Raw genomic sequence first — 54,981 nt, forward strand, 5'->3', positions numbered from 1 at the left:
TTAAGGCTAAGTTTTTACTAAAAATAGCAAAAATATTCCTATTCATAGAAATTGAAAGATTTATTCAACAGTCTTTTCTAATTAAAACAGTAATGATTTAGTCATATTTTACAGCTATTTTTTAAATAAAATTAATTAAAATTTAATAGAAAGATCTAAAAGTCTAAGCATATCAATCAAGATAATAAAATATTTCTTGTTGAAAACTTTAAATAGAAAATTTATTTTTTTATAAAATCACAAAGATACGATATAACAATGATAAAAAATATTAATTTATATTACGTTTGTTACTTGCGTAAGAACGCCTAAAAGAAGCATCGGCATAATACCTAAGAATAATAAAACTAAACCATTTACACTTAATGCGACTAATGTTGATAAAGGAGCCTTAACTGTATGATCATTCTCAGGCTCATCAAAATACATAGTTTTAATTACTCGTACATAATAGAATGATGCAATTACTGCCATCATCAATACGAAACACGCTAAAACATAATTACCATCATTTATAAGACCCATTATAACAAATAGCTTAGCTATAAATCCGCCAAATGGAGGAATACCTGCCATCGAAAACAACACAATAAGAAATATAAATGCTAACCAAGAATTTTTTGTATTAAAACCTTTTAAGTCATTTAATGTTTGAACTTCATAACCGCCAACACTTATAGCTGTAAGAACACCAAAAGCTGCTAAAGCTGTAAACACATAAACAATTATGTAGAAACTAGCTGCTGTTAGTGCATATCCCTGTGGATCTAGTGTTGTTGCCAAAAGAACAAAACCTATTTGTGAAACTGTGGAGTAACCTAATAGTCTTTTTATATTTGTTTGAGATAAAGCAACTAAACTACCAAAGAATATTGAGAGTATACCAATTACTTTAAATAAGTACACCCAAGAGTCTTTTAATGAAGGAAAACCAACAAAAAGAATATTCACAAGCATTGCAAAAGCAGCTACTTTTGGAATAGTTGCAACAATATTTGCTACTGCATTTGGAGCACCTTGGTAAACATCTGGCAACCACATATGGAAAGGAAACGCACCAAGCTTAAACAAGAATGTTGCTATCATCATAACTAAACAAACAAGCAAGAATTTCTGCTCTAAACCAGAGAAGTTACCTTGTGCTAAAGCATGAGCTATTCCAGAAATATCTAATTGGCCAGTAATACCATATACAAATGACATTCCAAATAATAACAATGCAGAAGCTATCGCACCTAATACAAAGTACTTAATAGCAGCTTCTAAACCTTCACCTGAATTTCTATAGATAGCTATCAAAGCATACATAGGTAGTGATAGAAGTTCTAAACCAACATATATAGTTATTAAACTATGTCCTGCCGTTAGAACCATTGCGCCTAGCACACAAAGCATTAGTAAAGTATAAAAATCACCATCTGATATCTTTCTATCCCTTACATACTCTCTTGAGTATAGTGCAACAAAAAGCGATAAAATTAATATAGCAATCTGCAAAGTATATGCAAAACCACTAAATACAACTTGCCCCTCAAATACAGAACCACTTGACTGAAGTAGATAGTCTTTTGCAAATGTTGCTATAAGAGCTAGTACGGCAAACACTTGGAAAAATATATAATTTATATTTCTTATTTTCCCATGCAAGAACAGCCCAGAAAACATTACTACTATAATACCAATGGCTAGTAATATTTCTGGCAATATGTAAAGTATTGATAAACTCATAATCAAAACACCACCTTATAGAGATAAACCAACAATATTAGCCGATGCTGCAGCTGAAAGATGCAATATCGGCTCTGGATAGAAACCAAACAATAAAGTCGGCACCGCTAACAATATAAATACAAAGAACTCCATCTTATTTAAATCTGTAAGACTAGCTACCTGTTTAGATACAACTTCTCCAAAGAAAACTCTCTTATACATCCATAATGTATATATTGGAGCTATTATAAGAGTTAGACCTGCAATTAAAGCTATAAGAGGAGAGTATTGGAATACTGCCAATAGAATCATAAACTCTCCAACAAATCCACTTGTCCCAGGTAAACCAACGTTAGCCATACAGAAAAGTAAAAAGAATGTTGCAAATATTGGCATAGTTTTAGCCACGCCAGAAAAATCAGAAATCTCTCGCGTATGCATTCTTAAATATAAGTAACCAATTCCAATAAACATCCCACCAGATGAAAATGCATGAGCTATCATCTGAAATACAGCACCCTGAATAGCAAGTTGTGCATTTGTAGTTCCTAATGTAGAACCTGTATCTTTTAAAATAAAGATTGAGAATAACCCAAGAGTCACTAAACCCATATGAGAAATTGATGAATATGCAATCAGCCTTTTTACATCTGTCTGAGCTACAGCTACTATACCAACATAAACTATAGCAATTAAAGACATTATTATTAACACATACTCTAAAGAGGCAGTAACCTCTGGCAACATAGGTATTGCAAATCTTAAGAAACCATAAGCACCTAACTTAAGCATTAGCGCTGCAAGTATAACAGAACCTCCTGCAGGGGCTTCTGAGTGAGCATCAGGTAACCAAGAATGGAACGGCCACATAGGAATCTTAACAGCAAATGCTAAGAAGAATGCTCCAAAAACTAGCCACTGTGCAGTAAGAGTGAAATTAACACCATTTGCTAATGCTTGAGAATGAGTTGCCCAAGCAATAAAGTTTTGAATAGAGTAAGTATCAGTACTCACCAAAATATCTGACGGTGATCCAGCTACTCTTGTCTGTATATATAGTATCGCAGCTAATAAAAATACTGAACCAAAGAACGTATACATAAAGTACTTAACAGCAGCATATGCTTTATTTTTACCACCCCAAATACCAATACCTAGACATGTTGGAATAAGCAGTGCTTCCCAAAACACATAGAATAATATAGAGTCTGTTGCACAAAAAACACCATTAGTTAAACCACATGTTATTAAAAATATTGCCATGTATTGTCTAACTTTAGTTGTGATTGACGTCCAAGCAGCTAATACAATTACTAATGTCGCAAAAGACGTTAAAATAATGAAGAGAACTGAAAAACCATCAACTCCAAGACTATAATAAATCTCATGCTTACCAAAAACCTTAAACCATTCGATCGACTCTTGGAATTGCATAGCTGAACTACCATAGTCAAAAGATGCTACTAAAGGTACACATAATGCTAAAGTTAAACAGCTAAATACTAATGCTACCCAACGAGCAGCATCACCATTTAACTCTTTAGTTTTTGTTGCTAAGACAACGAAGCCACCAACGATTGGTAGCCAAATTATCAAACTTAATAAATAATTTCCTAAATTCATAATACAAATTTACCCCTAACTGCCTAAACTAAAATCAGCAAAATCATAAACAACAATACACCTATCATTAAAACAAATGCATAGTCAAATAGATATCCACGCTGAATCTTTCTAAAGCTATCACCTGTATGATAAATTAAGTTCGATGTACCCTGTACAACTGCTTTATCTATGACAAATATGTCTATAGCCTTCCATAAGAAATTACTAATAGCTAAGAAAATACTAACAAAAACAACATCATATAGAGCATCAATAAAGTATTTTTTGACTAATATATGATATATGACTCCAACTCCAGATTTAGTACTAGCTAAAGCTCTCGGAATACTAGGAAGCCAAATATATAACACATATGATAACACCAACGCACTAATAGCTAACCAGAAAGGTACTGTTTGAACAGAATGCTTAATAAATGTGAACGCGTTCAAAGTATCAGGCTCGTTAGCTAAATCTGCTGTCACAGACATTCCATGTAATCCAGCTTGAGTATATGAGCTTATTGTATCTCCAAATAGGCCATGAGTCTGTGATAATACACTTGTAAAGAAATACTCTCCAATAAACGCAGAAGGTATAGCCAATAGTATTAAAGGTATTAAAATGCTCAAAGAAGATTCTTTAATATGAGATCTCTCTTCATCAGACATTCTTTCTTTACCATGGAAAACCAAAAAGAACATTCTAAATATATAAAAAGAAGTTACAAAAGCACATGCCAATACCATATAGTATGCAAACTGATGACCGAATACCGTCGTTGTTTGAGCAGCCTCAATAATTAGATCCTTAGAGAAAAATCCAGAGAACGGAGGTAGTGCTGCAAGAGCCCATGCACCAATAAACATACACAAATATGTAACTGGCATATATTTTCTCAAACCACCCATTCTACGAATATCTTGCTCATGATGCATTGCAATAATAACAGATCCTGCAGCTAAGAATAGTAATGCTTTAAACATTGCGTGAGTCATTAGATGGAACATACCTATAGAAAATGCTCCTGCACCTTGTGCCACCATCATATAACCAAGTTGCGATAATGTACAATATGCAATAACTCTTTTAATATCTGTCTGTACAATGGCAATCAGACCCATGAATAAACACGTAATAGCTCCAATAATTAGTACAAAGCTTAACGCTGCTTCAGAAAGCACAAACATTGGTGAAAGTCTTGCTACCATAAATACACCAGCCGTCACCATTGTTGCAGCATGTATTAATGCTGAAATTGGTGTAGGACCTTCCATCGATCCTTCTAACCAAGAGTGTAATGGAAACTGTGCAGATTTACCCATTGCTCCAATAAATAAAAGTACGCACATTAGAGTAACAGGACTAAAGCTCATACCCAAGAAGTTTACTACTTGAGTATTATCAATATTTGGTAATGCTGCAAAAACTGTAGTATAGTCAACAGATCCCGTGTATAAAATTACAGCTCCAATACCCAATAAAAACCCTAAGTCACCTATTCTATTTACGATGAATGCTCTTAAGCTCGCTACATTAGCATTCTCTCTATTAAAATAAAAACCGATTAGTAAGTATGAGAATAAACCAACTCCCTCCCAACCGAAGAATAGAAGTAAGAAGTTATTACCCATAACTAAACACAACATAGCAAAAGTAAAGCCAGATATATAAGAGAAAAATCTTGCATACCCATCTTCGCCTTTCATATAGCCAATAGAATAAATATGTACTAGTGTTGATACAAAAGTTACAATCAGCATCATGTATACTGTAATTTTATTTACAGTAAAGCTAACATCAAAAGTAAATAGTTTTGAAATTGGTGCCCACTGATAATAGCTAACACTATAGACTTCTGAGCTACCAAATACGCCACATGCCAAAATCACACTAAGAACAAAAGAAAGTCCGCATAGAGTAATTGTGAAAAAATTAACTCCTGCATTTTTTATAGACTTACCACCAAAGCCAGCAATTATTGCTCCTAGCAATGGTGCTAAAACTATAACTGCGATTAATACAGCTGCTAGTTGATTACTTATTACCATAGCTTATTAACCTCTTAGTGTATTAAGTTTACTTAAATCAATAGTTTTGCGTTTTCTCGATATTGCAACAACAATAGCTAGACCTATCGCTGTTTCAGCAGCTGCTACAGCCATTATAAAGAATACAAAAACCCCACCCATCGCTTGATGGTGCATATTAGCAAATATCAAAAAATTAGTATTAACTGCTAAAAGCATCAATTCTATAGACATTAAAAGTATAAGAATATTTCTTCTATTTATAATAATGCCCGCAACACTAACAACAAATAAAATTGTACTAAAAATTAATCCATTTGTAACTGAAACTGAGATACTACTGCCCATCTTTCGCAACCTCTTTATTACTTGGTATTTTTACCATAGTTAGACGATCTTTCGCTCTAACTTTAACCTGTTTAGCTGGGTTAACTGCTTTATTATCTTTACGCTTCGATCTTAAAGTTAGCGTAACTGCTGCAGTCATTGCCGCTAATAATATAAAGTCTATAAGCTCAAACACATATAGATTATTATCATTAAACATCGTTGAACCTATTAACTTTAAGCCACCAACTCCACCTTGCATACTTGCTCCCACGAAAACATGCGTTACCGCATAACTAATAATTGTCGCAAATATAGCACAAACAATTACAGCAGCAAGAGCATAGAAGAATCTACCGACTCTACCCTCTTTCTCAACGTGTAAGTCTAGCATAAACACGACAAACAAGAACATTACTAGTACTGCACCAACATAGACAACTATAAGTAATAATGCTAAATATACTTGCTGTAAAATAATCCATACCGCTGCTGTAAATACGAATGTAAAGATCATCGCTATCGCAGAATTAACTGGATTATTCCCCAATACTAGCACTAAAGCAGAAATAATAGCCAATGATGCAAAAATATAAAATAAAATATCTGTCACAACCATATTTTTACCTAAAATCCTTATCTTGTAGTCTGTCAGCAGCTATTTGTGACTCATATTTATCGCCAATAGCAAGAAGTTTAGCTTTTGTCATAATATTCTCACCACGCTCTTCAAAGTGATACTCAAGAATATTTGTCTCTACAATTGAGTCAACTGGGCAAGATTCTTCACAATAGCCACAGAAGATACACTTAAATAAATCTATCTCATAACTTGATGTTCTACGTGATCCATCTTCTCTTTCTGTTGAATTAATAGTAATAGCTAAAGCAGGACAAACAACTTCACACAGTTTACATGCAATACATCTCTCTTCACCATTTTCATAACGTCTAAGAGCATGCAACCCTCTAAATCTATTAGATATAGGGGTCTTTTCATCTGGATATTGAACAGTAACCTTACGTGTAAAAAAGTGTTTACCTGTTACCTTAAGACCTTTTAAAATCTCCCACAGTAAAAAGGTTTTTAAAAAACTTGTTATATTTCTCATATCACTATCCTTTACCACCAAGGCCCTAAGCCAAATCTAACCATACAAGCAACAACTACTACCCATACAAATGTTAAAGGTATAAATATCTTCCATCCTAAACGCATAATCTGGTCATATCTATATCTAGGTAATGTAGCTCTTACCCATAAGAACATAAACATAAAGATACCAGTTTTACCAAATAACCAAATAACGCCAGGTACAAAACTGAATATATGCTCTAATGGAGTAGCTTGGAAAGGTGAGTTCCAACCACCTAAAAACATAATCGCTGTTAATATACTGATCAAAACCATATTTGCATACTCAGCTAAGAAAAATAAAGCAAATCTAGCCCCTGTATATTCTATATGAATCCCAGCAACGATTTCTGATTCTCCTTCAACAACATCAAAGGGCGCTCTATTTGTCTCACCAATACCGCTGATGAAATATACAATAAACAACGGAAACAATGGAATAAAATACCAATGCCATATTCCACCAGATTGAGCATCTATAATCCCTGTAATGCCCATAGAACCTGCCGCAATAACAACACCTACTATAGAGAAGCTCATAGCCAACTCGTATGATATAACTTGCGCACCTGCTCTCAAAGCTCCAAATAATGAATATTTATTATTTGATGCCCAACCAGCTATAAGAACTCCATATATTGAAAATGATGTCATTGCAAATATATATAGCAAGCCCAAGTTCATGTCTGATAATACCACTCCTCTTGAAAAAGGAATAACTGCCCATGCTGCATATGCTGGAGCAAAAGCCAAGATCGGTGCAATAAAGAATAAATACTTATTTGAGTTATTCGGAATAATTATTTCTTTTAAGAAAAGCTTTAAAGCATCAAAGATTGGCTGTAATAAACCAAATGAACCTACTCTATTTGGCCCAAGTCTATCTTGCATATAACCAATTACTTTTCTTTCAGCATATGTATAGTAAGCAACAACCAATATTAGAGGAATTATTATTAACAATGAATATAGCACTGTCCATAAAATATATTCTATCATATTACTTCTCCCCTTCTACCAGCTTAATATTGACACTATCTCCCAACATAAAGTCCTTAAAGAGACTTCTTGGAATCATAATATTTTTAGCCTGCAAACTAGAGTCAACAGTAACTTCAGGACTTATCTCATTATCTATATCATAAATCTTAACAGTTCCTGACTCCGCATTTAGGCCTATCTCATCAGCTAGTTCCTGAGATATTCTTACGCCTGTAAACCTTTTAGCATCTTTTGTTTGTTGTAAAGGTTCAGCCCTTCTAAGTAAACTACTAGATCCGTAAACAGGATTTGATGCTAAAAATGCTATATTCTTTTGATAGTCAAGATTAGCATTTAATATTTGAGTAACATGATTTATAGACACTCTAGCTCGGTTAGCATAAGTATCATCGGACACTTCTGATATAGAGTTATATTCAAAACCTTCCAAGCCTAAAAGATTACCAAGAACTCTCAAAATTCTCCACAACTCTTTATTTTCAGCGTAAGGTTTAACAACTTGTGTAAACTCTTTTTTATTGCCGAACATATCCACAAAGCTACCACTTGTTTCATAATGAGTCGATATTGGAATAATTATATCTGCAGTATCTTTAGTAAACTTATCTGCAAATGGTGAAAAACTAACAACAATGTCTATATTATCTAAAGCTTTTCTTAGCTTTTGTTCGCCATATAAACTATCTTTAACTAGTTCAGTATGAGCTGTTAAAAGAAGTTTAGTTTTTGTTTGACCATTCAGACACTTGTATGTACTAAAGCTTGATTTGGATGAACTAAGAATCCTATCTGCTGCAACTGAATTAACATCACTAGCTAACACACCGCCTTTAATACTTGTAACTTTCTCTAAAACATCTAATACACAAAAGACTGTTTCAAAACCATCAGAATTGACAATATCTTGTCCAATTATTATTTTTGGATTCTCTGCAGCTATTATTTTATCAGCAGCATCTCGTATTTCTGCAGCAGGATCAACCTTTCTTAGGATCTCATCCAAGTCACCATAAGGTAGATTTGCTCTCACAAAAATTGCTTTAAGCAGTGATAAAGCTATGTATTGTATATTATCAGCAGCTAATTTAACCTGTTTAATATCATAGTTAAAACTATAGTCACACACATTCCAAGCAACTGCACTAGCACTATTTTTGTTAACAGCATCCTTAATTGCCAAATTAACTAAAGGATATTCTTTTCTAATATTTGAACCAAATACTAATATAAAGTCACTATTTCTAATATCATCTAAAGAGCAGCTAAGACCCTTACCAGAGCTAACTCCTGAAATATCCGCAAACTGTCTAACACGGGCATCAATATTTTTAGATCCTACTGAAGCCAATAGTTTTTTCATTAGAAACATTTCTTCTGATGTTGAAGATTCAGACATAATAGCTGAGATAGCTTCAGCACCATCTTTTTCTTTAGTTTTCTCGATAGCAACTTTAACAAAATCAAGAGCTTCTTCCCAAGATACATTCACCCAGCTACCTGACTTCTTAATCATTGGTTGATCAATTCTTTCTTGACTATATAGTCCTGTATACTCAAATCTATCTCTATCAGCTATCCATGTCCCTGTAATTTGGCTCTCTCTAGGAACAACTCTGACTAATTTATTTTGATAAACATGTGCATTTATATCAGAAGCTAAAGCATCTCCTGATGAAACTGTAGGAAACTGTTTAAGTTCCCAAGCCCTAGCCTTAAATCTAAAAGGTTTTGATGTAAGAGCTCCAACTGGACATAAGTCAATAACGTTGCCTGACACTTCAGAGTCAACCATATCACCTAATATATAAGTACTAATAGAAGAGTGATCTCCCCTCCCCATTACACCTAATTCTTTAACTCCAGCGATCTCTTCACCAAAACGAACACAACGGGTACATAAGATACATCTTGTCATATCAGTTGCTACTAACGAGCCTAATTCAGGATCTGCAACTGCTCTTTTTGACTCGACATAATCAGAAGCTGTCTTACCATAACCCATAGCAATATCCTGAAGCTCACACTCTCCACCTTGATCACATATCGGGCAATCTAAAGGATGATTTATTAGCAAGAACTCCATCATATCTTTTTGCATCTTCAATGCGGTCTCTGAACGAGTCTTAACTTTCATTCCATCCATAATAGGAGTAGCACAAGCCGGAGATGCACGTCTAGCACCTTCAACATCGACTAAGCACATTCTACAATTAGCCGCTACAGATAATTTTTTATGATAGCAAAATCTTGGAATATAAATACCATTCTCATCCGCAACTTCTATAATCGACTGATTAGGCAAAGCTTCATAAGTTTTACCATCAATCTCTATATTTATTTTCTTGGATTCTTTATTGTCTGACACAGAAATACCTCAATCAACTATTGATCCACTATACTTTTACCATGGTTTTCAATCATATAAACAAATTCTTCTCTGAATTTATTTATATAACTTTGTACCGGCCATGCAGCTGCATCACCTAAACCACAAATACTATTACCTTCAATATTAGTTGCTACTCTTACAAGAGTATCTATATCTTCAGGCCTACCTTCTCCAGCAATAATTCTGTGTAAAGTACGAGCTAACCACCCAGTACCTTCTCTACAAGGGGTACACTGACCACAAGACTCCTCATGATAGAAATCTGCCAATCTCGCTAAAGTTCTTACCATACAAGTTGTCTCATCTAGGACTACAACAGCTCCAGAACCTAACATTGAACCTGCTTGAGCTATAGATTCATAATCCATATTAACTTGCATCATCTCATCGCCAGTTAGAATTTTAGAAGAACTTCCTCCAGGGATTACGGCTTTTAACTTATGACCATTACGAACACCGCCACACATATCTAGAAGCTCTTTAAAAGGCATACCTAAGCCAATTTCTACAACTCTTTGTTTTTCAACATGGCCAGAAACACAAAATAGTTTTGTACCGCCACTTTTTTCAGTACCTAAATTCTTAAACCACTCTCCTCCATGCTGCAATATCGCAGGCACAGAAGCATATGTTTCTGTATTATTTATATTTGTAGGCTTTCCATATAATCCCACAAATGCAGGAAATGGTGGCTTAAATCTCGGACGTCCTTTTTTACCCTCTAAAGAGTTTAAAAGAGCAGTCTCCTCACCACATATATATGCGCCAGCACCACTTGCAGAATATAAATCAAAAGAAATTCCTGATGATTTAATATTAGAACCTAAAATACCTGCTTGATATGCTTCTATAAGAGCATCTTCAAATCTTCTTATTGGCTCATAAAACTCACCTCTTGTATAGTTATATCCAGCTGTAGCCCCAACCACATAACCGGCAATAGCCATACCTTCGATAAGTTGATGAGGATTTCTTCTAAGAATCTCTCTATCCTTACAAGTTCCTGGCTCACCTTCATCTGAATTACAAACAACATATTTTTGACCAGGAGTATTACGCGGCATAAAGCTCCACTTTAACCCAGTAGGAAACCCAGCACCCCCTCTACCTCTAAGGCCAGATATTTTTAATTCTTCTATTATCTGCTCAGGAGGTATTTTTTCAGTCAATATCCTATTCCAATAAGAATAACCACCTACAGATAAATAAGACTCTAAACTATAAGACTCTTTTAAATGTAGGGTACGAAAACAAACTTCATTAGCCATCTACAACTACTCCAAAGAATCAATAAGCTGATTCACTTTTTCTATAGTCAAATTCTCATAAAAAACTTTATCCACCTCTAACATAGGCGAACCACAGCATGCACCTTGACACTCCACTTCTTTTAGAGTTATACGACCATCTTTTGTAGTCTCTCCAGGCTTAATACCAAGTTTTTTCTCGATATGCTTCAAAATATCATACGCACCATTTAGCATACATGAAACATTTGTACAAAGATTTAACTTATGCCTACCTACAGGCTTAAGATCATACATACAGTAAAATGTAGCTACTTCATAAACATCAACCTTACTAACTTGCAGGTATTCTGCCAAAGCCGTTTGCAAGTCATCAGTCAAAAAGCCACCATTCTGATCTTGCAAAATATGCAAACCTTCTAGTATAGCAGATCTTCTTTGATCTGCTGGAAACTTGCTTAAAACTCTATCGATATCTTCTCTCGCTTGTGGCGATATTAATTCTATTAAAGACATTCTTCCTCTACCTATCTACATCACCAAACACAACATCTATTGTTGAAATAATTGCTGGAGTATCAGCTAACATATGACCTGCTAACAACTCGTCCATTGCACTAATATTTGCAAATCCTGGAGCTCTCATTTTCAACCTATATGGTTTATTCGCGCCATCAGATTTTATGTATACACCAAACTCACCCTTAGGATGCTCAGTCCCAACATAAACTTCACCTTCAGGTGTACAATACCCTTCTGAAAAAAGCTTGAAATGATGAATAAGCTCTTCCATGTTATTCTTCATTGCATTTCTTCGTGGAGGAGCAACCTTATGATCACTTGAAAGAACAGGACCTGGATTGGCTCTCAACCAATCAACACACTGTTTCATGATTTTATTTGACTCACGCATCTCTGCCATTCTAACAAGATATCTGTCATAGCAATCACCATTTGCACCTATAGGTATATCAAAATCTAATTTATCATAAACCTCATATGGCTGAGCCTTTCTAATATCCCAAGCAACTCCACTGCCTCTAAGCATAGGACCCGTAAAACCAAGCTCCTTAGCTCTCTCAGCAGAAACAACTCCAATATCAACTGTTCTTTGCTTCCAAAGTCTATTGTCCGTTAAAAGAGTATCGATTTCATCAAGCGATTTCTCAAAATCAACAACAAAAGAATCTAAAAAGTCCAACATACTACCTTGTCTATTGGCATTTATCTTTTTAGTCTTTCTTTTACTAGTAAATCTAGTTTGCTTATATTGAGGCATTTGTGTTGGCAAATCTCTTGCCACACCACCTGGCCTAAAGTATGCAGCATGCATACGTGCACCAGATACAGCCTCATAGCAATCAAAAAGATCTTCTCTAACTCTAAAAGCATATAAGAAAACAGTCATTGCACCTAAATCGATTCCACATGCAGCAACCCACAAAAGATGATTAAGAATCCTTGTCATCTCAGCAAACAACACTCGAATATACTGCCCTCTTTCCGGAACCTCTAATTCAAGTAGTTTTTCTATAGCCATAACATAGGCATGCTCATTACACATCATTGATACATAATCCAACCTATCCATATAGCCTATACTTTGATTGTATGGCTTAAACTCAGCTAGCTTTTCTGTACCTCTATGCAGTAGACCCACATGAGGATCAGCTCGAACAACATTTTCACCATCAAGTTCCAAAATAAGCCTAAGAACACCATGTGCAGCTGGGTGAACTGGACCAAAATTTAACGTATAGTTCTTATACTCTGCCATTTCATAAATCCACAGTTTTATTAATTACGAATAACTCTTGGTGCATTAACCCTATCATCAATCTCTACAGGCTCATACACTACTTTTTCAAGATTCTCATCATAACGCATTTCGACATATCCAGTTTGAGGAAAGTCTTTTCTTAAAGGATGGCCAACAAAACCATAATCTGTTAACACCCTTCTTAAATCTGGGTGATTATTAAAATAAATCCCAAACATATCATAAACTTCTCTTTCCGCCCAATTAGCCGAAGGCCAAAGATCACTAACAGAATCAATTAAAATAATTTGAGCATCTTTCAATTTGCTTTTAACTCTAACTCGAACGTTATTCGCCATACTTAATAGCTGATAAATAATCTCAAACCTATTTACAACATCAGAAGTTTTAAAATCTTGTTGGCGAGCTCTTGAAAACCCCTGCTGTGATACAGCTTTTCCAACCTGCCAATCCGATTGTCCATAAGTCAAATAGTCAACAGCTGTTACATCAGTTAGCTGTTCAAAAGAGTATCCTTTTTTAAGCTTCTTAAGAACCAAGTGAATATCTCTTTGATCTTTCACAACAATCGTTATTTCATTATAAGCAATATAGCTTTTGACACCTAGACCATCCAAAACCTTATTTAAATTATCAAAATGGCCTTGTAAAGAAACGCCCACTATTACTTCCTCGCTATAGTATTTGTTCTAACAATTTTGTTTTGCAGCTGTATAATTCCATAAACTAAAGCCTCAGCAGTTGGAGGACAACCTGGAACATATATATCAACAGGAACGATCCTGTCACAACCTCTAACAACAGAATAAGAATAGTGGTAGTATCCACCACCATTAGCACATGACCCCATAGAGATCACCCATTTAGGATCCGGCATCTGATCATAAACTTGTCTTAATGCTGGAGCCATTTTATTACATAAAGTTCCTGCAACAATAAGCACATCAGACTGCCTAGGAGATGGTCTAAACACAATCCCAAACCTATCCAGATCATACCTTGCTGCTCCCGCATGCATCATCTCCACAGCACAACAAGCTAAGCCTGTCGTAACAGGCCAAAGAGATCCTGTTCGAACCCAGTTTATAAGGGCATCAGCACTTGCTGTTATAAATCCTTTATTTTCGTTACCTATTCCCATTCCAAAGCTCCTTTCTTCCAAGCATATATCAAGCCTAGAAACAGCACCACCAAAAAGACAATCATCGCCACAAAGGCATGATCTGAAATTGCTGGAACTCCTGCACTAGCTCTCAAATTTATCCCCCAGGGAATAATGAACGCCAATTCCAAGTCAAAAATCAAAAATAACACCGCAATCAGATAAAATCGTACATCTAACTTTTCTCTAGCATCGCCAAAAGTCGGGAAACCACATTCAAATGTCTCTCCTTTTGCATTGCCAGGATTGTTCGCACCAACAATAGTAGATAAAACCTTACCAACTATTGCAAAGGTAGCGCCCAACCCAAAAGCGATAATAAGAAATATCAAAATCGGAGCAAACTGTCCATAAATGTTAGCAGTCATAGCAAAATTATAAATATAATTTAAGTGTGCCAATAATAGCATAATTAGTCATCAAGTACAAAGTTAGAAGACTATTTATACAGTAGATACCTAAAGCTCAAGATCCATTACAATTTTTATTAATCTAAAACACACGCATTATTAATTTATTTTTAATAAAACACATGTAAAAACACCTGTAATTTCTATTAATCAATAATTAGATGCTAATATTTATTTGCATTAATAGCATCAATTGTGTAAGAATTTAGCATAGCAACAGTCATAAGAAGTAAAAAAATGAGTTCTAAAAATTTTGATCTAAAAAAATTTGGGTTTAAAGTCACTCAGCCTCGCTTAGAAATACTTAAGCTATTTGAAGAAAATCTAGACAAACACTTTAGTGCAGATGATGTATTCTCTGAGCTTAAGTCTCAGGGTAGTAGTACAGGTATAGCAACAGTATACAGAGTTCTTGGACAGTTTGAATCGGCAGGCATAATAAGCCGCCTTAAATTAGATGGTGATCAGGTCATGTATGAACTAAACCAAGGTGATCACCATGACCATATGATATGTATCGAATGTAATGAAATACAAGAATTTTACAATGAAGAAATAGAAAAACTACAAAAGCAAATAGTTGAATCTGTAGGTGCAGAAATAATAGATCATAACCTTAATATTTATGTCAGATGTAAATCTTGCCTTAAAAAATAATCCTCTAACAAATTTAAATAAAATTCTTATATTCTCCTCTTAGCGACAAATAAAGCCTTTTAGCAAACAATTTTAAACTACCCCCTAAAAGCTAGTATCAATCACTTGTATCTATAGGCATGAATATTATTCATTCCCATCACAAATACCAAAAAATACAGTAATACTTCTGTAAATGATATTGATTATTAGTTACATTAAATATATCATTCGCTGATAATTTATTTTTAACATTAAATTAACGCACAATGCAAATGAATCTAACTATCAAATTATTACTAATACGCACTCTATTTATTCTTATTTCTTCTTTAGGAATTGCTATCGCAGAGCAGAAGAACCAAGCAACAATTGGCTCAAACCTAAATGAGCAACAAGCCATACAAGATTTAGAGTCTAAAATAAAAAACATGAAATACCAAATACTTGTATTACAACAGCAAAAGACAAACTCTTCTGAGTCATCTAGCTTTACAACTTATAGTTCAAAAGTTAATAACAACGGTTTGAATTCATTCTTATCAAATAAAAGAGAAACATCTGAAGTTGTTAACAATATTAATGAAGATAATTCAATCATAAATTTAAGAGGAAAATCAATAGGTGGAATCTTTAGTAGCAGTGGCGGAATAAACGTTGGAAATGCACCAGCAATTACCACTCAAGGAGAAGTAACTTTCCTTGGAGCATATTCAGGTAGTAACAGCATCCCAATAGGAATGATATCTAGTAGCTTATTTGCTTCAACATTAATCGGACAACGAGGTAAATTTGATGATTATGGAATATTTTTTGGTGGCAAACTTGAGGCAGATGCCCAATCATGGTTTGGTAGTAGTGGAATATCTAATGCTAGTACGACAAAAACCTACACGCTACCACATGATGGACAGAATATTTACCTAACTGCTGCAAAATTATTCTTTTTATCAAACATTGGGCATTATGTTACCGCTCAATTTGACTTTGATACAGATGAGACTGGTGGTTTTGGACTTGGCAATGCTTTTGTGATTTTTGGTAACTTAGATACTTCGCCATTTTTTGTAACAGCTGGAAGAAATAAATTATCTGTAGGGACATTTGGTGGAGGTGGTCCTTGGACTGGCGGCACGATAAGCTTTTTAGCTCCTGGTAAAGCAACTAACGTATCTATCAATTATAAGAATAGCATACTAAATGCCAATGTGGCTGTTTTTGGATCTAACGATAATCAAGCTAACTTTTCAACAGCTATTTTCTATGCAGATAAATGGACTGATAATTTAGCAGCTGGTTTTAACACTGGCTATGTTTATAATGTAGCAGGAGCTGGTAATGGTTCTTTTAAAACATTTCTAGCAAATCAAAATGATCCTAGTGGAAAAATAGGTAGCTATAATATCAATGGTAACTTAACCTACGCTGTAGCATCAGGCTTTTTAAACATAGGTGCTGGTTGGGCAACGACTACTAATAAAGAGAACTTCGATGGTAATAATCAGAACGTTTTAGCTGGTGGATGGTATAGCGCATTGAACTACTCTTTAGTGCTAAGAGGCAGAAACACTAACTTTGGCGCATCTTATGGTCAAACATACAATGCCAAAGATATACCCATGGCTTTAACAGCATCTCCACTTTCTTTTGGGAAATCTCCAATAGGAATACAAAGACAGCTACTACTTTCTTCACAACGAGCTTACTTTGACAATAACGTACTAATGGGTTTAGAATATTCATATCAACAGCTATATAATAAAAAGCATATGAATACAATTACTCTTGACCTTTCTGTATATATATAAAATTAAAAAAAGATATTAAAATTATATCCAGTAACCATGAGCTTCAAAACGATCAATGAAATGCTGACTAAAATGTATTTTGTTCAACTGAATATTTGCCAAAAGTCTCTTATACTGACCTGCTTTAAAAATATAGTTTAAAACATAAAAGACATTACCTTTACCAACTATCTTTTCCACTTTTTTCTCAAAATCGGTAAAATCTGATTTTTCATCAATATAGTCATCAAGCACCGAACAAAGTTTATCTATAGTTTTCTCATCAGCTCTGTCAAAATACTTTGCAACTTCATAATGAAACTCATATTTACTATCATGAAAAAATGGGTAAACATTACCTTCCCATGCAGCTTTATATGCATCATCAACATAATTACTACTTAAAACATTCAACTTCATAAGATCATAGTAAAATTTATTAGTATTCATAGTTTTTCCTATTTATTTAATTCTTCTTGAACTATTTGGTTAACTTGCTTAGGATTAGCCTTGCCTTTACTTGCTTTCATAGCTTGACCAACAAAGAAGCCCATCAATTTAGTCTTACCAGCCTTAAAATCTGCTGCTTGCTGTGGGTTAGCTATTATTATATTTTGTACTAGCTCACGTATAGCTCCCTCATCAGAAACTTGTTTTAAGCCTAACTTATCAATAATAGCATCAACCAACTCAGCTGATTCGATATAACTAGCTATTACTTTCTTACCATTAGCTTGTGAAATAACATCTTTCTGTACATTACTAATAATATCTAATAAAACTTCTGCTGGAACAACCTCTGCAGAGAACTCTTTTTCAGCCCTATTTAAAGTTGATATTAAATCAACCGTTACCCAATTATACGCTGGTTTATATCCTATTACTAATGCAACCTTATCATAGTAATCTGCAATCTCAAGATTTGACAGCAAAAATTCCACCTCTTGATCTGCTAAATGTTGACGGTATACTGCCTCACGTTCCTCTGGCCTTAAAGGCATTTGTTTTTTTATACTATCAATATACTCATCTGTAATAATTAAAGGTAATAAATCAGGATCTGGGAAGTATCTATAATCAAAAGCATCTTCTTTTGCACGCATTGAACGCGTTTCATTAGCATCTGCATCATAAAGGCGAGTTTCTTGAATAACCTCTCCTCCTGATTCTAATACAGCTACTTGACGAGCATATTCATATTCAATAGCTTTATCAATAAATCTGAATGAGTTAATATTTTTTAATTCTGCTCGTGTACCAAACTCAGCTTGGCCTTCTGGTCTAATAGATAGATTCACATCACATCTAAATGAGCCTTCTTGCATATTACCATCACAAATCCCAAGATGCTTAACTAGTTGGTGTAATTTTTTTAGATACACAACAACTTCTTCAGCTGATCTAAAATCTGGATATGTCACAATCTCTAAAAGTGGGGTCCCAGCACGGTTATAATCTAAGCCAGTCTCTCCAGCCACATATCCATGAACAGATTTCCCTGCATCTTCTTCTAAATGAGCCCTCTCTATACGAATAGTTTTCTGCCCTTTTGAAGTTTCAATATCTAGCCTACCCTCTTGGACTATAGGGTTTGTTGACTGACTTATCTGATATCCTTTTGGTAAATCTGGATAAAAATAATTCTTACGTGCAAAAAAACTATTCTTTGAAATCTTTGCATCAACAGCTAAACCAAACATCGTTGCTTTGCGGATAACTTCTTTATTTACTACAGGTAAAGTTCCTGGCAAACCTAAATCTAAAAATGCTGCCTGTGTATTTTGATGTTGCCCATATTTTGTCGCAGAGGTTGAAAACAGCTTAGATTTAGTACTTAACTGAATATGAACCTCTAGTCCTATTACCATTTCCCAATTCACTATTAAATCCTCGCTTGCTCTAAAATAAATTCTTCTACATTAGTATGCTTTTGATACTGCGTTACAATCTGCGTTAAAACATTATCATTAAAAGCTCTTGCCATAAGCTGCCCACCTACAGGTAAACCATTTGCAAAGCCAATTGGGAACGATATAGCTGGCAAGCCTGAAATATTTGCCGTAATTGTATAAATATCTGACAGATATGCTGAAACAGGGTCAAGCTTATCACCTTTTTTGAAAGCTTCACTTGGTGATGCAGGCATAAATATAGCATCAACTTCAGTAAATATCTCATTAATTTGATCTGTCATTATTCTACGTAACTGCTGAGCTTTGTTGTAATATGAATCATATTGACTAGAAGCTAACACATAGTTACCTATCATGATTCTACGTTTAACCTCATCACCAAAGCCATCTGTACGTGATTTTCTGTATAATTCATCTAAATTCTTAGCTTCAGGGTTACGATAACCATATCTAACACCATCGTATCTAGCTAAATTAGCTGCAGCCTCTGCCGGAGTGATAATATAATAAGTAGATAAAGCCTCTTTCAAATCAGGTACTTTTACAGATTTAATTTCAGCTCCTAACTCTTTAAATTTTTCTAAAGTTTTTTGCACTGCTTCTTGGACTTGTGCAGGTAGATCTTTAATTAAACTTTCATCTACTCCTATTACCTTCCCAGCAATATTTTTTTCTAAATCTTTAGTAAAAAGATTCTCCTCTACTCCAACACAAGTTGAGTCAAACTCACACTCTCCAGCAATAGTATCTAGCATAATTGCAACATCTTCAGCATAGTGTCCAAATATCCCAGCCTGATCAAAAGATGATGCAAAAGAAACCATTCCAAACCTAGATGTACTACCATAAGTTGGCTTCATCGCTGTCAGACCACAGAAACTAGCAGGCTGTCTAACAGAGCCTCCTGTATCTGAGCCAGTACTAACAGGTGCAAACCCAGCAGCTACTGCAGCAGCCGAACCTCCTGATGAACCACCCGGCACTCTCTCTAAATCCCAAGGATTACTCACCGCTCCATAATAACTATGTTCATTCGTAGAGCCCATAGCAAACTCATCCATATTAAGCTTACCCAGAGTTATCATGCCTTGATCTTTACAATTTTTAGTTACCGTAGAATCATAAGGAGCAATGAAATTATCTAACATCTTTGATGCTGCTGTAGTCCTAATATCCTTAGTACAAAAAAGGTCTTTATGTAAAATAGGAATCCCTGTTAATAATCCTTGCTCACCTTCAGATATAATACGATCGGCCTCTTTAGCTTCTTTTATAGCATGCTCTTCACACAGAGTAATTACCGAATTTATTTGCTTATCCTGATCTTTTATTTTAGCTATATATTGCTTAGCTAACTCAACTGATGTTATCTCACCACTATCTAGACGAGCTCTTAATTTTTTAATATATGACATAACTAAACCTATTTAATAACCTGTGGAACCATGAAATAATCATCAACAACTTCACAGGCAAACTTATCAAAACTTGCTCTATTATCCTGATCTTGAGGAATATCTTCACGAAATTTAAAATCCATACTAATAGGTGAAACCATAGGTTCTACACCTTGAGCATCAAAATCTTTGACTGTATCTAAAATCTTACAAATATTTGTAAGATCTTGTGTATATTGCTCTAGCTGTGCATCAGTTAAGTCAAAACTAGATAGCCTAGCAATATGCTCTACTAACTTCTTATCCATTTAAAACACCTAAATAAATTATCTAAAAATACCCTAAAATTATAAGACACTCATAAAAATAAAGAAAGGCATACTAAAGTTATTTTATATTTGATGGTTGACTATTAACTTGTTCTTTAATAGTTACTGGCTTATTAACAGTCTTATTCTTATCAACTCCTATATGCAGATCCTTACTATTTAAGTTTATTGGGAAACCATTATATCTACGCCATAGCTCATATCCTAAGCTAACATTATTTAACAACACCCAACCATGAACTTTGGTACCTAATCTAAGCACATCTGGAGATGGCCAATCACGACTACCACTTTGTTTTACAAAAATTTTGAACTGGCCTTGAGCATTATTCTGTGGCGAAATAAATATAATCTCTCCTTCAAAAGTTCCTATAGCAACTTGAGGCCAACCACTAAACTGTATTGCTGGCCAACCTTCAAATTGAAGCATCACTTTATCTCCGACACTAACTAATGGAATATCCATACTGTTTAACCATAACTCAACTATTCGTGATTTACTATCTGGTACAATTGTTGCTAAAACATCTGTACTTTTTACAATAACTCCGCCAAGACCATGAATACGATCGACAATAATACCATCAGTTGGAGCTCTTACTAGACGACTTTGTTGACGTGCAATCTGAACTTTTACCTTAGCTAAATCAACATTTGCTTTAGCTAAATCTTTTGTATAATTAACCATCTCCATCTGCGCCTGCTCATAGATTCTTTGAGTACTAGCACCTTTTGTTACTAGATAGCCTTGTCTTTCAATATTCTTTTGAGCATTTTTTATTGCAAGTTTTACAGATTTTATACCTAGTTCTATTGCAGCTTTTTCATCCTCGAGTCTCGAAACAACCTCAGGATCTAAGTCTAAAACCTCAACTATTGGATCGCCTTTTTTAACTCTATCTCCTTCAAAAACATACCACTTACCTAATCTTCCACCAATAGGAGCTGAGATATTTTGCTGTCTTTCAGAGGGTGATAAAGTAGTAACATCTCCATAACCATCAACTGTCTGTTGCCATGGAATCATTCCTAAAACAATTCCTATAATAATAATACTTAATAAAACTAAAAAAATTATCTTTTTAAAACTAGGATCCTTTTTTAACATTGCGTAAGACTTTAGCTGCATTGAAATAGTTATCCTCTTTAGTCAATAGATATTATTAATGTTGGTATATCCAACTCACCTAAAATTCGCGTAATTGTAAAATCTCTATTTTTACTAGCTAACCCATATGTGTCAATTAATACTAAAAGCTTAGGAGCTTTTAGTATAGCTCTTATGATATTCATTTTAAGTACAACTTCACTATCAAAAACAACGTTATATTTTATTGTCTGAGAATCTATACGTTTCTCAAATTTTTCTTCTAAAAAGCGAATATCAAACATCTCTAATAATTGACTTAGATATTTTAATTTTTCTTGAGAAAAATCATCACATAAGTTATCTAGAACTGTACCTGCAACAACTTCTATACCACTAGCAATATGGATACTATCATTAATATGATCTTTTCTATAATTTCTAATACAAACACCATTAACTTTCACGGTTTTATCTAATGTATCTCCAAAAAAAGAGCTTAACAACATTTGGGCTGCATCAGTAGATAAGGAAAGCTTATTAAAATGACTTTTACTAAAATCAAATGAATATTCTTGAGCATTACCTAAATTAATCTCTAAAAGATCTACTCCTTCAGTAAATTCAGCACTTCTATGTTCAGATGAAATTTCTTGTCGATCTGATATTTCTAAAAGATCTAGTATTTTTCTAGTCGCTACCAAAAACCCATAACAATCATATAAATATTGGCTAAATTTTAATAATCCTAATAAAACTATATTTACCAATAATTCTGCAGCAATTAACTGGCCTATAGAAAGCTGACCATTTATTATCAAATAACTTCCAATACCTAGAAGCAGGATATTAATAAATATATAAGTTAAGCCTATATAAACATGCTGTCTAAAAAGAACATTAAAAAACTTCTTTCTACTATCTAAATAGTCACACAACTTTGTATCAACTTTCTTTATAGATACCTCTTCTGGCAACTGACGGAATGATAAAAACTCAGCAGTTTTTTCTTCGAACCAGTAGACAACATCATATACAGAATTAGATTCTTTAAGACCGGCTTCATAACCTGCTCTTAATGGAACAAATATAGTAAGCAAAATACATGTAACAAGCAAAATATCAAAAACTAAAAATAAAGGATGATAAAATGCCAAAATAATCACGCAGAATAAAGTCTGTAAGAAAATATCAAGCAAAATAATAAAAATTACAGCTACTGATTTTTGCAGAAATTTTAATTCAAAAGTTCTATTAATTTTTTCTCTAATATTTATTCTTTTGAGCTTATCAAAATCAACTTTATGAATAGCTGATACAATTCTTAAGACTGTCTCAACAAAAACTTTACGCTGAATATCTTCAACCAACTTTAGCTGAAAAATCCTAACAAAAAAAGCTGCTGTTAAAAGTATAAATAAAATAGTAATAAGAGAGATAACAGGTCGTATAGATAGACTAACCCCTACAAGGTTTACTAAAGTCTGTACTGATACTGGTATAGTAAGCGATAAAAATCCTAACAAGATGCTATATATAATAAGAATATATACCGTATGTCTTGGTATTTTTAAGACTGTTTTTATTTGTCTATACAACATGGCAGTAATAATCATGAATTACATTTCTTTATTATATTATATATTAGGCTAAAATCCACTTTTAAAATTTAATTTTTGTTAAGAGTCATCTACTAGATGCTTTCATATTGCATCTTTATTTGTTAGCATGAATATGATGTTAATCAAATTAGAGGTTAGGTTCATGTCAGAAAAAATGCAAAAAACTAAAGTATCAACATCAAAAACAATGGAAGATAAATACGATAATAAGGATCATAAACACAATAAGGATCATCTAGATCATAGAGATCATCAAAAGTCTCATCCACATACACAGCATGGCGGAGATCCTAGTCACAACAAACACTCAGTACAAACACATAGTGACCCATCAAGTCACAAGCACCACAAAGTAAAACAACATGATCATAAAGAGCATACAAGAGAACATCATAAAAAAACACAATGATTAAATTTTTCTAAAAACTCTTCTTTACTAAATACATACATTCTTAATTTAATGATTCACTAATTTTAGCTATTTTTTTTCTATCCTCTTTACCATTGGATAACATAGGAAATTCAATACAATGATGGAATATCTCAGGCATCATAATTTTTCTGATATATTTTGATAAATGTTGTAGTATCTCTTTTTTACTCAAGGGTACGCAATCTATGGTTTTATACCAAGCAACAGGCACAAAGTTATAAACAGGATCTGATTTTGCTACCGTAATGCATAAAATAATCTTGTCATGTCTAATCATTGCCTCTTCTATTTCAATTGGGAAAATACTCTCATTACTTTTTTGTATTAAATCATTAGCTCTACTAATAAACCAATAATAACCTTCGCTATCTTTTCTAACTAAATCTTGCGTACAATACCAATCATTATTACCACAAACTCTCGTATTATCTAAAATATAGCTTTTAAATAGAGATCTTGACTTTATATAAAGCTCTCCTATATCTCCATATCCTACTTCTTTAGATCCATGTTTACTTAATATCTTTACTTCAACTCCATCTACAGGCTTACCTAGTGCTGCTCTTTTATTATCATTTTTTTGATAGTTATACATTATAGGACTACATTCTGTGGCACCATATAAGATCTCTAACTTGATTGCAAAATACTCATAAAACTTAGTTATAGTATCCTCTGGAACATAACCTCCACCTGTACGAACTTTACGTGTTTTATTAAATATATTTTTCAGTTGTATGTCTTGCTCTGCTTTAGTTAATAAATCATAAATAACCGATGGAGACAAAGATATATATGATGGTTTATACTTAATAATATTCTCAATAATATTTGAACTACCTAGATCTTCTAACACTATAAATGAGCAGCCTGCAGAAATACATGATAAAACCTCTCCCAAACCAGAGATATGACTCATTGCTCTAGCAATAATACATCGATCTTGTGAAGTAATTGATAATACTTCTGTATATGACTTTATTGTGCTAATCAAACTTGTAAAGTTATGCTTAATCAACTTAGGTTTACCTGTTGCTCCAGAAGACCCCAATACTATCTGACCTTCTTTACTTGCTTGACCAAGCTCATCTTTAATTGAATAACTATGCTCTCTTAATACTATTTTTTCAGTTAGCTGAAGGATAGAGTTAATATCAAACTTATCTAATAGTGTTTTTTCATTATAATAATCATAAATCACCAAATCTGCTTGCAATCTTAATGCTACTGATACTATAGTTTCATACGGATAATCAGCATGAAAAATTGTAACCTTTACTCCAGCGTGTAAAGCTCCCAAACAAGAATAAAGAAAACGATAACTATTTTTAACACAAAAAATAATATTCTTAATATTATTACTTTTGAAATAATCGCTTGACTGTACTATCTTAGATAATAAATCCTTATAAGAAAAAACCTCATTAGAACCAGAAAATATCCTGCATTCACTATTTAAGTTTAAATTTCTAAAAAAGAGATCCATATACTTAACAAATGAAAACTCACATATAAGGATTTTACCACCTACATATTTAGATAGACAATAACTTTAAACTAATACAATCTTCATTAATTTTTATGATTTGATTTATCTTGACTATTAAAAATAGTAATACTTAATTATTTAGTACTTCTTTCAAAAACATTATCTATCTCTTTTAGATAAGTTTTTTTGACACCTTCAAAATCCATTTCAGGGACATCAAGTATAATGCTATGTTCATCTTGCATAACTTTTTGTAGATTTTTAGAGAAAGACTCTCCCGGTTTTAGATCAAATGCTACCTGCTGAACAATTTTATAGCAATCTTCACGCATAAACGGTGTATTTGCTACTAAGAAGTGAAGGTAGAAACTTGATAAATACGCACTAGTACTTCTAACTCTATCTTCTATGATATCTTTCTGAACTACAAGGTTATCTATTGTATTTTTCATCCTACGTAATGCATAAACCATTATGCCAAAGTTATCAGGAAGATAAAAACGCTCTGCTGATGAATGTGAGATATCTCTTTCATGCCACAATACACAATTTTCTAATGCTATTGACACATGTGATCTAAGCATTCTTGCCATACCTGTTAAATTCTCAGTAGAAATTGGGTTTTTCTTATGAGGCATAGTTGAAGATCCTTTTTGACCTTTAGAAAAACCTTCATATACTTCAAAAACATCACTTCTGTGTAAGTGTCTAATCTCAACTGCCAATCTCTCAATAGCAGAAGCTATAAGACCATGAATAGAAATTAATTTAGCAATTCTATCTCTAGGAATAACCTGCGTAGAAACTTCCTCTACAGGCAACCCTAAAATATCTGCTGCTTTTTTCTCATCTTCTGTAGTTAAGATACAATAATTACCAACAGCTCCAGAAAACTGTACTGTTAGACCATCTTTTTGGAATTCTTTAAGATCTTTTAACCTACGTTTAAACTCAACATACGCTCCTAAAAACTTCTGACCAAAACTCATAGGCTCTGCAAACATACCATGGCTTCTTCCCATAGTAATAATTTCTTTTGTCTCTTGTGCTTTTACTAGTAGAGAATCACATAAAGCTTCTAAGTCTTTAGCAACAAATGCTAAAGACTCGCGAATCTGTAAGCTTAGAGCTGAATCAATAATATCTGATGATGTCACGCCGAAATGGAAAAACTTACCAGTTTCTGCAGTAAACTGCTCTGCTATTGAAGTACAAAATGCAATAATATCATGTTTTGTAACTTTCTCGATCTCATCAACTCTTTCAGGTTTAATTTCTGCCTTAGAACGGATCTCAGCAGCTGTTCCTTTAGGAACCATTTTATCCTCTAAAGCTTCTAAAATAGCTAATTCAACTTCAAGCATCTTACGATATTTATTCTCGTCTGCCCATATTTTTGAAATTTCTGCTACATCATACCTTTTTATCATCACTCTATCCCTATTTGATAAGTCATAAGTAAGCACACACCACATACCATTAGATATAAAACATCTAAAGCATTAGCACACGACTAAAACCTGACAAACTATCTAAACCAACATTACATATAATTTTAATTTTCTCAAATAGAGCCATATTGTCAACCTATTTATCATATCTGTAATATCAGGATCAAACATTAATTTATAACCAAATGTTTATTATAAAATAAACTTATCAAGTAAAGATTACTAATCAATTAATTTAGTTATAAATACAGATTTGATCTTAAATATGATAAAGTCAAGCTTAGATAAATTAGGAAACAAAATAATATGAAAAAATATATATTTATATCTACGGTAGCTATTGCCTCTATATCTCTTGGTTACAGCTTAGAGCTAAAAGGAAGTGACTATATTTCAACTCAAGCTGGTACAACTTATAACTACCAAAGAATAAATGCGAGTGATAAAGATAATTTCTTAATAGAAACTACTATAAAAAGCTGTAATGATGACAAAACCATATGTAAGTATGTAAGCAAAATAAGAGATTCTTCTGATAAAAAAGCATATGGATCCGAATCAAGTTATGCCTATGATATTAAACAAGATGGTGCTGTTTATATACAATACCCAAATTTAGAAAAAGAAACATTATTACTCCCTGCGAATATTGAATTTAATAAAGTTCGCAAAAGTAGTAGTACAAATGCAAATAGCCAATCTACTGGCACTTATGAATTTACTAAACAAATTCCAGAAATAAATGTAAATGGTAAAAACTATAAAAATTGTATTGAACTTAAAGCTAAATCAAACATCAACATTAATGACAAAACTATCAAAACACAAAGCCAAGAAGTATATTGTAAAGGGATTGGTTTAGTTAAAGAAGAGTTCAGAGAAACTCGAGGCTCTAATGCTCCTGTAGTTTACACAAACATTCTTTCTTCTATAATCAAAAACTGATCTATTGCTAAAGGAGAGGTATTATGAGAGTTTTATTAGCTTTACTAATAACCACTCTCTTACTAACCAGTTGCTCAACATATAATGGCCCTATTTTTAAAGGTACCAACTATGTCTCTACAGATGTTGGAACAACATTTCACTATAAAAGAGTTGATCTAAAAACAAAAAAAGAAATCTTCTTAGATATTACTATAGAAAACTGTAATAAAGATAAAACTAAATGTTTATATACAACTAAGATACTTGATCCAAAAGGTAAAGTAATTAATAAATATAATATGCACTATATACTTAATGATGGCTCATTTTTTACTAATGGCTCAGTTAGTATAAAAGATAATTTTTATAAAGTTAGTACAATCTTACTTCCTGAAAAATTAGAACTTAATCGCGAAGTAAGTATCCAGCATCCTGAGAAATATGGTGATGTTAAAGAAAAACTAATTGTTCATAAAGAAATTCCTAGCATATCAATTAATAATCATACGTATAATAATTGTTTAAATATCATATTTGAAACAATCACTCCTCTTAAAGAAAAGAAACTAAAAATAATTACTAATCAAATTGATTGTAAAAATATAGGAACTGTTAAAAAAGAAATGGCTACCTACTCTCTTATACCTGTTAGAAATCCAAATTATAATAATTTTGTATTAACAGGTATCTATCTTGATACACTTCAAAATATTACTCATAAAAGCAGTTAATTTCTGATTTAAGCTCTAACTCTATCATTAAAATAGCTATATACCCCATAGCCACTAATAATGATCCAAGCTCCCTCTATAACAAATGCTGGTAAATTCCAATGATATATTAATGAAAATAGAACTCCTAAAGATCCTAATATGTTTAATACTAAATAACTTAAGTCACTAGATTTTAATCTACGTGTTTGTAGTAGGAAGAAGGCGATTATTACAAGAATATCACCGCCAACTCCTAAGGCGTTAGCTAACACAATTTTCTCCTTTTTCTGTTGTTTTATAGCTAATTTATCAAAAAATACTATGCGTTTTTATTTCACACTTCATGGCAAATATTGACTATTGGTATACTGAAATAACTTCAAACATACCAAGTAAAAATCTTATTATTTTATATTAATACTATAAATAAAGATTAATAACCAAACTCTATTATATACGATCTCAAAAAATTTTGCTGAGGTTCTATATCGACATTACCTATACGATACTCAATATCAAGATCCATACCTAATGTATCACTCCTGCCACACCATGGCTCGATACATACATACGGTGAATTAGCCTTTGGCTTTGACCATATACCAAGATACTCAAAGCCATCAAAAGCCACTTCAATATAGCGATTTGAATCTTTCTCAGCTAATCGAACTTTCTTATCAGAAAAACCACTATATACTAATGCATCATCATCAAAGGTATGATTATCTAGCGCAACTTTTGATAGTTTGAAATGCTTAATTTCTCCCGTATAAAAGGCCTCTGGTGTAATGGTATGAAAATCTAACTTCTGCTCTGAGAATGTTATTTCATAATCACTGAATTTATGTTTATCATCAAAAGGACAGGCAAATGCCGGATGAGCTCCAAAGCCACATGATGCAATTCTATCATCTAGGTTTATAATATTATACTCAGTGATAAGTTTATTAACCTCAAGAGTATATGTAACCTCAAACCTTAGCCTAAATGGATAATTATCTTTAGTAGTCTCCATAGCTAAGATGACACTATTTTCACTATGTAAGACAATATCAAATACAGTGTGACGTGCAAGACCATGATTACCCATAGGATATTCTTTACCTTGATATTTGATTTTATTATCATGAGATTTGCCCACGACTGGAAATAGCACTGGCGACACTCCAGCCCACACTCGGCCATCTCCTGACCACATATATTGATGATCTGTCTCGATATTTACGACAGCTCTGACTTCAGCTCCCAGCTCACTAATCTCTACTAATAAGTTATCATTTTTGATTCTAATCATAAGAATTCCCCTTCGCTATTAGTGAAGAGAGTTCTTGTATCAAGAAACACGGTCATCCTCGTGCTTGACAACAGGGATCTCTCAACTTTTAAGAGATCCCCATCTTCATAGGAATGACTGTCGTTATTAAATCGATAATATTTACCGTTACATTTTCGACAAGACCCTCTTCAGGATTAACATCAATACCGTCAGTAAAAACGAGTAGTTCAAAACCTATGATTCAAAATACTCTGTTAGTATTTTACCACAATATAAATGAATAGATTAAATAGTAAACTCAATTTTAGCTATAGTAATTCCCCTTCATTTATGAAGGGGTGGCAGTCGCAGACTGACGGGGTAGTTTTAATACAAGCTCTTCTAACCACAACATCACGCCTTTAAGATTAGTTTTAATATCTTTATCTAATATATGAATTACCTTTAAATCCAAGCCATTTAAGTATTCATCTCTAATACTATCGTACTCTTCTTTATCATTATGACTAGAACCATCAATTTCTATAACTAAGCGATAAGCTGGACAGGGAAAATCAACAATATAATTACCTATAATTTTTTGCCTATGAAAATTCAGACCTAAAAACTTTTTTGATTTCACTATATTCCAAAATAAAACTTCTGATAAGTTTCCAGCTTTTCTAAGCTCTCTTGCTCGTTGTTTTAATTTTGGATTATATGGTAACTTTGTCATTTTAACTACCCCGAGTTGCTCTCACAACCCACCCCTTCACATGTGAAGGGGAATAACTATTTAGATAACTCAAACTCCTTTTGATGCTCCATCAGAAAGAGTATCGTTGATGCCGTAATATTTATAACATATGTCATCAAAGACATATCATTACAAAGCTCCTCAGTACCTGCACCATGTCCACCCTCTTTATTCCTAATTCTAGATGTTATAGATACAACCTCTTTAAGATTATTGAGTATATTCGAATAATATGGTTTTAAGAATTTATTTTCGATTAAAGTATCAATTAACAAACTTGACGTTGAGGTTCTTGGCATCTCCCAATCATTAAGTTTTATAATAATTTTCATTACTGACTCTAAAGAACTACTACAATTAATGAAGACTTCTTTAGAATTACCTTTTTTATATGCATCATGTGCTTTTAGATATTCATCATTCGCTGATGAAAATCTTTTATCAGTAAGTAGGTGTAAAGAAGCTTTAACAATTTCTTGGTGTGTTAATTTATTATCCACTCTTATAACACTGTCACAATCGAGATTGAATTCATAGCCAAAACCATACTCAAGGAATTTTTTATTAAGAAAAATAATCTTGTTATCTATTTGATCTTTATTCTTGAATCTACAATAAGTCCCATTACTGTTTAATAAATGTAAGCCTTTAATTAGAAGTTCAAATGCATCAAAAAAATAAGAAAGTTCACTTTCTCGTAATATTCTTTCGAAAAATTCAATATTTTGAACTCTTAATTCTTTTCTTAAAAATATTGGATTCTCTTCTAGAAAGATATCAATCAAATAACTAAGAAGGTCATTTACTTCCTTATTTTCAGGACCATATGATCTAATAAAAGGGTAATATAATGAATATATTATTGAGTTGTTAACCAATATCCTAACTTCAGAAGGTACATCATAGTACTGATAAATTTCAGGATATAAGTTGTTCTCCTCCTTATACCTCTGACTAAAAAGTTTCATCACCTACCCAACCCACTTCCTAGCATTTCTAAACATTCTCATCCATACAGAATACTCATCATACTCTGCTGGGATATGCGAGTTTGTAATCGCTCTATAGACACGCTCTGGATGCGGCATCATTGCAAGGACACGACCATTTAGAGCTGTGACAGCTGTTAGACCGTTTACTGCACCATTTGGATTATATGGATACATCTCAGTTGCTTGACCTTGCCCATCAATATATTTAAGAGCTACTTGCGAGCTTGCTAGCATAGCTTGTTGTTGAGTATCATCTTCGAATAATGGTCGACCTTCACCATGAGCTACTGCAATTGGTGCTTTTGTGCCTGCCATATCAGCAAACCAAATAGAGTCAGACTCTTGAACCTCAACCATAGAAGTTCTCGCCTCAAATTGCTCTGATTTATTCTTGATAAATATCGGCCAATTTTCAGCTCCTTTGATTAGTGATTTAAGCTGTGCCAGCATTTGACAACCATTACATACACCTAGTGCTAGAGTATCATCACGACCAAAGAATTTGCTAAACTCATCTCTTAACTTCTCGGTAAATAGGATATTCTTCGCCCAGCCTCCGCCAGCACCTAAAACATCACCATACGAGAAACCACCACAAGCTACTAATACTTTGAAATCCTCCAAAGTCACACGCCCAGCATGTAAATCTGACATATGGACATCATGAGCCTCAAAACCAGCTGTAGTAAATGCTGCCGCCATCTCAACTTGACCGTTGACACCTTGCTCTCTTAGAATTGCAACTTTTGGTTTTTCGACATTGACAAACCTAGCTGTAATATCCTCTTCAAGATCAAATGTCGCCTCAACATGGATACCTTTATCATTAGTATTTAAAATACTATCAAATTCCTGCTTAGCACACTCACTATTATCACGAATTGATTGAATTTGATAAGAAGTTTCCGCCCACCATCTTTGTAAATTTACACGTGTGTTTGAGTATACTTTTTCGCCATTTGCAAAGATATTTAACTCATCGCTAGAGTTTAACTTAGCTATTGCACACAGATGAATTTGAGTATCTTTAAACATCTCTTCAACTAATGCCACATCACTATTTTTAACTTGGATAACAGCTCCAACTTCTTCAGCAAAGAGTTTCTCTAGCACATCTTGGGTTTGTAGCTTAATATCTAAACCTTTACGCCCAGCAAATGACATCTCTGCTAGAGTGGCAAATACACCGCCATCAGACACATCATGATATGATAGGATTTTATTTTCAGCTTTTAGTTTAGTGATATTTTCAAATAACACTTTCAACTTACTTGCTTCAACATCTGGCGCAACATTACCAACTTGGTTATAAGCTTGGGCTAAACATGAAGCTCCAAGTCTACCAGCACCATTTGATAGGTCAATATGTAAAAGAATCGTATCATTATCATCAACTAAAACTGGTGTAAGAGTCTTACGTGCATTAGTAACTGGTGAGAAACCAGAAATCACCAATGATAAAGGCGATGTTACTGATTTAGCTTGACCGTTATCTGACCATTTAGTTTTCATCGACATTGAATCTTTACCAACTGGGATTGCAATACCTAACTCTGGTGCAAATTCCATACCAACAGCTTTTACAGTCTCGTATAACTTTTGGTTTTCATCACCTTGATTTGCAGCAACCATCCAGTTTGCAGATAAGCGAATATCACTTAATTTCTCAATATCAGCAGCTAATAAATTTGTCACAGTCTCAGCTATTGCTAATCTACCAGAGGCAGCTGCATTAATAGCCGCAACAGGAGTTCTCTCACCCATTGCCATAGCCTCACCTGCTTGGCTATCTACAGTAGCAGTTGTCACAGCACAGTCAGCCACAGGTACTTGCCATGGTCCAACCATTTGATCACGAGCAACCATACCCGTAATACTTCTATCACCAATTGTGATTAAGAAAGATTTAGAAGCTACAGCTGGTACTTTTAGCACTCTTTCAATAGCGCCATCAAGTTTAATAGCACTTGTATCAAAAGCATCTTGCTCAACTTTGACAGTTTTTACATCAATATGCATTTGTGGCGTATTACCAAATAATAACCCCATTGGTAAATCAACAGGCTTATTATCGAAATACTCATCATTTAACGTAATATGCTTCTCAGAGATTGCCTCACCCACTATAGCAAATGGACATCTTTCTCTATTACAAAGTTGTTCAAAAAGCTCTAAGTTTTGCGGATCAACTGATAATACATATCTTTCTTGTGACTCATTTGACCATATTTCTAACGGAGAAAGTCCTTCTTCACCGACATTTACTTTTCTAAGCTCAAAATGACCACCAACATTACCATCTTTAACAAGCTCTGGGAATGCGTTTGAAATACCACCAGCACCAACATCATGGATAAATGTAATTGGATTATTTTCGCCCATTTGCCAACATCTATCTATTACCTCTTGGCAACGACGCTCCATCTCAGCATTATCACGCTGCACAGAAGCGAAATCTAACTCCGAGTTAGTATCAGAAGATACAACAGATGATGCAGCACCACCACCAAGACCAATACGCATTGCAGGACCACCAAGACAGATTAGCTTAGCACCAACATTGATATCACCTTTCTCAACATGCATTCTCTTGATATTACCCATACCACCAGCAATCATAATTGGCTTGTGATAACCAAACATCTCTTTACCTACAGATGTATTAACTTCTTGCTCATAAGTACGGAAATAACCATTTAAGTTAGGTCGACCAAACTCATTTGAATAATGTGCTCCACCTATTGGCGCCTCTAACATGATTTGTAGTGGGTTTACAATATGATAAGGCTTACCATATTTACTAATTTCCCAAGCTTGCTCAAAACCTGGGATATTTAAGTTTGATACTGTAAAACCGGTTAAACCAGCTTTTGGCTTAGCTCCAAGACCTGTTGCACCCTCATCACGAATCTCACCACCAATACCAGTTGCTGAGCCACTAAACGGCGCAATCGCTGTAGGATGGTTATGAGTTTCAACTTTCATCAAGATATCAACTTCTTCTTGATTAAAACTATAGATACCTGTTTGAGTATTTGAATAAAATCTCTGAGCCGTTGCACCTTCTATCACAGCAGCATTATCTTTATATGCTGAAAGCACGCCTTTTGGAGATTTCTCAGTAGTGTTACGAATCATTTTAAACAATGATTCATCTTGCTCTTGACCATCTATAGTCCATTTGGCATTAAAAATCTTATGTCTACAATGTTCAGAGTTAGCTTGAGCAAACATATATAGCTCAGTATCTGTAGGGTTTCTACCAAGCGTTGTATACTCATCAGCTAAATAATCAATCTCTTGCTCACTTAGAGCTAAGCCAAGTTTTTTATCAGCATCTTTGATAGCTTGGACACCATTTTCTAAAACATTGACAAACTCTAGTTCTTTAGGAGCTGCAACATCGAATAATCGCTGAAGATCTTTTTCACAAGCAAAAACCTCTTCAACCATACGATCATGTACAAGATCTTCTATCTCTTTTAACTCAGCCTCAGATATCTTTCCCTCTATACCAAAAAGAACCGCTCTTTCGACTCTTTTAACTACATCAATACCAGTATTTTTGATAATATCAGTAGCTTTTGATGACCATGGTGAAATTGTGCCAACTCTTGGAGCTGTAATAAACGTATGTCCCTTTGGCTCAACTGAGCCATATTCTTTATTATAATTAAGCAATGAGTTTATAATCTCTACCTGCTTATCACTAAGATCTTGAGAGCTTTCAACCACATGAATATATTCAGCAGATATAGACTCCACTTTACTAGATATTTTCTTAGCATCTAATAAAACTTTTTCTCTTCTAAATGGAGATAATGCGCTTAATCCTTTAAAAATCTTAATCATTAATTATCATACCCTTTATATTTTTTCTCTAACTCTTTTAACTCTTTTCTATGTTTTTCTAACGCATCTAAGTAGGCTTCGTCAACATCGCCAGTAATATATTTACCGGAGAAAACACTATCTTCAAACTCAGTAATATCAGGATTTTGTGCTTGAACAATTTCCTTAAGATCTGATAAAGGCAAATAAATAAGTCCATCAACACCTATCCACTGACGTATCTCTTCCAAAGACTTACCATGAGCTATAAGGTCTGATTTAACTGGCATATCTATACCATAGACATTTGGGAAGCATACCGCTGGCGATACTGATGCTAAATATACTGATTTTGCACCTAAATCTCTAATCATTTCAATAATACGTTTAGACGTTGTACCACGTACAATAGAATCATCAACAAGTAAAACATTCTTATCTTTAAATTCTGCTGGAATTGGGTTTAGCTTTCTTCTGACAAAGTTTTTTCTATCAACATTTTCAGGCATTATAAATGTTCTACCAATATATCTGTTTTTAACAAAACCTTCTCTATACTCAACACCTAATGCCGTTGCGATCTCTTGAGCTGATGCACGACCTGTTTCAGGGACAGGAATTACAATATCGATATCTTTATCTTTCCAGACTTCCATAATTCTTCTACTTAGAGCCTTACCTGCATCAACCCTAGCTTGATAAACACTAACTCCATTCATAATACTATCTGGACGTGCAAAATATACATATTCAAATAAACAAGGTGCTAAAATTGGTTTTTTTGCACATATTTTTGAGTGAACCTTCATATCTTCTGTAATAATAATTACTTCTCCAGGCTCCACATCACGTAGCACCTTAAATCCAGATATATCTAAAGAAACACTTTCACTAGCAACCATATAAGCTTTCTCACCATTATCATACTCTTTAACACCAAGTACTAATGGTCGAATACCATATGGATCTCTAAAAGCGATCAAACCAAAATTAGAAATCATCGCTGTACACGCATAACCACCTTTTGCATGCTTAAATACAAATTCACAAGCTTTATATACAGCTTGAGTCGTTGGCCCACCTCGAGATTTATTCATCCCACAAGCAAAGAAGTTAAGTAAAAGTTCAGAATCTGAGCTCGTGTTTAAGTGACGTCTTTCAATATCATGGAGCATTTTTGCCAGTTCAGGTACATTAGTTAAATTACCATTATGTGCAAAAACAATACCATGAGGATTATTCACATAGAAAGGTTGACTATCAGCAGCTCCAAGACTACCAGCAGTAGGGTATCTTACGTGTCCGATACCCATATTACCTTTTGATTTCTCTAACTTTTCATCAGTAAAAACATCACTAACTAAACCTGTATTTTTACGTATAAAAAAATGACCTTCATCCATGGTCGCGATACCTGCGGCATCTTGTCCTCTATGTTGTAAAAGACTTAAACCATAAAACAACGCATAACTGACCTGATTCGGCCCAGCAACCCCAATTATTCCGCACATAACCCACCAAAAAGTTTTAATTTAGTTATTAAACACAAATTATTATAACAACATTATCTAACTCTGTTATAACTAATTTAATTAAATTTAACCACGTTGCTTCTTCTTCGATACTACTACTCCAAAATATATTTTATCGAAAATATAATTATAGAAAAAAGCATATACAAGATAAAAAATAACGAAGCCAATATCAGTTAATAAGGCCTTCCATAAACTCATATGTAGCCAGTATGCGACCATAGGTAAAGTTACTACCAGCAAACCAAGTTCAAATGAAACGGCATGTATGATACGCATAAATAATCTTCTTTTTGATCTATGACCTCCAAAGCAATTCTCTATAAAATCAAAGATATAGTTATAGATAAGATTCCATACCATAGCGATCAAAGATATAACTATAGCTAAAAGGCCAATATCAAAAACACTTTCATTTAAAATATAAACAGCAACAGGAGTAAATATAACAACCCCAAAAACCTCAAACCCAACAGTGTGGACTAATCGAGCCAAAAAGCTCATATTCATAGTATTCAATTGTAACTCCCTTACAATATCAATTTTCTTACTTATAAAATCTAGTGTGAAAAGCTAGACCTATTATTAGTAGCATCCTTATTTTCGAGTGATTGAATTGCAGCTTTTAAATCTCTAATCATTAACTGAGCCAAATCAAAAGTAAAACCTCTTCTGACCAAAATTCTCATTACAACCAAGTCCTGTCTATCTTTAGGCATCGAGTATGCAGCTATTTGCCAACCTTTTGCTCGAATCTTCTCAGAAATATCAAACAAAGTATAATCCTTCCCAGATTTAAGAGACCAGCTAACTGCAGGAATACCACCTTGACCGCTATGAATAATCTCAAAAATTCCCATATCATCTAACTGGCCTGCTATATATTTTGTAACATCATAACTAACTTGATGTACTTTCCTATATCCTTCAAAACCTAATCTAACAAAATTATAATATTGCGCGACAATTTGTCCTCCAGGTCGAGAGAAGTTCAATGCAAAAGTAGGCATATCCCCGCCTAGATAATTCACATTAAAAACTAAATCATCTGGCAAATATTTTTTATCTGCCCAAATAACCCAACCAACCCCTAGTGGTGATAAACCAAACTTATGTCCTGATGCATTAATTGACTTAACTCTAGGTAATCTAAAGTCCCACTTTAGCTCTGGATCTATAAATGGCGCTAGAAAGCCTCCAGAAGCGCCATCTACATGTACGGGAATATCAATGCCAGTTTGCTGCTCAAACTTATCTAAAGCTTTACAAACCTCTTCAACTGGCTCATATTGCCCTGTAAATGTAACTCCCAATGTCGGTACTACACCTATTGTATTTTCATCACATCTTTGTATAACAGCCTCTGGAGTCATTATTAAGCTTTCTTTAGACATCGGTATTTCTCTAAGCTCAATATCCCAATATTTTGCAAATTTATGCCAACATACCTGAACAGGACCTGTAACAAGATTTGGTTTTGAATAATCTTTACCTTGAGCTTTCATTTTATCACGCCAACGCCACTTCATTGCCATACCACCAAGCATCGCTGCTTCAGATGAGCCCGTGGTTGAGCAACCAATAGTATTCTCTGCTGAAGAATTCCACAAGTTTGCTAAGATGTTAACACATCTGGACTCTATCTCTGCAGTTTGCGGATACTCATCCTTATCAATCATATTTTTATCAAGACAATCATCCATAAGCTTATGAGAAAAGTCATCCACTTGAGTTTGACAAAAAGTAGCTAAATTCTGCTTTGAGTTGCCATCTAGCATTAGCTCATCTTTTATTTCTTGATATATTTGTAATGGGTCTTGCGATCCTACAGGTATTCTAACTTTTGGCAAAGACTCTTCAAAAAAGTCAAAATCATCCATCACATTCTTTTTACCATGTAAAGCCATAGCTCCTCCCTCTATTTTTTTATCTCTTTAAACTCAAAGTCTACGATTTCAAATAAACTAAAACCTTGATTTTTAATATTCTTAGAACAGACTGATACCACCAAGTTATCATAATAAAATGTTATAAAATCATTTACATAATTCTCACTAATCCAATTATTATGACTAGTCATTTTAAATGTTGCTTTGTCTAAACCTTTTGCGATCCCTAGAGAGCTTCTTTTAACTTCTGCTTCCTTTAATGTCCATAATGTATAAAAATCTTTATACAAACTACTACTTTTTTCTAAAGTTAAAAACTCGCTTTCCTTAAAATACCTTTGTGCTATTTTTATGACATTTCTTTTTTTAGATATTTCTTCAGCATCAATTCCTACCTGCTGATTTGTAATAGCCATTATTACTTTGTTGTTTGTATGACTAATATTGAAATAAATATCACTATTACACAAATAAGGTTTGCCGCCGTTTGTTGCAAATAAAGGATTTTCTATAGAGAATATTTCTGATAAAACAAAATATCTAATAAATTGTGAAAATATTTTTTGTTTATTTATAAGTTTTTCTTGATCAACTTTATCTGCTAACCATGATAAAATTTGCCCTATTTGATATTTTTCAAAGTCTAAAATAAACACCGAGACTTTGGACATCGAACTTAAACCTATTCCGTTGCTATCTCAGATATTATATCAGTCTTACCTAATATACCATTAATGTAGACAACATCTTTATATGTTAAACCGCCTTGGTACTGCTTAAGAGAAACATAGTCTTCGACATAATTAAATATTGAGTCTGCAAAAGATAGCTGTGCCTGGACAAGAACAGCCTGCCTGTTAAGTAAGTCAACAATTGTCTGAGTTCCTGCTTCATAACCTTCTAAGATAGCTTTTACAGATGCAATACCTGAATATACAGATTCTCTATATGCCTTTATCCTTACAGCATCTAAAACAACTGTCTGGTATGCTTGAACAGTTCCTGCGTAAACTTCCCTCTTTGTTTGCAATAATGCATAATCTGCAGCCTGATTATCATAGCTAGCTTTTTTAAGCTGAGCATAGTCGGAACCACCTCTTAAAAGATTCCAACTAACCCCTCCACCAATACTAGCAACATCATACTTTGTAGGTATCAAATCAACTTGTGCAGGAGCTCCTGAAAGATTATTTCTTTGCATATTTATACCTCCAGTTAAGTTAACTTGAGGAAAGAAATTACCCCATTCGATACCAACACCTTCGGTTGCTGCTTGATATTCAAACTTTTTCTGTGCAATATCAAGATTATATTTCTGGGATGTATTTAACCAATAATCAATATCATCAGGAACTGGATTACCAAATTCAGTATCTTTCGAGATATATAAAATAGAACTTATACGTTTACCAATAAGCTTTGCCATTACTGCTTTTGAATTGATTAAGTTTCTTTGCGCATTAACTCTATCTGCTATAGCTTGACGATATTGTGCATCAGTAGTTTTGAAGTCAGCATAGGAAACCATTCCTGATTTATACTGATACTTCTGAGTTAAATATAACTTTTTGTTCCAAGCTTCGTTTGCAAATTGAAACTGTAAAGCCTGCTCTGCTCTTAATAGCTCAAAATATGCCTGTACAGTATCAACAATTAAAGTTTGCTCTGCTTTAGCATAAATCATTGCATAAGATTTCTGTAAATATGTCGCTTGAGTATAAGTCTTCCACTTACTCCAATCAAATAGTACCTGTGATCCCTGGAAATTAATCACATTAGAAGTATCATCAACTTGTCCACCAAACTGATTATACAAATCTCTTCTTAAGTTATATTGGAAATCAATTTGAGGCAATAACGCACCTAAAGCAGTCGGAACTGTCTCAACATTTGCAGCAAAAGTTGACCTTGCAGCTTGATATTCAGCATTATGCTTAGCAGCCAGCTGATATATATCAACTAAACTATAGAATTTATCTTTAGTTTGACCAACCATCGCCACCTTAGTAGCTTTTTTAAGGTCGTAAAACTGGTTACCTTTTTTTATCTCATCGGCCTTTGCATACTGCTTTTCAACGCTATATGGATTTGAATCAATATCCGTACCTAATGGTCTACCTACATTATTATAGGCAGGTACAGGAGTATCTTCACTAGCTAAAGCGAAACAAAAACTAAAAAAACTTACAAGATATAAACCAAGCTTTTTCATAATATTTAGCTACTTATTATATGTATCAAAGAGAAAGCTTTTTTCATACTTCTTATTAGCTGTTTTTTTAATTATATAAACTTTATCACATACATCATTACGAACGACAAAAACAACCCTACCACCAACTTCTAAAAGCTCAAGCAAAGAGCTATCAATTTCATCTTCAGCAACAATATTTGATATATATATACAATTATATTTTTTTGCATTCTTTTTAATGTTAGTCAGGTATTCAGCACTATTAAACTCAATATTGTAAATACTAATATCAGCAAGTTGACGCCTAACTTGGCTAAGTTTCTGCTCATCAAAATCTATTAATTCAACATTTTTAGCTAACTTTGCTAAAAGTGCTGCTGGATACCCACATTCCAGACCAAGTTTTAAAACACTATCACTAGCCTTGATATCCAATGCTTCTATAAGCCTAGCTGTAAGCATAGGACTTCTTAACTGTCTATCCTCAATTAATAATGGCGTGTCGCAATAAGCTAATCCTTGTAAATTTTTTGGGAAAAAGATCTCCCTAGGAACATCTGCCATCACCTTAGCAACACCATCCAAAGCAAGTCCTTCTGTAAGGACTTGCTGTTTAATCATATTCTCTCTAGCAAACTCGAAATTCATATTTGACCCTATAAATTTAAGAAGTAGTTTTCGTCTACTATTTTAGACAAAAGATAATATCATAATACCACAGCAAAGAAAACCTTACTACTTTTGTATTAGCCATATTTTAAGTATTCTGAAAAAGTTCTTTAACAATATTAAGCTTATCATCTTCTTTGGTGCGATACGCGTAATAACTGCAAATACTACTCAAAGATACTCCTTTGTCGATACGTACAAGATCCTCTTTCTCATGAGGTCGTAACGGAAACGTTGGCAAAAAGCCATAGCCAACGCCTTGAATAATAGCATTATAAACACTTAGACAGCAGTCAAAGCTTATAATATTTGATAAACCAAATTTATTTCGATGCTTACTCTCTAAAATTAATGCCGCCTCTCTAAGCACAGCATCTAAGTCACCATAACGTTTCAAAAGCTTTTTAGATGCATACATTTCAAAATCAATCTTGTGATACGCCTTAACACAAAATCCATTATTCTTAAGATCTTGCACTTCATCTTCGCTTATTACAGCTAGTATAACATCTATATCATAATTCTCTAACATCTCTATTAGCCGAGACTTTTCATAGACTTTTAAGTCATACTCAAATGAAAACCCACTATCTATACATCTATTAATTCCATCAAAAACACTTTGTTCAAAGATTGGAGACATTCCTATTTTAATCTTTGATTTTTTATTTCTTATGACGGGCAATTCCAATCTATTAATTTCATCAATTTTATCTAGTATTGGCCTTACAAGGTCATAGAAGCACTTACCCTCTCGACTTAAACAAAGACTATTATTTTTTCTTTCAAATAACTCTAACTCAATAATATCTTCTAGATTCTGTAACTGTTTAGTTACTGCTGGAGGCGTCAGGAAAATACTTTCCGCTGCTTTTCTAACACTTTTATTCTCAACAATAGACGCAAAAACCCTAAGCTGATGCAATGTGTATGACATGAAAAAATAACTTTCCATTTCTATAGTGTTAATTATAAGTTAACACATCAATAAAAATTATTCAATTTACGTATACAAATATAATATTTAAACTTACTCCTGAAATAAAACTTAAATGGAATTTAAAATGACTAAAACTAACCTTAAAATAATTAAAGATTTTTTAAACCATCAAAAAAATGGTGAGCTAAATGCTGTCCTAGATCTAATAGACAATAATGCTGAGTGGCATTCAGATAGTATTAATGGTGCTTGGAGCGGTTCTCATTTTGGTAAAGAAGCTATTATCGAACATTTTAAAAATATCAAAAAAGATGTTAGTCAATTTAGTAAAACCTCTATAGATTTAGTAGCTAGCGAAAAAACAAATCTAGTTTATGAATACGGAAAACTAAAAGTTGTATTTTCTCACAATGGAGAAACTTTTGAGACTTATATTATCTCAATATATGAGATAAAAAATGAAAAAATAATTAGTTACAGGGTTCTCGAAGATTCTCATACCTTATATCAAATCTATAACAAAAAAGCTTAAACTGGTAACTCTCACATGCAAAAACAAGTAAAAATCCTAATATATCTATTAGCATTGCTATCCATATTGACTGTAAATATTTACTTACCTGCAATACCTTATCTACAAACAGCCTTCATGACAACAAAAGCTTATATGGGCATGACTATAAGTTTGTATATGCTAGGACTTGCTATAGGTATACCAACATATGGAGCATTAGCTGACCACATTAATCCAAAAAAAATACTTGGATTTGGCCTGATCATATATATAGCAGCAAGTGTTATAGCTATTTTCTCAACAGATGTTTACGTATTTATGCTAGCTCGACTTTTACAAGGTTTAAGTGCTGCATGTGCTCTTTCATTATGGCAGCTATTTGCATTTATATTCTTTGAACAAAAAGCAAAACATATCATAAATTCAGGTTTTATAATAATTGGCTCAATGCCAGCACTAGCTCCTCTTGTTGGTGGGATAATAACATCTTATACATCTTGGCATGGTATTTTCATATTCTTAGCAATACTTACACTAATAATGCTTACATTAACTATACAGCTAAAACTTCCTGAGAACAAAACTCCTAAAAAAGATAATAAAACTCAAGAAAACATTATCTTATCTGTATTAAATCAATATAGACATGTTTTTTCTGATGGAAAATTTATTGTTTTAACTTTAGCAAGCTCTTTTGTATATATGTCAGTATATATTTACCTATCAGAAGTTCCTTTTCTTTTAGCTAAGCTTCACTATACAACAAAAGAATTTAGTTTATTTTTCATTCCAATATCAGTTGCGTTTATAATAGGAGGTTTCTTATCAAAAATACTATTAAAATCAAATTCATCTTTTGGAAAAATAATTACTACGGTTTCTGGCTTATTTATCTTATCTCTTTTTATTATAGTAATTGCTGATTTTATAAATATTAGCCTATCAGGATGGTTATTAATGACTCCTTTTTTCATCTTCACAATTGGTGCAGGAATGGCTATGCCAAACTTAGTTAGTGAAGCACTTCATCGTCATCCTCTTAGAAGAGGAACTGCAGCATCTGCAATTGGGCTAACACAGAATTTAACTGCATTTATTTTTACTGGAATAGGAGCTCATTTAACTCACTATGGCTACAATGGACTTATAATAGCATACTTTTTCTTTATAGTTTTACCCATCATTTGCTTCATTACTTACTCTTTTCTAAAAAAATAAATCTTTATAGATAAGCAATAAAAAGTTAAAATCCTTAGTAAATTATTCACAGTCTAAAAACTAAATTGATAAATACTAAATCAAAGGATAAATTAAACAATGAAAAGACCTGAATTATTATCTCCAGCTGGAACGCTAAAAGCAATGCGATATGCTTTTGCATATGGTGCTGATGCTGTATATATTGGTCAACCAAGATATAGCCTAAGAGCTAGAAACAATGAGTTCTCAAAGCTAGAAACTCTTGAAATAGCAATAAATGAAGCTCATGCTCAAGGCAAAAAAATAATGCTAGCTAACAATATCGCTCCTCATAATGCAAAAATCAAGACATATATAAAAGATATTGCTCCTGTGATGGCATTAAAACCAGATGCTATGATTATGTCTGACCCTGGCATGATAATGCTTATAAGAGAAAACTTCCCAGATCAAGAGATACACCTATCAGTCCAAGCTAATGCTGTAAACTATGAAACTGTAAGGTTTTGGCAAAAATTTGGTATCACTCGAGTTGTTTTATCTAGAGAATTATCACTACGTGAAGTAGCAGAGATAAAAGAGAATGTTCCAGATATGGAGATTGAAACTTTTGTCCATGGCTCACTTTGCATGGCCTACTCAGGTAGATGTCTACTTTCTGGATATTATAGCCATAGAGACCCTAATCAAGGAGTATGTAATAATGCTTGCAGAAACAACTATAAAGTTGCTGATGCAAAACAAAACGATTGGGGTGATTTTGAACCTACTCAAGTACAATCAACTCTTGGTATTGGTCAGCCTTCTAACAAAGTTGTACTAATTGAGAATGACAAAGAACCTGGCCAATATAATCCTATGTTTGAAGATGAGCATGGTACTTATATCATGAATTCAAAAGATCTAAGAGCAATACAGCATGTTGAAGCAATGACAAAAATGGGGGTTGATTGTTTTAAAATTGAAGGTCGTACAAAATCTTTCTTCTATGCAGCAAGAACTGCACAGCTCTATGATCAAGCTATTAAGGACACTCTAGCAGGCAAACCTTTTGATATAACGCTTATGGATAAGCTTGAAGGCCTTGCACACAGAGGATATACAGAAGGCTTCTATCGTCGCCATGTTCATGATGAATATCAAAAATATGAAAACTCTGACTCTCGTAGCTCAACTCAACAATTTGTTGGAGAGATTACAGATTTTGATGAACATACAGGTTATGCTAATGTAAATGTCCGTAATAAAATGAAAATAGGTGATAGTATTGAGTTAATGCTACCTTCAGGCAGCCGTGAAATCATACTAGATAACATGCAAGATAAAGATGGCAACCATATGGAAGAGGCAAAAGGTAGTGGTTATCAAGCTAAAATTAAGTTTGATAATGTTTTACCTGAGGATATGAAGTTTGCTCTAATGATCAAAAATCTTAAATAGAAAACTCAACAAATCTCTTATTATAAAAAAATAGAATTAGTTTTATTGGCAATTAAAAATATGAAATAGATGTTGCTAAACCAATCCATCTTGGGATAGGATTATTTTGTATTAAACCGTGCAAACATTTTTAGTAGGATCGTATTGTCTCCAAGGATCTCCATTACCTGGGACATTTGAACTATCAGCATACCAACATGCCACATATGACATATAATTCTTACCTCCATCTACTGAATACAGAACTCTAGGATAAAGAGCAGGTGTCGTGCTATAGTCAACTTGATATACGTTAGAGCTATCCCAAACACCAGCATCATATGTATATTCTGCTACAGGCTCAGGAGCAGAACCTCCTGTTAAGGTAACGTTAAGCTCACTTGGCGCAAGCTGAGATATTCTACACGTAATTCCTTCTCCTTGAGTATCTATAGTACATACCCCACCTGCCTGCTTTGGTGTCACCGTTTTATATGATCCATTGATTGAGCCATCAGGTGATGAAATTTTAACACCAATATCTTGATAATATTCAGGATTCTGAGGAACATTCTGCATAGTAAAAAATGTTGGATCTTGTTTTAATGAACCTATTATCTGAACATTTGGAATCCTAATCTGATATTGATTTTGAGTATCAAGGTTAAAAGTATTCTTACCTTTTGCAAGGTTTTTAGTGCTACCTTGATCTGTAGATGAATAAAGCTGTAACCCTTGTGTCTCAGACTGATTATCAATATTCAAAGTAAATGGTGTAGCTAAAGCCACAGTTGATGTGAATAATGTAGCTGCTACTACAAATGCTATTTTTCTCATGATTTTACCCCTTGTTTTTTTAAGAAGATTAACTGTTAAACGATTTCAGCTTGAGCTTATTAAACACTATAGAGGAACTATCTAATGAATATTTCCACTCAAACTGAAGACTTAAGATTAACAGATAGAAATAAATATAAAAATTACAATTTTTAACAAGCAATATCAATTTTTAACAATATTAATTGTTTTATTTTAATCCACCACCTGCTAAAAAAAGACATTCAAGCACACTCATTGAGATAATAGTTATTACTCTAGCAAAAATCATATTAGCACTCACTAAGTCTAAATTTTAGGTAAAACAAAAAAACAAACTGTATATGAACTTTAAGGACAATACTATCACTAAAAATATTTCATCCACATCTATGAAGTAACTATTTATTGAAAGATTAAACAATTGATTTATCAGCCTGAGTTTTCAAACACAATAAGGAGTTAATTTATAAAGTTCTTTTCCTCAAGCTGAAGACTACATAATAACAAAGATAATCAATTCTATAAACTATAATTTTTAATAAGAGCTATTAATTTTTAACAAAACCAAGTAATTATTTTGATGTGTTTTTTATCAAAAAAAGTAAAGCAAAACATATTATTGACATAACGATCATTGTTATAGCAATCGGAAGAGAACTTGTAGCAGGAAAAAGCATTGCTACACTACCTATTACACCACTAATCGCAAATTCCATTGTACCAAACAATGCTGCAGCAACCCCTGCTATCTCAAAGAACGGCTCTAAACTACCACTAGCCCCAGTACCTGTAGTAAAAGCAGCTCCAAAAGTTGCAAAGAAACATGGTGCGAAGAATCCCCAAAGAGTTAGTCCATAAATCATATATAAAACTAATGACAATATCCCTGCTAAGAGTACGCAACCAACCCCAAATAATGCCGTATTATATACACCAAGTTTATTAACTATCGCCCCAGAAAGTAAAGATCCTAAAAGAAAGGCCACTCCAGCAGATCCAAAAACAACATATATTTCTGAAATTGGATAACCAAGATAGTTAATAATATATGGAGTCATTGAAAATAATATAAAAAATGATGCCATACCAGAAACAGCCGTTAAAGAATAAGCCCAAAATTGTAGTGACTTTGCAACATATAAATATCTTGCAAATACATCCCATGACATTTTTTTACGTCTTTCTACAGGTAAGCTTTCTTTTACAAAGATAATAACTATTAAAAAAGATATTATCGCTAACCCTGTAAGGAAAATAAATGCTGACTCCCACTTAAAATGAGTAGCTAACTCTACTCCTATAAGAGGCCCAATAATTGGTGAAACTGAAATTATTGCATTAATGAAACTATATATCATTGAGCTTGTTTTACCTGAGAAAGCATCTCTAATAATAGCAAAAGCACATACAGATAGTCCACAACACCCTAATGCCTGAATAACTCTTGAAAATATCAAAAATTCAATACTAGTTGATAAAGCACATAAAACTGAGCCAATGACAAATAATAATGAAGATAATAAAACGACTTTAAATCTACCTAACTGATCAGATAATGGCCCTAAGAAAAGCTGGCCAACCCCTGTAACCACTAAAAATAATGATAATGTAGCTTGCACCATTTGCTGAGTAGTATCTAAAGCTGTACGCATCTCTGGTAGAACAGGCATATAGACATCCATTGCTAATGCAAAGGCAAATACCATAGGGCCTAAAATAAGAACTGTCTTTAATGGAGAATACTTCCACATAAGAACCTCGATATTGATATTATTATTGAATAACCGAGTATTATATCAGAATATTTAAAATATTTTACTAATTTAGTATATATCCTATTTGTTAGCTGATATAGCATGCTATAACTAATAATTTATTTTTTATTAATTAAAAATCTCAGGATGTTATAATAATCGTCATAAATAATTTCTTTAAATAAATAATGCTCAAAAAACTCATACTTACTTTACCAATAATAATGTTGCCCATACTATCCTTTGCAAAAGATGAATCAACACTAAATGCTGTTAGCGTAAATGCAACTAACCATCCCTTAGCAATAGCTGCTATTGTTGTATTTGTTTTAGCCTACCTATTAGTTATGACCGAGGACTTTACAAAGCTCAACAAGTCAAAGCCTGTAATTGTAGCAGCTGGAGTGATATGGGTTTTGGTTGCAATTGTTGGTGAATCAATTGGTGCGGATAATATTGTCCATAGTAACTTCAACCATATTATGACCGAGTATGGTGAGCTGTTACTTTTCTTATTAGTTGCAATGGCTTACATCAACCTTATGGAGGATAGAAATGTTTTTGCTAAACTAAAAAGCTCTCTACTTAGAGCAGGATTCGGATTTTTAGGTACTTTCTGGCTAACAGGAATCATCGCTTTCTTTTTATCTGCCGTTGCTGATAACTTAACTACGGCTTTAGTTATGAGTACAGTTGTTATTTCAATAGGTAAAGATAATAAAAAATTTATAACAATGGCTTGTGTGAACGTTGTTGTTGCAGCAAATGCTGGTGGTGCATTCTCACCATTTGGTGATATCACGACCCTTATGGTTTGGCAAAAAGGCGTTGTTGGTTTTACCGAGTTTTTTGATATCTTTATACCTTCATTAGTGAACTTTTTAATTCCGGCAATTATTATGAGTTTCTTTTTACCAAAAATGGAAACTCAATCAATAGTTGAGGATAAGGTTGAGCTAAAACGTGGTGCTATCCCTGTGATTGCTTTATTTATACTAACTATAGCTACAGCAGTTTTATTTGAACACATCCTTCACCTGCCACCTTCTTTAGGTATGATGACTGGTTTTGGCTATGTAATGATATATAACTATTTCTATGGTCTAAAAATCGCCTATGAAAATAGAAATCCTAAAGGTCGTAAAATGCCCCCTCATGCTTTTGATATTTTTGACAAAGTTAAAGAAGCCGAATGGGATACCTTATTATTTTTCTACGGTATTTTAGTTTCTGTACAAGGGCTTGCTGCACTTGGTTATTTAGGTATTGCTTCACAATATATCTATACAGATATGCACTCTATAGCACCTAATATATTCTCAGCTCATACTCAAGCAAATACAATTATAGGTATATTTTCTGCAATAGTAGATAATATACCGGTTATGTTTGCTGTATTAAGTATGAACCCCGTAATGAATCATGCACAATGGTTACTCATAACTCTTACTGCTGGAGTAGGAGGCAGTCTTCTAGCTATTGGTTCAGCTGCTGGTGTAGCGGTAATGGGGAAATCTAAGGGTAAATATACTTTTATGGGGCACTTAAAGTGGACATGGGTTATAGCTATTGGCTATTTTGCTAGCATTGCTGTTCACTTACTAATTAATCATTAAATAGCTCTAAAACCTTATTATGATATTCTTTAACCCTTTCATTGTGACTAACAGAAATATAAGCTACTTCATTTGCTTTCAATAACTCATACATTTTTTTCTCAGCTTTTGAATCTATATTTGATGTAGCTTCATCTATAAGTATCAAGTCATAATCTCTCGTAAAAATCTTACAAAAACGTAATTTCTGCTGCTCTCCTGATGAAAGTACATTACGCCAATCGTGTATAGTTCCTATAAATTTTTCTAAATATGCAACTCCAAGATAATCTAATATCTCTTTAAGCTTTTCATCAGATGGAATGTTTGAAAATGAAGGATAGAAGATAGCTCTTTTAAAATCATCCTCAGGGAAATATGGTTTTTGTGATAAAAAGAGTATTTTAGGTGTTTTATTAAAGATAATTTCACCCTTAAAGTTATCACTATGACCATTTATAACTCTTAATAAACTTGTCTTACCTATGCCTGTTTTACCATACATAAATACACTATCTCTAGCACTTATAGAAAGACTAATATCCTTAATTAAAACCTTATCATCATTAATTACTGATAGCTTTTTTAAAACCATAAGATTCTGCTGTGAATGATCTATTTTTCTAGTACTACAATTATCTTTAGAGCAACTTATAGTTTTCTTAAGCTCAGATAACCTAGAGACATTAGTCCTTAACTCAGCTAGCTCATCATACCAAAAAACCAAAAAAAGTATTGGTGAGATAACATTATAGAAAGCTGAATTAACCTGCATAACTTGTCCAAAACTTATACTTTTAGCAAAATATCTTGGTAGCGCCAATATAATACCTGCTAAAGAATAAATCTGAATGAAAAAGCTTCTTACTATATCTATCTTCGCTTTTCTAAAAGTCACTTGGTAAAAATTTTTGACAATGCTATTTAAATGCTTTCTAGATGTAACAAACTCTCTTTGCTCTGACTGATTATCATATATTGCCGTCTTATTATTTCTAACTACTGAAAGACCATACCTAAAATTAGCCTCGAATTTCTGTTGATTGTACAATAAAGCCTTTAGAGGTCTTCCTACTCTAAAAACAAAAATAACATTAACCACACCTAATGTTGCCGCTACAAGAAACAGATAACCTGATATGTTAAACTGATACCCATATAATGAGAATGATATAACTCCAGATAACCCCCATAAAATAACTGAAAAAGAAATAAATGTTGAGATACTGTGGATACTTTTCAAAAAAAGCGCTTTTGATAAAGAAATAAAACGCAATATATCATAACTTATACGCTCTTCTGGGTTATCATAGCTTCGAGAATAATTTAAATACGCTTTAGAATTTAACCACTTACTAACATAACTTTCTGTTAATGGCCTACGGATAAATATTATTAAATACTGACCAAAAAAATAAGCTAAAAAACCATTTACTAACATCGCTGAAGTAATAAGTGAGAAAACTATAAGCTCATGAATAAGGGTTGGCTTATCATACTGCTCAATAGCATTATAAAAAGCCACATACCAGTGGTTTAGATATACACTTAAACCAACACTAGCAAACTCAAAAGCTACGCAAATAACAAGCAAAAATAAGGCAATCACACCTGCCTTACTTTTCCAAAATTCTCTAGATATTGCCCAATAATTTATAAAAAAGGCTTTCATGTATTATTCTGCTTTATATGGTACAGATATAACTACTCTTGCAGCAGTCTTTTTGTCTTTTTTATCCATTGCTGCTATTGCTAACTTAACCATACGAGAGTTTTGATTATGAAGTAAAAAATGCCACCATCGAGTATTGACAACTTCAGGAATAACCACCACTGAATAACCTCTCTCAGGATCTCTTAAATCATTTTTATGAAGAATTTGTAGAACTGGTGTTATAAAAGAATTATAAACAGGTCGCATTATCAAAAGCTTTTCTTTAAATGCTAAGTTCTTCCATTGAGCTTTTATCTTAGCTATTTTATTATCATCTGCTGAGACAAATACCGGTGTTATATCATCTGATATATTCCTAGCTAATCTTAATGCTTCTATTGTCCCACGATGAATACGAGACACCAAAAGGACAATTTTTGGTTTTGCATTCTCATGTACACAAGCTGTCACAATAGCCTCATCAACACTCAATGTTAAGCTATTCTCTCTTTTTGTATAATGATTTTTAATCAAGTATAAGCAAAGCATAATCACAGCTATAGCAATTATAACTATCCAAACTCCTTCAAAAAACTTACTTTCAACAATTGTCATTAACACAACAAATGTTGCTACACATCCAAAGGCATTGATAAAAGCTCTAAAGCCCCAACTTTTATATTGACGCTTATTTCTATACCAAAACTTAACTAATCCAGCTTGACAAAAAGTGAACGCGATAAATACACCAAATGCATATAGTGGAATTAGCTCACTTACCTGCGCTTCAAAGATAATTACCAATAGTGCTGATAGAACTGTCAGCATTACAATACCATTTCTAAAAGCAAACCTATCGCCAACACGTTGAAGCTGTTCTGGCAAGTATTGATCTTTACTCATAATAGATGCTAAAGTTGGGAAGCCTGTAAAACAAGTATTTGCCGCCATAAGCAAGATCAAACAAGTAGATGCTTGTAAGAAATAATATAAGACACCATTTCCTAAAACTTGGTGAGCTACTTGAGATAAAACACTCTCTGAAAATCCTGGATAAATTTTTGTCTTAGTAGCAATAAATGTAACACCTGCAAACATTATTATAGATAGCAATGTCATCAAGACTATACCAAATATTGCTTTTGACATCACCGGAGCTTTATATGCTGAGACTCCATTAGCATAGGACTCAATACCTGTAAGAGCTGCACTTCCTGAAGAAAAAGCTCTTAAAACAAGAGTGATTGTCAGTACTCCTATTGAAGTATGCATATGATTGACATAATTTTGAGTATATTCAAACTTCGCTAGAGAGCCATCCACATACTGATAAACACCAACAACTATCATTATAAGTATTGAAGCGATAAACATATATGTCGGCCATGCAAAAATTTTAGCTGTTGACTTAACTCCACGTAAATTTATAGCCATCAGAAGTACTAGTAAAACTAAAGCTAGTTCAACGGTATAGTCATCCAATGCTGGAAAAGCTGAGCTAATAGCCACAGATGCTGTAGATACTGACACTGCTACAGTCAGTATATAATCAATAATTAATGATGCTGCAGTTAATAAGAGTAATTTCTCATTAAAATGTGTTTTTACTATTGAATATGATCCACCACCTTCTGGGTGAGCTTTTATAACTTGAGCATAAGAAAATCCCATTAATAATATTAGCAAAATCACCATTAATCCAACACCAATTGCATACTGAGAAACCGCTGCAGCTCCAGCTATTGCTAAAACTATAAAGACTTCTCCTGTTGCATACGATACTGATGATAGAGCATTTGAGGATAGGATTGCAAATCCTGAGAATAATCCAATTTTTTGCTCATTTTGCTTAGTTGTAGGAATTGGTGAACCGAATATTAGATTTCTTATTTTCATCTATATTTACTCTTGTTTTTGTAAGAATTCATTTAGTCTTTTTACTAAGTCTTGCGTTCCTTCCCTCATAGCTGCTGAGATTACATAATATTTACCTTTATAGCCTACTTTCTCTATAAATTCTTGGCATTTTTCATCAACTTTATCAGCTAATAAATCTATTTTATTTATGACCAAAAATCTTGGCTTATTAAAAAGCTCTTCACTATATTTTTTAAGCTCTTTTTCAACAGCAAAATAATTCTCAACAGGATCTGACTCGTTAAATGGGCAAATATCTACTACGTGCAAAACACATCTAGCACGAGTTAGATGTTTCAGGAATCTTAATCCTAAACCAGCACCTTCAGCAGCTCCCTCAATAACTCCCGGAATATCAGCCATCACAAAACTATCGACACCAACTTTAACTACACCAAGATGTGGATACATAGTCGTAAATGGATAATCTGCTACTTTTGGTGTTGCTTGAGATACAGAGCGAATCAAGGTTGATTTACCAGCATTTGGTAATCCTAATAAAGCAATATCAGCCAATAGATTTAATTCTAGGCGAACCTCTCTATATTCACCCTCTTCTCCTAATGTAAATTTTCTAGGGGCTTGGTTTGTACTACTCTTAAAGTGAGTATTCCCTATTCCCCTTTTACCACCTTCAACTATTTTAAGAACTTGGCTATGTGTAAGTACTTCGCCTATTTTTTTATTTGTCTCAGTATCAAAAACACTTGTGCCAACAGGCACTATAAGATATAAATCTTCACCTGCTTTACCATAACAATTACGCCCTTCACCTGGGCGACCATTTTCTGCGTAGTATTCTCTTTTATAACGATAGTCAATTAATGTATTTACATTTTCATCTGCCTTAAGGTAAATACTTCCACCATGACCACCATCTCCGCCATCTGGACCACCTCTTGGGACATATTTTTCTCTACGGAAGCTAACACAACCGTTGCCTCCCTTACCTGCTTGAAGCTTAACAACTACTTCATCTACAAATCGCATAACTAGATAAATCTTATATTTATAAAAATCCTAATATTACATTATATACTTTAGTAGTCAATTTATCATTTTATATCTTTGATAATTTTTGAAAGAAAATAGAGCTATTATTAAATCAAAACATTAAACCTGCGCCTCTACGCCATCACACAATTCTAAGAAAAACTTAGAGTTGTTTCCTTCGAACCTGTTTCCAATTCTTCTCCAGCGATCAAAGGCAAGTGGGTTTCTCTTAGGCTCTTCACCTTCTGTATCTCTTCTTGCTTCATAGAATATACCATTGTTATGGATAACGATATCTCCTTCATGATATGAAGAAACATTCTCATCCCACGCATATATATCATCAACACGCCAAACATCACTTATTCCAGGGCTGGTACCTGCAATCGCATTACCTATTAAAGACTGTTGAATAAATCTTTCAATTTCTATGAATAGGAATATTTTTGCTATTTTTAGTAAAAACTTAGCCTTAA

Annotated in this window: 49 protein-coding genes; 9 read left to right on the forward strand and 40 right to left on the reverse strand. The window is 33.4% G+C overall.

All coding sequences use genetic code 11. The features are described from left to right. Positions 1 to 276: 276 nt before the first annotated feature. From R8535_RS03175 to ndhC, 14 genes are read right to left on the reverse strand one after another with little or no spacing between them, the layout of a single operon-like run. Positions 277 to 1,728, reverse strand: coding sequence for an NADH-quinone oxidoreductase subunit N (locus R8535_RS03175; protein WP_329496505.1), 1,452 nt, complete (start codon positions 1,726 to 1,728; stop codon positions 277 to 279). A gap of 15 nt (positions 1,729 to 1,743) precedes the next feature. Then, positions 1,744 to 3,333 (reverse strand): complex I subunit 4 family protein, encoded by a 1,590-nt coding sequence (locus tag R8535_RS03180; RefSeq protein ID WP_329496506.1) that lies wholly within the window; start codon positions 3,331 to 3,333, stop codon positions 1,744 to 1,746. 23 nt (positions 3,334 to 3,356) lie between these two features. After that, positions 3,357 to 5,366, reverse strand: a complete 2,010-nt coding sequence (gene nuoL, locus R8535_RS03185) for an NADH-quinone oxidoreductase subunit L (protein ID WP_329496508.1) — start codon at positions 5,364 to 5,366, stop codon at positions 3,357 to 3,359. Between the two features lie 6 nt (positions 5,367 to 5,372). Beyond that, a complete protein-coding gene (nuoK, locus tag R8535_RS03190) occupies positions 5,373 to 5,693 on the reverse strand; it encodes an NADH-quinone oxidoreductase subunit NuoK (protein WP_329496509.1) in 321 nt (106 codons plus the stop codon). After that, complete coding sequence (locus R8535_RS03195; protein ID WP_329496510.1) at positions 5,683 to 6,291, reverse strand: NADH-quinone oxidoreductase subunit J; 609 nt, start codon at positions 6,289 to 6,291, stop codon at positions 5,683 to 5,685. The genes nuoK and R8535_RS03195 overlap by 11 nt, the downstream gene beginning before the upstream one ends. A gap of 4 nt (positions 6,292 to 6,295) precedes the next feature. Next, complete coding sequence (nuoI, locus tag R8535_RS03200; protein ID WP_329496512.1) at positions 6,296 to 6,784, reverse strand: NADH-quinone oxidoreductase subunit NuoI; 489 nt, start codon at positions 6,782 to 6,784, stop codon at positions 6,296 to 6,298. An 11-nt stretch (positions 6,785 to 6,795) separates the two neighbouring features. Continuing rightward, complete coding sequence (gene nuoH, locus R8535_RS03205) at positions 6,796 to 7,806, reverse strand: NADH-quinone oxidoreductase subunit NuoH (protein WP_329496513.1); 1,011 nt, start codon at positions 7,804 to 7,806, stop codon at positions 6,796 to 6,798. 1 nt (position 7,807) lies between these two features. After that, positions 7,808 to 10,174 (reverse strand): NADH-quinone oxidoreductase subunit NuoG, encoded by a 2,367-nt coding sequence (gene nuoG / locus R8535_RS03210; protein ID WP_329496515.1) that lies wholly within the window; start codon positions 10,172 to 10,174, stop codon positions 7,808 to 7,810. A gap of 17 nt (positions 10,175 to 10,191) precedes the next feature. Continuing rightward, positions 10,192 to 11,466, reverse strand: a complete 1,275-nt coding sequence (gene nuoF, locus R8535_RS03215) for an NADH-quinone oxidoreductase subunit NuoF (RefSeq protein ID WP_329496517.1) — start codon at positions 11,464 to 11,466, stop codon at positions 10,192 to 10,194. A 6-nt stretch (positions 11,467 to 11,472) separates the two neighbouring features. Continuing rightward, the gene (locus tag R8535_RS03220; RefSeq protein WP_329496519.1) at positions 11,473 to 11,961 is read right to left on the reverse strand and encodes an NADH-quinone oxidoreductase subunit NuoE family protein; all 489 of its coding nucleotides are present in this window, start codon (positions 11,959 to 11,961) and stop codon (positions 11,473 to 11,475) included. A gap of 7 nt (positions 11,962 to 11,968) precedes the next feature. Further along, positions 11,969 to 13,222: an NADH-quinone oxidoreductase subunit D gene (locus R8535_RS03225; protein WP_329496521.1), complete on the reverse strand. Its 1,254-nt coding sequence runs from the start codon at positions 13,220 to 13,222 to the stop codon at positions 11,969 to 11,971. 20 nt (positions 13,223 to 13,242) lie between these two features. After that, on the reverse strand, positions 13,243 to 13,887 hold the full coding sequence (locus R8535_RS03230; RefSeq protein WP_329496523.1) for an NADH-quinone oxidoreductase subunit C: 645 nt from the start codon (positions 13,885 to 13,887) through the stop codon (positions 13,243 to 13,245). A 2-nt stretch (positions 13,888 to 13,889) separates the two neighbouring features. Continuing rightward, positions 13,890 to 14,366 carry a NuoB/complex I 20 kDa subunit family protein gene (locus R8535_RS03235; RefSeq protein ID WP_329477433.1) on the reverse strand — a complete coding sequence of 159 codons (477 nt, stop codon included), beginning with the start codon at positions 14,364 to 14,366 and terminating at the stop codon, positions 13,890 to 13,892. Continuing rightward, positions 14,357 to 14,755 (reverse strand): NADH-quinone oxidoreductase subunit A, encoded by a 399-nt coding sequence (gene ndhC, locus R8535_RS03240; RefSeq protein ID WP_329496580.1) that lies wholly within the window; start codon positions 14,753 to 14,755, stop codon positions 14,357 to 14,359. The genes R8535_RS03235 and ndhC overlap by 10 nt, the downstream gene beginning before the upstream one ends. A 279-nt stretch (positions 14,756 to 15,034) precedes the next feature. Here ndhC and R8535_RS03245 point away from each other — a divergent pair, with 279 nt between their 5' ends. After that, complete coding sequence (locus R8535_RS03245) at positions 15,035 to 15,454, forward strand: Fur family transcriptional regulator (RefSeq protein ID WP_329496524.1); 420 nt, start codon at positions 15,035 to 15,037, stop codon at positions 15,452 to 15,454. Positions 15,455 to 15,708: 254 nt separating this feature from the next. After that, positions 15,709 to 17,241 carry a rhizoferrin import outer membrane protein FslE gene (gene fslE / locus R8535_RS03250; protein ID WP_329496582.1) on the forward strand — a complete coding sequence of 511 codons (1,533 nt, stop codon included), beginning with the start codon at positions 15,709 to 15,711 and terminating at the stop codon, positions 17,239 to 17,241. A gap of 21 nt (positions 17,242 to 17,262) precedes the next feature. Here the strand turns inward: fslE and R8535_RS03255 are convergent, their stop codons facing one another. From R8535_RS03255 to R8535_RS03280, 6 genes are all read right to left on the reverse strand, one after another. Beyond that, positions 17,263 to 17,670 (reverse strand): hypothetical protein, encoded by a 408-nt coding sequence (locus R8535_RS03255; protein ID WP_329496525.1) that lies wholly within the window; start codon positions 17,668 to 17,670, stop codon positions 17,263 to 17,265. Between the two features lie 8 nt (positions 17,671 to 17,678). Then, positions 17,679 to 19,100 carry an Asp-tRNA(Asn)/Glu-tRNA(Gln) amidotransferase subunit GatB gene (gatB, locus tag R8535_RS03260; RefSeq protein WP_329496526.1) on the reverse strand — a complete coding sequence of 474 codons (1,422 nt, stop codon included), beginning with the start codon at positions 19,098 to 19,100 and terminating at the stop codon, positions 17,679 to 17,681. A gap of 2 nt (positions 19,101 to 19,102) precedes the next feature. After that, positions 19,103 to 20,548, reverse strand: a complete 1,446-nt coding sequence (gene gatA / locus R8535_RS03265; RefSeq protein ID WP_329496528.1) for an Asp-tRNA(Asn)/Glu-tRNA(Gln) amidotransferase subunit GatA — start codon at positions 20,546 to 20,548, stop codon at positions 19,103 to 19,105. An 8-nt stretch (positions 20,549 to 20,556) separates the two neighbouring features. Further along, positions 20,557 to 20,838: an Asp-tRNA(Asn)/Glu-tRNA(Gln) amidotransferase subunit GatC gene (gene gatC, locus R8535_RS03270; RefSeq protein WP_329496529.1), complete on the reverse strand. Its 282-nt coding sequence runs from the start codon at positions 20,836 to 20,838 to the stop codon at positions 20,557 to 20,559. Positions 20,839 to 20,917: 79 nt separating this feature from the next. Further along, positions 20,918 to 21,988 (reverse strand): HlyD family secretion protein, encoded by a 1,071-nt coding sequence (locus R8535_RS03275; RefSeq protein WP_329496530.1) that lies wholly within the window; start codon positions 21,986 to 21,988, stop codon positions 20,918 to 20,920. Positions 21,989 to 22,005: 17 nt separating this feature from the next. Then, positions 22,006 to 23,547, reverse strand: a complete 1,542-nt coding sequence (locus tag R8535_RS03280; protein WP_329496584.1) for an ABC transporter ATP-binding protein — start codon at positions 23,545 to 23,547, stop codon at positions 22,006 to 22,008. Between the two features lie 163 nt (positions 23,548 to 23,710). On the opposite strand from R8535_RS03280, the gene R8535_RS03285 reads away from it, so the two are divergent. Further along, positions 23,711 to 23,977 carry a hypothetical protein gene (locus R8535_RS03285; RefSeq protein WP_329496532.1) on the forward strand — a complete coding sequence of 89 codons (267 nt, stop codon included), beginning with the start codon at positions 23,711 to 23,713 and terminating at the stop codon, positions 23,975 to 23,977. A gap of 43 nt (positions 23,978 to 24,020) precedes the next feature. Here the strand turns inward: R8535_RS03285 and R8535_RS03290 are convergent, their stop codons facing one another. Continuing rightward, on the reverse strand, positions 24,021 to 25,487 hold the full coding sequence (locus tag R8535_RS03290) for a class I adenylate-forming enzyme family protein (RefSeq protein ID WP_329496533.1): 1,467 nt from the start codon (positions 25,485 to 25,487) through the stop codon (positions 24,021 to 24,023). 137 nt (positions 25,488 to 25,624) lie between these two features. Next, the gene (gene purB / locus R8535_RS03295) at positions 25,625 to 26,920 is read right to left on the reverse strand and encodes an adenylosuccinate lyase (protein WP_329496535.1); all 1,296 of its coding nucleotides are present in this window, start codon (positions 26,918 to 26,920) and stop codon (positions 25,625 to 25,627) included. A gap of 327 nt (positions 26,921 to 27,247) precedes the next feature. Here purB and R8535_RS03300 point away from each other — a divergent pair, with 327 nt between their 5' ends. Both R8535_RS03300 and R8535_RS03305 read left to right on the forward strand, forming a co-directional pair. Further along, positions 27,248 to 27,886 (forward strand): hypothetical protein, encoded by a 639-nt coding sequence (locus R8535_RS03300; RefSeq protein ID WP_329496537.1) that lies wholly within the window; start codon positions 27,248 to 27,250, stop codon positions 27,884 to 27,886. 23 nt (positions 27,887 to 27,909) lie between these two features. Beyond that, positions 27,910 to 28,599 (forward strand): hypothetical protein, encoded by a 690-nt coding sequence (locus R8535_RS03305; RefSeq protein WP_329496539.1) that lies wholly within the window; start codon positions 27,910 to 27,912, stop codon positions 28,597 to 28,599. Positions 28,600 to 28,607: 8 nt separating this feature from the next. Here R8535_RS03305 and R8535_RS03310 read toward each other — a convergent pair whose 3' ends face one another. The 12 genes from R8535_RS03310 to R8535_RS03365 all read right to left on the reverse strand — a co-directional run bounded on the left by R8535_RS03310 (position 28,608) and on the right by R8535_RS03365 (position 42,637). Continuing rightward, complete coding sequence (locus R8535_RS03310; RefSeq protein WP_329496541.1) at positions 28,608 to 28,853, reverse strand: CBU_0592 family membrane protein; 246 nt, start codon at positions 28,851 to 28,853, stop codon at positions 28,608 to 28,610. A 161-nt stretch (positions 28,854 to 29,014) separates the two neighbouring features. Next, a complete protein-coding gene (locus R8535_RS03315; RefSeq protein WP_329496543.1) occupies positions 29,015 to 29,875 on the reverse strand; it encodes an aldose 1-epimerase family protein in 861 nt (286 codons plus the stop codon). 310 nt (positions 29,876 to 30,185) lie between these two features. Further along, complete coding sequence (locus R8535_RS03320) at positions 30,186 to 30,572, reverse strand: endonuclease domain-containing protein (RefSeq protein ID WP_329496545.1); 387 nt, start codon at positions 30,570 to 30,572, stop codon at positions 30,186 to 30,188. Between the two features lie 56 nt (positions 30,573 to 30,628). Beyond that, positions 30,629 to 31,561, reverse strand: a complete 933-nt coding sequence (locus R8535_RS03325; RefSeq protein ID WP_329496547.1) for an STM4504/CBY_0614 family protein — start codon at positions 31,559 to 31,561, stop codon at positions 30,629 to 30,631. 3 nt (positions 31,562 to 31,564) lie between these two features. Beyond that, positions 31,565 to 35,437: a phosphoribosylformylglycinamidine synthase gene (gene purL / locus R8535_RS03330; RefSeq protein ID WP_329496548.1), complete on the reverse strand. Its 3,873-nt coding sequence runs from the start codon at positions 35,435 to 35,437 to the stop codon at positions 31,565 to 31,567. Next, positions 35,437 to 36,927: an amidophosphoribosyltransferase gene (gene purF / locus R8535_RS03335; RefSeq protein WP_329496550.1), complete on the reverse strand. Its 1,491-nt coding sequence runs from the start codon at positions 36,925 to 36,927 to the stop codon at positions 35,437 to 35,439. The genes purL and purF overlap by 1 nt, the downstream gene beginning before the upstream one ends. A gap of 87 nt (positions 36,928 to 37,014) precedes the next feature. Further along, on the reverse strand, positions 37,015 to 37,467 hold the full coding sequence (locus R8535_RS03340; RefSeq protein WP_329496551.1) for a PACE efflux transporter: 453 nt from the start codon (positions 37,465 to 37,467) through the stop codon (positions 37,015 to 37,017). Positions 37,468 to 37,508: 41 nt separating this feature from the next. Beyond that, positions 37,509 to 38,855 (reverse strand): glutamate decarboxylase, encoded by a 1,347-nt coding sequence (locus tag R8535_RS03345; protein ID WP_329496553.1) that lies wholly within the window; start codon positions 38,853 to 38,855, stop codon positions 37,509 to 37,511. Positions 38,856 to 38,866: 11 nt separating this feature from the next. Then, a complete protein-coding gene (locus R8535_RS03350; protein WP_329496555.1) occupies positions 38,867 to 39,508 on the reverse strand; it encodes a 4'-phosphopantetheinyl transferase family protein in 642 nt (213 codons plus the stop codon). A gap of 11 nt (positions 39,509 to 39,519) precedes the next feature. Further along, positions 39,520 to 41,049 (reverse strand): TolC family protein, encoded by a 1,530-nt coding sequence (locus R8535_RS03355; protein WP_329496557.1) that lies wholly within the window; start codon positions 41,047 to 41,049, stop codon positions 39,520 to 39,522. A gap of 9 nt (positions 41,050 to 41,058) precedes the next feature. Further along, a complete protein-coding gene (locus R8535_RS03360) occupies positions 41,059 to 41,679 on the reverse strand; it encodes a protein-L-isoaspartate O-methyltransferase family protein (RefSeq protein WP_329496559.1) in 621 nt (206 codons plus the stop codon). A 109-nt stretch (positions 41,680 to 41,788) separates the two neighbouring features. Continuing rightward, a complete protein-coding gene (locus tag R8535_RS03365) occupies positions 41,789 to 42,637 on the reverse strand; it encodes a LysR family transcriptional regulator (RefSeq protein ID WP_329496561.1) in 849 nt (282 codons plus the stop codon). 127 nt (positions 42,638 to 42,764) lie between these two features. On the opposite strand from R8535_RS03365, the gene R8535_RS03370 reads away from it, so the two are divergent. The 3 genes from R8535_RS03370 (at position 42,765) to trhP (ending at position 45,794) form a co-directional block, all read left to right on the forward strand. Then, positions 42,765 to 43,172 (forward strand): nuclear transport factor 2 family protein, encoded by a 408-nt coding sequence (locus R8535_RS03370; protein WP_329496563.1) that lies wholly within the window; start codon positions 42,765 to 42,767, stop codon positions 43,170 to 43,172. Between the two features lie 15 nt (positions 43,173 to 43,187). Beyond that, complete coding sequence (locus R8535_RS03375; RefSeq protein WP_329496564.1) at positions 43,188 to 44,372, forward strand: MFS transporter; 1,185 nt, start codon at positions 43,188 to 43,190, stop codon at positions 44,370 to 44,372. 99 nt (positions 44,373 to 44,471) lie between these two features. After that, positions 44,472 to 45,794: a prephenate-dependent tRNA uridine(34) hydroxylase TrhP gene (gene trhP / locus R8535_RS03380; protein ID WP_329496566.1), complete on the forward strand. Its 1,323-nt coding sequence runs from the start codon at positions 44,472 to 44,474 to the stop codon at positions 45,792 to 45,794. Between the two features lie 111 nt (positions 45,795 to 45,905). Here trhP and R8535_RS03385 read toward each other — a convergent pair whose 3' ends face one another. Both R8535_RS03385 and R8535_RS03390 read right to left on the reverse strand, forming a co-directional pair. Beyond that, a complete protein-coding gene (locus tag R8535_RS03385; protein ID WP_329496568.1) occupies positions 45,906 to 46,610 on the reverse strand; it encodes a hypothetical protein in 705 nt (234 codons plus the stop codon). A gap of 554 nt (positions 46,611 to 47,164) precedes the next feature. Further along, positions 47,165 to 48,343: a multidrug effflux MFS transporter gene (locus R8535_RS03390; protein WP_329496569.1), complete on the reverse strand. Its 1,179-nt coding sequence runs from the start codon at positions 48,341 to 48,343 to the stop codon at positions 47,165 to 47,167. 191 nt (positions 48,344 to 48,534) lie between these two features. Between R8535_RS03390 and nhaD the strand changes: the two genes are divergently transcribed. After that, positions 48,535 to 49,962 carry a sodium:proton antiporter NhaD gene (gene nhaD / locus R8535_RS03395; RefSeq protein ID WP_329496571.1) on the forward strand — a complete coding sequence of 476 codons (1,428 nt, stop codon included), beginning with the start codon at positions 48,535 to 48,537 and terminating at the stop codon, positions 49,960 to 49,962. On the opposite strand, the gene R8535_RS03400 is transcribed toward nhaD, so the two are convergent. The 4 genes from R8535_RS03400 to R8535_RS03415 all read right to left on the reverse strand — a co-directional run. Beyond that, positions 49,952 to 51,613, reverse strand: a complete 1,662-nt coding sequence (locus R8535_RS03400) for an ABC transporter ATP-binding protein/permease (protein ID WP_329496573.1) — start codon at positions 51,611 to 51,613, stop codon at positions 49,952 to 49,954. The two genes, nhaD and R8535_RS03400, sit on opposite strands and share 11 nt — an antisense overlap. A gap of 3 nt (positions 51,614 to 51,616) precedes the next feature. After that, complete coding sequence (locus R8535_RS03405; protein ID WP_329496575.1) at positions 51,617 to 53,491, reverse strand: APC family permease; 1,875 nt, start codon at positions 53,489 to 53,491, stop codon at positions 51,617 to 51,619. A 6-nt stretch (positions 53,492 to 53,497) separates the two neighbouring features. Next, a complete protein-coding gene (gene cgtA, locus R8535_RS03410; protein WP_329496576.1) occupies positions 53,498 to 54,502 on the reverse strand; it encodes an Obg family GTPase CgtA in 1,005 nt (334 codons plus the stop codon). 123 nt (positions 54,503 to 54,625) lie between these two features. Continuing rightward, positions 54,626 to 54,981, reverse strand: a 356-nt coding sequence (locus tag R8535_RS03415) for a hypothetical protein (protein ID WP_329496578.1), incomplete at its 5' end; no start/stop codon positions are given.

The sequence above is a fragment of the Francisella sp. 19S2-4 genome (assembly GCF_036281795.1).
Taxonomy (GTDB): Bacteria; Pseudomonadota; Gammaproteobacteria; order Francisellales; family Francisellaceae; genus Francisella.

What these genes read in the sequence shown, in the direction of transcription:
- R8535_RS03175 (WP_329496505.1), bottom strand. Translation starts at nt 1,728, where the DNA reads ATGAGTTTATCAATACTTTACATATTGCCAGAAATATTACTAGCCATT.
- R8535_RS03180 (WP_329496506.1), bottom strand. Translation starts at nt 3,333, where the DNA reads ATGAATTTAGGAAATTATTTATTAAGTTTGATAATTTGGCTACCAATC.
- nuoL (WP_329496508.1), bottom strand. Translation starts at nt 5,366, where the DNA reads ATGGTAATAAGTAATCAACTAGCAGCTGTATTAATCGCAGTTATAGTT.
- nuoK (WP_329496509.1), bottom strand. Translation starts at nt 5,693, where the DNA reads ATGGGCAGTAGTATCTCAGTTTCAGTTACAAATGGATTAATTTTTAGT.
- R8535_RS03195 (WP_329496510.1), bottom strand. Translation starts at nt 6,291, where the DNA reads ATGGTTGTGACAGATATTTTATTTTATATTTTTGCATCATTGGCTATT.
- nuoI (WP_329496512.1), bottom strand. Translation starts at nt 6,784, where the DNA reads ATGAGAAATATAACAAGTTTTTTAAAAACCTTTTTACTGTGGGAGATT.
- nuoH (WP_329496513.1), bottom strand. Translation starts at nt 7,806, where the DNA reads ATGATAGAATATATTTTATGGACAGTGCTATATTCATTGTTAATAATA.
- nuoF (WP_329496517.1), bottom strand. Translation starts at nt 11,466, where the DNA reads ATGGCTAATGAAGTTTGTTTTCGTACCCTACATTTAAAAGAGTCTTAT.
- R8535_RS03220 (WP_329496519.1), bottom strand. Translation starts at nt 11,961, where the DNA reads ATGTCTTTAATAGAATTAATATCGCCACAAGCGAGAGAAGATATCGAT.
- R8535_RS03225 (WP_329496521.1), bottom strand. Translation starts at nt 13,222, where the DNA reads ATGGCAGAGTATAAGAACTATACGTTAAATTTTGGTCCAGTTCACCCA.
- R8535_RS03235 (WP_329477433.1), bottom strand. Translation starts at nt 14,366, where the DNA reads ATGGGAATAGGTAACGAAAATAAAGGATTTATAACAGCAAGTGCTGAT.
- ndhC (WP_329496580.1), bottom strand. Translation starts at nt 14,755, where the DNA reads ATGACTGCTAACATTTATGGACAGTTTGCTCCGATTTTGATATTTCTT.
- R8535_RS03245 (WP_329496524.1), top strand. Translation starts at nt 15,035, where the DNA reads ATGAGTTCTAAAAATTTTGATCTAAAAAAATTTGGGTTTAAAGTCACT.
- fslE (WP_329496582.1), top strand. Translation starts at nt 15,709, where the DNA reads ATGAATCTAACTATCAAATTATTACTAATACGCACTCTATTTATTCTT.
- R8535_RS03255 (WP_329496525.1), bottom strand. Translation starts at nt 17,670, where the DNA reads ATGAATACTAATAAATTTTACTATGATCTTATGAAGTTGAATGTTTTA.
- gatA (WP_329496528.1), bottom strand. Translation starts at nt 20,548, where the DNA reads ATGTCATATATTAAAAAATTAAGAGCTCGTCTAGATAGTGGTGAGATA.
- gatC (WP_329496529.1), bottom strand. Translation starts at nt 20,838, where the DNA reads ATGGATAAGAAGTTAGTAGAGCATATTGCTAGGCTATCTAGTTTTGAC.
- R8535_RS03275 (WP_329496530.1), bottom strand. Translation starts at nt 21,988, where the DNA reads ATGCAGCTAAAGTCTTACGCAATGTTAAAAAAGGATCCTAGTTTTAAA.
- R8535_RS03280 (WP_329496584.1), bottom strand. Translation starts at nt 23,547, where the DNA reads ATGTTGTATAGACAAATAAAAACAGTCTTAAAAATACCAAGACATACG.
- R8535_RS03285 (WP_329496532.1), top strand. Translation starts at nt 23,711, where the DNA reads ATGTCAGAAAAAATGCAAAAAACTAAAGTATCAACATCAAAAACAATG.
- R8535_RS03290 (WP_329496533.1), bottom strand. Translation starts at nt 25,487, where the DNA reads ATGGATCTCTTTTTTAGAAATTTAAACTTAAATAGTGAATGCAGGATA.
- purB (WP_329496535.1), bottom strand. Translation starts at nt 26,920, where the DNA reads ATGATAAAAAGGTATGATGTAGCAGAAATTTCAAAAATATGGGCAGAC.
- R8535_RS03300 (WP_329496537.1), top strand. Translation starts at nt 27,248, where the DNA reads ATGAAAAAATATATATTTATATCTACGGTAGCTATTGCCTCTATATCT.
- R8535_RS03305 (WP_329496539.1), top strand. Translation starts at nt 27,910, where the DNA reads ATGAGAGTTTTATTAGCTTTACTAATAACCACTCTCTTACTAACCAGT.
- R8535_RS03315 (WP_329496543.1), bottom strand. Translation starts at nt 29,875, where the DNA reads ATGATTAGAATCAAAAATGATAACTTATTAGTAGAGATTAGTGAGCTG.
- R8535_RS03320 (WP_329496545.1), bottom strand. Translation starts at nt 30,572, where the DNA reads ATGACAAAGTTACCATATAATCCAAAATTAAAACAACGAGCAAGAGAG.
- R8535_RS03325 (WP_329496547.1), bottom strand. Translation starts at nt 31,561, where the DNA reads ATGAAACTTTTTAGTCAGAGGTATAAGGAGGAGAACAACTTATATCCT.
- purL (WP_329496548.1), bottom strand. Translation starts at nt 35,437, where the DNA reads ATGATTAAGATTTTTAAAGGATTAAGCGCATTATCTCCATTTAGAAGA.
- purF (WP_329496550.1), bottom strand. Translation starts at nt 36,927, where the DNA reads ATGTGCGGAATAATTGGGGTTGCTGGGCCGAATCAGGTCAGTTATGCG.
- R8535_RS03345 (WP_329496553.1), bottom strand. Translation starts at nt 38,855, where the DNA reads ATGGCTTTACATGGTAAAAAGAATGTGATGGATGATTTTGACTTTTTT.
- R8535_RS03350 (WP_329496555.1), bottom strand. Translation starts at nt 39,508, where the DNA reads ATGTCCAAAGTCTCGGTGTTTATTTTAGACTTTGAAAAATATCAAATA.
- R8535_RS03355 (WP_329496557.1), bottom strand. Translation starts at nt 41,049, where the DNA reads ATGAAAAAGCTTGGTTTATATCTTGTAAGTTTTTTTAGTTTTTGTTTC.
- R8535_RS03360 (WP_329496559.1), bottom strand. Translation starts at nt 41,679, where the DNA reads ATGAATTTCGAGTTTGCTAGAGAGAATATGATTAAACAGCAAGTCCTT.
- R8535_RS03365 (WP_329496561.1), bottom strand. Translation starts at nt 42,637, where the DNA reads ATGTCATACACATTGCATCAGCTTAGGGTTTTTGCGTCTATTGTTGAG.
- R8535_RS03370 (WP_329496563.1), top strand. Translation starts at nt 42,765, where the DNA reads ATGACTAAAACTAACCTTAAAATAATTAAAGATTTTTTAAACCATCAA.
- R8535_RS03375 (WP_329496564.1), top strand. Translation starts at nt 43,188, where the DNA reads ATGCAAAAACAAGTAAAAATCCTAATATATCTATTAGCATTGCTATCC.
- trhP (WP_329496566.1), top strand. Translation starts at nt 44,472, where the DNA reads ATGAAAAGACCTGAATTATTATCTCCAGCTGGAACGCTAAAAGCAATG.
- R8535_RS03385 (WP_329496568.1), bottom strand. Translation starts at nt 46,610, where the DNA reads ATGAGAAAAATAGCATTTGTAGTAGCAGCTACATTATTCACATCAACT.
- R8535_RS03390 (WP_329496569.1), bottom strand. Translation starts at nt 48,343, where the DNA reads ATGTGGAAGTATTCTCCATTAAAGACAGTTCTTATTTTAGGCCCTATG.
- nhaD (WP_329496571.1), top strand. Translation starts at nt 48,535, where the DNA reads ATGCTCAAAAAACTCATACTTACTTTACCAATAATAATGTTGCCCATA.
- R8535_RS03400 (WP_329496573.1), bottom strand. Translation starts at nt 51,613, where the DNA reads ATGAAAGCCTTTTTTATAAATTATTGGGCAATATCTAGAGAATTTTGG.
- R8535_RS03405 (WP_329496575.1), bottom strand. Translation starts at nt 53,491, where the DNA reads ATGAAAATAAGAAATCTAATATTCGGTTCACCAATTCCTACAACTAAG.
- cgtA (WP_329496576.1), bottom strand. Translation starts at nt 54,502, where the DNA reads ATGCGATTTGTAGATGAAGTAGTTGTTAAGCTTCAAGCAGGTAAGGGA.